Source organism: Rhizobium cauense (assembly GCF_019511525.1).
GTDB classification, from domain to species: domain Bacteria; phylum Pseudomonadota; class Alphaproteobacteria; order Rhizobiales; family Rhizobiaceae; genus Rhizobium; species Rhizobium cauense.
In genome coordinates this window covers 1-53,810 of sequence record NZ_JAEUAT010000002.1, presented here as the reverse complement: position 1 = coordinate 53,810, position 53,810 = coordinate 1, and the positions used below count along the sequence as shown (strand labels likewise).

Here is a 53,810-nt window from a genome sequence, read left to right as displayed (position 1 = left end):
GGCCGCCATGCCCGAGGTCGCAAACGGCTTCTTCAGCACCGAGCCTGAGACCTGGCGCACGGTCGCAAGCGAGCGGATCGGCGAAACCACGGAGAGGCGACGGCCGATCTCGGTATCCGTTTCGGGCGGTACTAGATAGCCGCCATCGCTCCCTGAGCCCGCCGACATCGCCTTCGCCTCAAGCTCGCGCAAGCCTGCCTCGTCGCCACGGCGGATATAGTGCTCGAACGCCGCCTTGTGTTCGTTCGCCTCGACGCCGCTTCCGCCGCCACGGCCGAGCGGCGGGCGCGCCTTCTTCAGCGCCAGCTGGTCGAGCACCTTCTTCTGCTCGTCCATCGCCCTCGTGATGCGGTCCATCTTGTCGCGGGTCACGACATCGGCCGTCAGCTTTTCCTCGATCTCGCCTAAGCGGCGGTCGTTGGTGTCCTTGAAGGCTTCGAACGCCTCCATGAACTCGTCGAAGGCAGCCGTCATCTCAGGCGCCGCCTTGATCTCCGGCGCGATCCTCGAACCTGTCTCATGCATGTCGGTCATGTCCCGTTTTCCTATCTGAAGGTTTCTGTCAGCATCATCCGGGCGGCCCGGCGCATGGCGCGGACCAGCTCGGTCTCCTTGTCGCGGAACCACCGCGCATTCTTGATGTTCTGAACGCGAGCCGAGGGCAGCATCGGGAAAGTCACAACAGAGATCTCCCAGAGGTCGGCTTCGAGGATGCGGCGCACGCCCGACTTCGCATCGGTCTTTGCCCGCACGGTGCGGAAGCCGATCGAAAGCCCGTCGAGCGCGCCGTTCTTCAGAAGCTGGTGGACCTCGCGCGCCCGGGAGACACCCTCGGCAAGCATGCCCTCGACATAGAGGCCACGGCTGTCCTCGCGGATCGTCTTCCAGGCGCCGATCGGTTCGGCCGGATCATGCTGGAAGAGCATGCGCACTCCGCCCGCACCGCGCTCGGCCAAGGACTTGCGGAAGGCGCCGCGCTCGATCGCATCCTTGCCGAGATCGACTTCGCCGAAGACGCTGGCATAGCCGGAAAAGCTGCCGTCGCGCTTCAGCCCCCTGAGCTCCAGATTGGCGAACTTGCGCGTATCCGCGCCCATGGGTGATCGCGCCAGCGCGCGGCTTGCGGTCATGATGCTCTCCTCGTTTTTTGGAATGGCCTTGCGGGCTAGCGCCCGCGCGCGCCGTATCGTCCGGCGATGCGCGAAAGGATGCCGAGAGCCCACCAGGCACAGAGGCTTGCCGCTGCCGATCCCGACAGCACGACCTCGGAGGCCGATAGGCGATCCGCCAGCGCCAGCCTCTCGGCAATCCACATACCGGTCGGGCCGCCGAAGATCGTGCCGCAGGCAAGGCCGGTGAAGAAGCGGCTTGCGGCCTCCCGCCGGCTTTTCGGCAGGAGATAGACGAGCGACACCGCCGCCCCCGCCGACGCACCGAGCGCCCTGGTCGCCCAGAGCCCGGCATCGTTGGAAAGGTCTGTCATCGCAGGGATCCTTGGTTGAAGACGGGCAAAACCCAGCCGCAATCGCGACTTGACGCTGTCGATTTCAGAGTGACGTCCCGGCACTTCAGCGAATCTTTTGAATCGCTTGGGAGCATTTGCTCGAACATCGAGTCCGGGCGTTCAGAGTTTGATTCACGCGTCGGCGCGGGCGTTCAATAGCCAACCGCCTGCCGCTTCTCCTCGTCTGTAAGGAAGGCCGCACTGCCCACCCGCGTCCACAGCTGATCGCGCTCCGCCGCAAGTCCGGCGACCTTGTCCAGATCGGGCTCCAGCCGCAGGCGGTCCTCGTAGTGTCCGGAGAGCCAAGCCGAGAGCGAGGCGGCGGTGCGCGTCAGCATCGGCAACACGGTCAGCCGGTAGAAGGCGCGGTTCGCTTCCTGATAGTTGGCATAGGTGTTGTCGCCGGGAATGCCGAGCAGCATCGGCGGCACGCCGAAGGCGAGCGCGATGTCGCGGGCAGCACCGTTGCGCGCCTCGACGAAATCCATGTCCTTCGGCGACAGCCCCATCGACTTCCAGTCGAGCCCGCCTTCGAGAAGCAGCGGACGACCGGCGCGCATCGGGCCGGAATAGCCCTCGTCGAGTTCCTGCTTCAGCCGCTCGTACTGGTCGGGCGAGAGGTTGCCGCCCTCCTTCGGCTGGTAGACCAGCGCGCCCGAAGGCCGTGCGGAATTGTCGAGGAGCGCCTTGTTCCAGGTCGCCGCCGCGTTGGAGAGATCGAGCGCCACCTGGGCTGCTGCCAGCGGCGGGAAGCCGAGATGATCGTCGAGCGGATGGAAGAGCTTCAGGTGCAGCAGACCCAGCCCTTCCGTCTCGGCCGGAAAGCGGCGCACGGAACCGCCGGCACGATAATCATAGGCCTCGGGCCACCCGTCCTTGCCCTCGACGATACCGATGCGATCAGGCCGCAGCAGATGCAGTTCGCGCAGGTTTCCACCGACCAGCAGCGGCTCGACATAGGCGTTGCCTGACAGGAGCAGATGTCCGTAAAGCGCCTCGAAGAAATCAGGCCCACCCATGCGCCCGTTCGGCTGCCCAAGCAGTGACAGCACCGCATGATCCGGCCGCTCGCGATCGCCCTCGTAGAGCAGCCACGGCACCGAGGCCGCCGTTTCGGCGACCAGCCGGACGCTGCGGTGCGCGACTGGGTTCTTCATGAAGCCCTCGCGTGCGTATGAGCGGCCAGTCCAACTCGCCCGCCCTTCTGCGGCGAGCGACATGAAGCCGCCGGCGGCCTTTTTCTCGGGCACGGCTTTGCGACCCGCCGCGGAGCCCCACGGCAGCAATGATCTCAATCTCATGGTTGGTATCCTGGAGTTAGGCGGACTCTCAAGCCTGCGGCGTGATGACAGCCAATCGCAGGTGGAGCCCGATCAGGGCTTGAAGGCGACTTCTATGGTTTGCCGGTCCTGCGCCACGATCCGGCATTTGGTCTCGAAACCCTCGCCCTTGATCATCAAGACGAATTCCGGAGGTATGCCAGCGGAACTGGAGACGGAGAGCCCCGCGCTGTCGGTACCGAGCGACCTTATGGTGCAATCGATCGTCGAGCGGCGGTCGTTGAACATGATGGATCCGGCTTTCAGGACGCGACGGCGAGAGCCGGTCGGACCATCAGCACCGATGGAGTTCCATGACACGCATCGGTTTCGACCGTTGTGCTTGGCGTGGTACATCGCGGCATCGGCCTGAACCAACAGCGTCTCAATATCCCTGGTGATGATGGAAAGCGCCGAAATGCCGAAACTTGCTGTCACGTTCAATTCGCCGAAGGTTCCCCGGATCGGCCGGGACGCGATCGCAAGCCTTACCTTTTCGGCGACGGCGGCTGCCGCTTCGCGATTGATGTGCGGAAGGAGGATGGCAAATTCCTCTCCCCCGAGGCGGCCGAACAGGTCTCCCACACGCAGGTTCGCCTTGCAGGTTTCTGTGACCGCATGGAGCACCTCATCGCCCACCGCGTGGCCATGGGTGTCGTTGACGCTCTTGAAATGGTCGATGTCCAGAACGATGCAGGACAGGTCATGCTGATGCCTCAGGGCAAGCGACAGAAGTTGATCGGCCTCTTGCCGGAAGGCGCGCCGGGTGAGCGTGCCTGTCAAGCTATCGGTTGCTGCCGACTGCAGCAGCTCGATCCGGTCCATCGCCACGCCCGCCAATTCCTGGAGAACAGAAAGATCCTTGGACCCGAACGATCTGGGGCGTCGATCGATCGCACATACCGTTCCGATAACGTGGCCACCCTTGGTTTTCAGAGGCACGCCGGCGTAAAACCGCACGTGACTTTCTCCCGTCACGGCCGGATTGTGCGCGAACCGCGGATCGCGCGTTGCATCCTGCACGACAATCGGCTCCTCGCGGTCGACCACGTAGCGGCAGAAGGTATCTTCAAGCGGAACCTCGTCCGCCGCCAGCCCGGAACACGCCTTGTACCATTGCCGATGCGCGTCGATGAGAGACACCAGGCCGATGTCGACCGCGTAGATCTCCTTTATCAGGCGCACGATGCGCTCGAAGCCTTCGTCCTTCGGGGTATCGAGGAGGTCAAGCTGCTCAAGCGCCGCAAGACGCTCGATTTCCCGCTTTTTCGCGTCCAAAGACGATGTCCCGAAAGCCCTCACAACCACCATGCAGCATCGCTCCTAGCCCAGCTGAGATAGCATGCGTCTCATACATTCGTGAAGAAATTCAATACCGCTTTCCCCATCAGATTATCGATGGCTTGTCAGAGTGGGACGAGAGAGACAGGCCTCCCTGCTTGTCGTCCGGGCGCCATAGCCTAGCCAGATTTACGCGAGACGCCCGAGTCCTTTCACGCTATGAAGGTGACCCTAGATCCCGCCTGTCAGATACCGAGGTTTCCAGATGGCTTTGAAAGTCCTTTTCATTGGCGGCACCGGCCAAATCTCTTACCCGTGCGTCGAGCGCGCCGTTGCCGAAGGTCATGATGTCAGCGTTTTCAACCGCGGCCTGAGACAAGACCCCTTGCCTGCAGGGGTGACCTCGATCGTCGGTGAACTCGGATCGCCTGATTACGCGGATCTCGCCAAGGCCAACTTTGATGTCGTGTGCCAGTTCATCGCCTTCACGCCCGACCAGATTGCGCGCGACATCGAGGTGTTCGCGGGTCATTGCGGCCAGTACATTTTCATCTCCTCGGCCTCTGTCTATGAGAAGCCGCCGCGTCACTATGTGATTACCGAGGAGACACCAGCAATCAATCCATACTGGCCCTACAGCCAGGCCAAGATTGCCTGCGAGGACCTGCTCAGGAAGTCCCAGAACCTGGCCTGGACGATCGTCCGCCCCAGCCACACGGTACGCACCGGTCTGCCGATGATGTTGGGCGACAGCGACATCATGGCAAGGCGCATGCTGGACGGCGAGCCCACCATCGTGGCGGGCGACGGCCACACGCCCTGGACACTGACCCGCTCGGTCGATTTCGCGGTGCCTTTCGTCGGGCTTTTCGGCAAGCAGGCGGCGCTTCGCGATGTTTTCCACATTACATCCGACCGCGCTCATATCTGGAACGATATCCAAAGGGCGATCGGCAGATTGCTTGGCGTGGAAGCCAAGATCGTTCACGTACCGACCGACACCCTGATCAAGTATAATCCGGCCTGGGAAGGTCCCCTGATCGGCGACAAGGCCTGGACTGCGATCTTCGATAACTCGAAGGTCAAGAAAGTGGCGGGTGACTTCACCTGTGCCGAAAGCCTCGATGAGATCCTCGCGGAGCCCATCATGCACCTGAAGCAGCGCCTCGCCAAAAATCGCCCGCCGAAGGGTGAACTCGATGCCCTGGTCGACAGGATCTGCACCGCGCAGAGCGCTCTCGGCTAGGCCTGCTCTTTAAGCTGCGTCCCGAGGGGCAGGCTACAGCATCAACCCCGTGGCTGCTTCACCGCCGCGTCGCTCTCGTAATCCGCCGCCATCCGCATTTCGCGGATCGGGCGCACGAGGTCGATGGAGCGCTGGTAGTCTGGATGCGCCTTGTAGGCGGCAAGTGCTGCCTCATCGTCGAATTCGCCGTAGACCACGAGGTCGACGTCAGTGCCGAGCTGGTCGGTCTTGATGTTCGTTCCGATCTCCAGCAGCCGCGCATGCGGGATCGCCGTCAGGATCGACAGGCCGGCGCGCACCTTTTCCAGTTGCTCCGCGGGCGCTGTGAAGAAGACGATGTGGCGGATCACGCGCAACTCCTGTCAAGGTCTAGCCGAAGACCCGCGCGATAGCACGCGGGAGCCAGCCCTTCAACCGCGCAAGCCATCCCGCCGGCTGTTCGTGGCGGATGGCCGCAAGGAAGGTCTTGCCGTAGCCGGCGAGCTTCTCCGCCCGGTCGGTGCCATTGACGATGCGGCGGGCATTGACCCAATCATCCGTCGTCTCGTTCAGGTGGTCGGCAAGCTTGTGATTGGCAAAGGAGCCCCGCACCATGCCTTCGATCAGGATCGAAACGGCGGCATCCATCTCCATCGCCCGATCCGGCTCAGCGACCAGGTCGATGCCTGTCAGTTTGCTCATCGCTTCGTAATTCCGCTTGTGAGTGAGCTGCACCAGGCCGCGGCCGAGCCAGCTCTTGCCGTCCTCGTCAGGGCGCCAGTAGGGCGTCTTCACCCAGGAGAGCTTGCCTGATGCATAGGCGTTCTCCAGGATCTCGATCGCCCGAGCGTCGGTGGCCGCCAGCGTCTCGCGCACCGGCTGCATCGTAAAGGCCGTCTCGTGGTAGGCCGTCGCCAGGATGTAGGCGAGCCAACGCGGATCGGCATCCGGCATCCGCGATTCCCAGTAATCGAGAATCGCCGTCATCCCCTCCACCTGAGGCTGATTAAGCGTTCCCTTGAACAGCGCGTCGCGCACCGTGTCGAAGAAGAAGGGCCTATCGATGTGGATAACCATGGTAACCGCCTCAAAAAGTGGTACGGCGTTGTACGCCTCAATCGATTAAAATTAATTCAATCGTTTAAAGTGTTTAAGCGCCTGATTTACACGCAGTTTAAGCCGTGCCAGTGATTAACTCAGCGTTAAATCAAGCCCTTGGAGGAGAGCATGCAGCAGCCGGCCAACAGCAATCAGCCGACCATTCCCCAGCATGTCGTCGACCAGCTCGAAAACGAATGGCGTCAGGTTCGCCCGGAGCACCAAGCGCCGCGCCCGGCACAACAGCAACCGCAACGCTAGTCCTTCAGACGCCCCGCACCCGGGGCTCCCCATGTCCTTCCAGCATCAGCGCCGTCAACGCCCAGACCAGCGCGTCCAGCCGGTCTGGCGAACGGCCTGACGAAAGCCCGTCCGGGCCGAAGTCGCACATCTGGTCCTCCAGCGCGACAAACCTCCCTGCATGGGCAACCCGCCCCTGCTCGTAGAGCGCCGCGACCGGTTCAGCCCTCAAGTATTTACCGCGCGTCGCGCGCACGGTCGAGACCGGCAGGCTTTCGTCGATGCTCTTAAGCATCGATGCCACCATGTCACCGCCCTGGTTGATTTCGGCCACGACCCGGTCCGCCGAAAAGCGCCTGTAGGCGCGGACCACCGCGCTCGCCCAGCCAGCAGGGCTTGCACCTTGGACCGAACAATCGGCAAGCACCACCGCACGCCCCGACGCCTCCAGCCCCGCCACGACGATGCCGCAGCAGGACTGCGCACCGGCCGCCGCCGGCGGATCGACCGCGACGACGACACGCCTCAACTCGCCAGTGAAGCGGATCGTGGCAGCCTCGATCATCTCGCGCCGCCAGAGCGCGTCTTCGCGATCCTCGATCAGTTCCCCATCGAGCTCCTGACGCCCGAGCCGCGTGCTGCCGTAGCGATGCGCCAGCGCATCGATAAAACCCGGCGCTAGATTGGCCGCATTCGCAAGCGTGCTGATCCGTGTCAGGCGCGTGCCCGTGTCAGCGATCAATTCCTTCAGCAGCGGCACAGGCCGCGGCGTCGTCGTCACGAGCAGGCGCGGATGACTGCCGAGGCGCAGGCCGAACTGCAGCATGTCCCATGTCTCCTGCCCGTGCTTCCATTTCGCCAGCTCGTCGCACCAGGCAAAATGAAACTGCGGGCCGCGCAGACTTTCCGGATCCTCGGACGAGAAGATCTGTGCCACCGCACCGTTCGGCCAGACGAGCCTGCGCCGCGAAATCTCGAACTCCGGACATCCACGACGGGCGATGCGGCAGATGCCGGAGACACCGTCGATCATCACCTCGCGCGCGTCGCCGAGCGTTTCGGCAATCAAGGCGATGCGCAGATCGGAACGCCGTTCCGCGCTCGCCAGCGCATGAATCCATTCGGCCCCCGCCCGCGTCTTGCCGGAGCCGCGCCCGCCGAGGATCAGCCAGGTGCGCCAGTCGCCCGCCGGCGGCTGCTGTTCGAGACGGCCGGAAAACGTCCAGAGACCGCCAAGCGGGTTCCACAGCCCGCGTTGGTCGGCAAAGCGCACCAGCGCATCCATGGGCATCCGCTCCGCCGGTTCCTCGGCATCGTCAGGCCAGTCAACCTCGGCCCGACACGACGGCCCGGAGGTTGCGAGCGGCACGGCCGCTGGGTTCATCTCCGTCATCAGGGCCACGCCCTGCTGCAGACAAGCCGCCACGACCGTCCGAACCGATATCCGTTCCGCTGCGATGACAGTCATCTCCTCGCCATGGCGCGCCATCGTTTTCTCAGTCCGGCGCCTGAGCGACCGCGACGCCCGCCCCTCAGCCGGTATCGGCCTGGCGAGCGCCGCCGGCAGCGGCGTCACCTTGACCGGGAGGACCGGTAACCTGCCACTCGGCAAGCAGTTGCCGCGCCCGCTGTTCCGCCAGCTCGTCGATGCGCTCAAGAAACCGCTTCTTCGCATCTTCAAGCCCCATCGCAGCGTCGTTCTCTTCCGCGGCCAGCTCGCGATCGCGCGCGATCTGCCGCTGCAGCTGATCGACCTTCTCGAGCGTGCGAACGATCAGCGACATCGCATCGGTCGCCGCCTTCAGGTCGGCCCGCGCAAGCTTAGCCGCCGCCTCGTCGCCACCTGAGCAAGTCGCTTCCGCCGCCCGCCGCAATTCGCGGAAAGCGCTGAACTGGTCGCGCATCTCCGCCGTCATCTCGTTGAGCAGAACCCGCAACTCCTCGGCGGGCGCGGCCGAACCGGACTTTATCTCGAGGAAATAGGCCTCAGCCGCCGCCCTCGCCTCGGCCTCATCCGCTTCGAGCTGCCGCGGATCGCCATAGGCGCGCCTTTGCGGCCAATAGCCGTACAGCTCCGGTTCGAAACTCTCGATATCAATCATCGGGACCCTCTCGGCCAGCCAGCTTGACCTGGCGGCCAGAAACACAAAAGCCGGGTCAAACCCCGGCTTGTGAATCCGGAAAGCTCTGGTCAAGCACTTCGACGCGCCCGCAACTTTCCGACCATGCCATAACCCTATCAAACGACCGTCACGCCGTCAAGGATTATTTTCCTATCAATGAAAATTTTCCGCGCGCCTGCTGCTGCTTGAGTTTTTCTGATTGGCCCGCATCCATAAGCATGTGCTAATTTTATCGTCATGAACCAGGAAGAGCTCATTTCCTTTGCGCTCAGCCTGCCGGAGGCGGTCGAGAGCGCGCATCACGGCACGCGCGACTTTCGCGTGCGCAGCAAGATATTCCTGACGATGCCGGAGCAGGACTATTGCGTCGTCCGCCTCACGCCCGACCAGCAGCACATGACATTGGCGGTGGCGCCCGATGATACGGCGGCGGTGCCGGGCGGCTGGGGGCAGCGCGGCTCGACCCGGCTCTTTTACGGCAAGGCGAGCGACGAACTGGTGCAGGGTCTGGTCCGCAAGTCATGGCAGAACGCCGCGCCGAAAACGCTGCAAAGACAGTTCGTTGTGATCCCTTCCGGCTAAACGGATTCAACGGTAGCCGGTGGCATCGGCAGGTTTGCCTGCCTCCATCACCTCGTCCATGTAGCGCCAGCAATCCGGCCGCGAACCGTCGACGTCGTCAAAGCCGTAAACCTTGGCGAGCTCACCGCTTGAAAGCGACTGGCCGTTCCAGCGGGCGTGCTCGGGATCGGCGGCGAGTGCCGCCACCGCCCGGCCGGTGAAGCGCGGCGTCTCGGAGATGACGAAGTGCGGCTGCGCCGCGGTCGCGTCGCGCCAGTTCTCCTCGCTGACGCCGTAGATATCGAGCATCATCTCCGAGCGCATCCAGCCGGGCGTCAGCGCCACCGCCGTCGCGCCATACGGCGCGAGATCCTTGGCGTGCGCCCAGGCCATCCGGATCACGCCTGTCTTGACGAGGTCGTAATAAGGGCAAAGGCGGTAATGCGTGGCGTTGTATTCGGCGGTGCCGTCGGTCAGCTCAACCAGCAGCCCGCCTGGACGCTCGATCATCAGCGCCAGCGCGAAATGAGCGGTGATCAGATGGGTGTCGATGGCCAGCCGCAGCATGTGCAGCCCCTTGTCCAGCGAATGCTCCCACACCGGCTTGTTCCACTCCGTCAGATGCTCGCCGCCCCAGATATCGTTGACGAGAATGTCGAGCCGGCCCTGCTCGCGGCGGATGCGGCCGACCAGCGCCTCGACTTCCGCAGCCACGGTATGATCGACGCGAACCGCAATCCCCTCGCCGCCCGCAGCGGTCACCATCTCGGCCGTCTCCTCGATCGTCTCCGGACGGCCATATTCCGACTGCTTCGCCCGCGTCGTGCGGCCGGTAACGTAGACGGTGGCACCGGCGGCCCCGAGTTCCACGGCAATCCCGCGACCGGCGCCGCGCGTGCCGCCGGCCACGAGGGCGATCTTTCCCGAAAGCGTTGCTGTCACGTGCTTGTCCTCCACGCCAGAACCAGCCAATAGGTTCACCATTCCACTTGAATATAAACGAACGTTCGTTCATATTCGTCGTGAACGCAAGAGGAAATTTCATGCCGCGCCCCCGCACGCTTTCGGACGAACAGCTTCTCGACATGGTTCTCGGACTTGTGCATGCGGAAGGACCTGAGGCAGCAAGCTTCGGCGCGGTGGCGAAGATCAGCGGCCTTTCCGGCTCGACGCTGGTGCAGCGGTTCGGCACCAAGGCGGCAATGCTTAGGGCCTGCCTGCTGCGCGCCTGGGATCGGCTGGACACGGAAACGGCCCGGCTGATCCAGTCCGTTCCCGAGACATCAGAAGGTGCGATCGACCTGCTCGCCGGTCTTTCCAAGGACTATGGTGACGATGCCGCCTCCTACGCGGAAGGCCTTCTGGTACTCAGGGAGGATCTGCGCGACCCAGCCTTGCAGGCCCGCGGCGCCGCCTGGGGCAAGACCTTGGCCATAGCGCTCGACCGCTGCCTTCGCGCCGAAGGCAAAGCTCCGCTTGGGCGGCTTATGCTGTCGCAGTGGCAGGGCTGCCTGCTCTGGTGGGGCTTCGAGCCGCGGGGCTCGATCGAAGACTATGTACGCGGCGAACTGAGGCAGTTTCTCAAGGCCGTCGCCCAGGGTCCGGGCTGATTGCGAGGCCAGGCTGAGGGCAGCCTCCTGCTTCAAGCAGCGAATTGCTGCGAGAGGAGATAGCGAGTAAAATCTCAGACATCATTCGACCATGGGAGAGGGCAATGAGCAAACTGTTGATCCTGTCCGCTGGTGCCGTCCTGGTACTAGCGTCGGTGGCGTCCGCTGCGCCGGCTATGCAACCGCTCAAGATCTCCAAGGAATGTAGCCAATATACCGGCGAGGTCCCGAGCTTCTGCACCATTACGGAATCGAACCTCGCGGCGATCCCGGCGGGCACCAAGATTCTCTATTATGGACCGGTGACGAGCAGTCCGCTTTTCGGCAGCAGCACGGCAGTCATTGCCGTGGGGAACGGTGACTCGGCTGTCGGCTACTGTGTTACATACGACACGGCGAGCCCGCCGTCCGGTACCTGTGCGTTCCATGCCGGCAGCGGGACGCTCGCCGGCTTCCAGGCGGTCGTCAAGGTCACTGTCGACGACAAGCAGATCTGGCACTGGGACGGCGGCTACCTGCTTGGCACCGCCAAGTGAGAACGAAAGAACCGCTTCTCTCGTAACCAGTGGGTGACAGGGCGCGGAAGCGGACGGCCGCAAGGAAGTTCGCCGCCGACCAATCGTACCGGGTGGCCATGCGGCGGAAGTCCTTGGCTGTCAACGGAATCCCTTTATGGGTCCGAACCCTGGGCCGGTCCTACTTGGCCGTCTCCGGCTGTTGCGCCTGTGCTTCGTCACCCACGGTCAGCGGCCAATCAACGACGTAATCCTCGAAATCGTCGACCTTGACCTCGGTTTCGCTGATCGTCCGGCCGCGCGCCGAAATCCCCGCCGCATGCACTGTCTCGGGATCGCCCGACACCAGCGGATGCCACCAGTAAAGATCGCGGCCCTCGTTGATCAGCCGGTAACCGCAGGTCGGTGGCAGCCAGGCGATCTCGTCGACGTTCTCCTTGGTGAGCTGGACGCAATCCGGCACGAAATCCCAGCGGTTCTCGTAGGAGGAACAGCGACAGCTCTCATCGTCGAGCAGCTTGCAGCGGATCGAGGTGAAGTAGATGTCACCGCTATCCCACTCCTCGAGCTTGTTGAGACAACAGAGGCCGCAGCCGTCGCATACGCTCTCCCATTCCGTCGTCGTCATCTCGGCGAGCGTCTTCGTCTTCCAGAAGGGTATTTCTTCCATCATTCCGTTCTTGCAACAGCTCCCCGCAAAATCGCGTGAGAGCTTCCATTTCTCTTGTTCTTGTCAGGCAAATCAACCAATGATTCACCAAGCTCCGTTTACTCCGGGGCACTGTCGGCAGATTTGCCATAGTCCGGCGTCAGGTTCGTCCGGCGTCGAACTGATCGGGCGGGAATATAAGACGTGACGGATCCGGACAATCCAGAAAAACGGCCGCGTAAGCAACGCCACCTCCTTTTGAAGATCGACTCGTGGATCGATTCGACCATCTGGAACGCCGGTTTTCGCGCAGCCGAGATCTGGGAAGACATCACCATCTTCTTCCGTCGCTTCCGCGTTCGCGGCTGGAAGCGCATTGTCTTCGAACTCGGCGGCGAAGGCCTGACACTCGGCGCGGTCGGCGCCGCCCTGATGCTCGCCCTTGCCCAGCCTGCCTTCGAGGCTACCAAGGAAGATTGGCGCAATCGCGGCGACTATGCGGTCACCTTCCTCGACCGCTACGGCAACGTGATCGGCCATCGCGGCGTCATCCACCAGAACTCCGTGCCGATCGACGAACTGCCCGACGCGCTGATCAAATCGGTGCTCGCGACTGAAGACCGGCGCTTCTTCGACCACTTCGGCATCGACCTCATCGGCCTTTCCCGCGCGCTGGTCACCAATGCCCAGGCCGGCGAAGTCGTGCAGGGCGGCTCGACGCTGACGCAGCAGCTCGCCAAGAACCTGTTCCTCTCCAACGAGCGCTCGATCGACCGAAAGATCACCGAAGCCTTCCTGGCGCTTTGGCTTGAAGCCAACCTCTCCAAGAAGGAGATCCTCTCCACCTATCTCGACCGGGCCTACATGGGCGGCGGCACCTTCGGTGCGGCTGCGGCGGCGCAGTTCTATTTCGGCAAGAGCATCACCGACGTCAATCTGGCCGAGTCCGCGATGCTCGCCGGCCTGTTCAAGGCGCCCGCGAAATACGCGCCGCACGTCAACCTGCCGGCGGCCCGCGGTCGCGCCAACGAGGTGCTGACCAACCTCGTGCAGAGCGGCCTGATGACCGAAGGCCAGGTGATCGCCGCGCGGCGCAATCCAGCAACGGTCGTCGACCGCAACCAGGTGGAATCGCCCGATTTCTTCCTCGACTGGGCATTTGACGAGGTCATGCGGCTATCGCCGCGCTTCCACCAGCACTCTCTGGTGGTCAGGACCACCGTCGACATGGGCCTGCAGGCAGCGGCGGAAGATTCAGTCGAGACGTCGCTGCGCGAATATGGCGAACGCTATAACGCCAAGCAGGGCGCCATGGTCGTGATCGAGAACGGCGGGGCGGTGCGCGCCATGGTCGGCGGGCGGGACTATGGCGAAAGCCAGTTCAACCGCGCCACCAGGGCTCTGCGCCAGCCGGGTTCATCCTTCAAGGTCTATACCTATGCGGTGGCGATGGAAAACGGGATGACCCCCGATACGATCGTGGTGGATGCCCCGATCTACTGGGGCAACTGGAGCCCGCACAACTACGCCAATCGCTATTCGGGCCGCGTTACGATCGCCACTGCCGTCGCCCAGTCGATTAACACAATCCCGGTTCGCCTCGCCAAGGAGAAGCTGGGCATTCAGCCGATCCGTGCGATGGCGACGAATCTCGGCGTCCAGTCCCCGGTGCGCGACGATGTGACCATCCCGATCGGCACCTCGGAAGTGACCGTGCTCGACCAGGCGACAGCCTATGCCGTCTTTCCGGCCGGCGGCTACCAGTCGCGCCGCCACGGCATCAGCCAGATCCTCGACTACGGAGGCGACGTGCTCTACGACTTCGACCGCGACGAACCGCCCGCCAAGCGCGTGCTTTCCGAGCAGGCCGATATCTACATGAACCAGATGCTGTCGCGCGTCCCCTACGTCGGAACCGCGCGCAAGGCAGCGCTCGACAACGGCATCCTTACAGCCGGCAAGACCGGCACGACGCAAGCCTACCGCGATGCCTGGTTCATCGGCTACACCGGCAACTACACCGCCGCCGTGTGGTTCGGAAACGACGACTACACCTCGACCAACGAGATGACCGGCGGTTCGTTGCCCGCCATGACCTTCAAGCGCGCCATGGACTATGCCCACCAGGGCATCACACTCCGGCAGATCCCCGGCACGCAGCCGCTGCCGCCCGACAAGACGGTCAAGACCGTTGCCGCCAAGCCCGAGGAAGGCAGCCCGCCTCCCCTCGTCCGGCCACGGATGCTCTCGGTCGAGTCGACCCGTCTTCTGAAGGACCTTGGACAGGCGCTGAAGGCGGCGCCGCCGCTGGCGGCGCAAAAGGTTGCAAGCGCCAACTAGGCCGACAGGCTAGGCGAGCGCGCGAGGATAACATCCGCCCGTCTTGTGCCGGAGGTGGTGAGATCCTGGCGGGAACCACCTGATCATTTTGGAAACAGGAACGTCAGCCCTACGCGAAAGCCCCAGCCCTCAGGACCGTTCTCCGGCGCGTCGGCCCAGTAGCGCGCGCCTGCGAAAATGCTGACCGGCTGTTCCCCGAACTTGACGAGCTTGGAAACCTGCATGTTGATCGGAACCGACCATTGCTCGGCCTCCCAATCGTAGCTGCTCTCGGTATTCAGCGAGAATGTCCAGGCATCATGCGTGGTATAGGAAACGAACGGCTGCAGAAATGTCGAGCTGACATCGGCTCTATCGCTCTGGCCCGCGAAAGACCAGATGTGGTTGGCCAAGATGCCGTAAGTCCAGGGACCGTCCTGCTTCAGAGCCACACCGGTAGGTCCGGCGCCCCATTTGCCGGTGCCGAGAAGATCGTCGGTACCTGTCGGGATAAGGAATGCTGGACCAACGCCCCAGATGATCCCTCCGGGGCCTGGCTGCTTCGGTGAAAAGAAGAAACTCTGGGTGACGTCACCGAGGCCGAACTGGCTGCCGGAATCACCGGCGATGTCGTTTTGCGAGATGACTGGCAGAATGGTGCGCGAGATCACATTCCAATCATCGTTGATGGAAATCGGAATCACGGGTTGGAAGTTCAGCGTCTCCCGATTTCCGTCCTCCGGACCGAATCCACGATCGTAGTTGAACTGGAAGGGAACGCTGATCAGCGATGCAACCGGATTGCTGAGCTTCTTGGCGAGGTCCGAGCTGGAATCCTGCGCATTGGCAACCGTCGCAATCGATCCTGCGAGCAGCGAAAGAAAGATCGCCTGGCCCTTCAGAAAGCGCATGGTTCCCTCCCGCCGGTTTCGACAAAATAGCACTACAACTTTTGAGTCGACGCAAGCGTCACGGCAGTGGTCTCGCCCTCAGGCGACGGACCATCCACCGTCGACCAGCAGGTTCGTACCTGTGATCAGGCTCGCCGCCGGCGACGCAAGGAAGACAACAGCGCCCACCACATCATCGGTTTCGCCGATCCGGCCGAGTGGAATGTGACCGAGCGTCGCCTTGCGATTGTCGGAATCGGATAGGAATGGCGCTGTACCATCCGTGTGGATGAACGTCGGCGAGACTGTGTTTACGGTGATATTATAGCGTGCCCATTCAGCTGCCAGGCAGCGTGTGAGGTGATTGATGGCGGCTTTGCTCATGCAATAGATCGCCTCGCCGCGGAGCGCTACGGTACCGGCCTGCGAGCTGATGTTGATGATCCGACCCGCGTTGCGCTCGATCATGTGACGGCCGACAGCCTGCATCATCAGAAACGTGCCCTTGATGTTGACATCGAGTATCTCGTCCAGATCCTTCTCCTCAACGAGTTCCGCGAGATTGCCCGGGGCCACGCCGACGTTATTGATGAGGACGTCGATCCGACCAAAGGTGGCAAGTGCCGCGTCGACAGCTTGTGCGATATGGGCCTTGTTGGGCATGTCCAGTTCGACCGGGAGAACCTTTCGTCCCGTGCCCTCGAGTTCGGCAACCAGGCCCGCCGACGCTGCGACATCGCGGAGCCCCAAGACAATATCGGAGCCTGCGGCGGCACAGGCAAGCGCGCAGGCTCGTCCGATGCCACGGCTCGCTCCCGTCACCAAGGTCACCTTGCCCTCAAGGCTGAAGTCCGGCGCATTCTTCTGCATGGCGATGCCTCCCTCGACAAAGCTCATTTATGGCAGCGTCGGCGTACGCATGCCAGATGTTCCGGCGTCATGACGAGGCAATCGAATTGAGCCGTGTCACGCGCGTTGAAGTCCATCAAGCCTCACGTTGTCTGATCGCGCGACGGATGATGCCGTGGTCACTGCAGAACATCACTTTCCGCGAACGCGTGACGACCTATCTCAACTGAAGTCATCGGTTTCGGAGACTTCAGATGAATGAAGGTCCTGTTGATTGGATTTCCGCTCTCGTCGTCGGCGGTGCGGCGGGCTGGATGGCGAATAAATTCATGCACGCTCATGCACATCCACTCACCGACGTCGCAGCCGGAGTCGTCGGTGCCGTTGTCTTGAACGCGATCGCGGAGTGGGCGGGATTTCACTACGGCGGATGGATAGAGTTTCTGGTGTTCGGTTTTTTCGGCGCGTGCCTTTTGTTGCTGCCGATTCGACTGATCAGGGTGCGTTCGAGGCCGAAGCGTTCGACCGACGATTGGTGAAAGCAACGGTCGGGATATGGATTGTTCGATCGCGGCTATCGCGCCTTTCAGGCGCCTGTGGCCAGCAAATCCTTCACCGAAGCGACCACGACGAAAGACTGCGCGGCAGCGGCGAGCTCGGGATCCAGGGTAACCAATGCGTCTGCCTGAAGCTGCGTTACGGCGATGTACTCCGCGCGATAGGTATCCGCCCAATCGAGTTTGCTCGCGATGTTCCATGCGTATCGCTGCAATACCCGGTCACCGAGCAACCGGATTTGCAGTCCCCGAAGATAGTCCAGCCGATTTTCCGCCTCTCTTTTTTGCAGAGAGCCGTCGCGAACCGCAGAATAGAGGTGCGACAACAGCTGGGAGCGCAACAGCGTCGGGGCGACCAAGGCGTGGTTATCCGGCACCCATGCGCCACTTTTCGCCAACATCAGCGCAGCATCAGCCGCTATCGCAAACCGCTTCTTCACCGCGATCTCCTGTCTTGATGACGCTCGAGTTTGCTCCGTTACTTAGCGCCGGCCGCCGGAAATCCATGCCACTGCCATCTTGGTTTCGGAAGACAATCGCAAGCAAACGGAGGCGAGCCGGCTGTCGGATGCCAAGGCAGGGATCAAACCTGCGGGGTGGTCAGCTCAGGGTTGCCATCGTCCCAATCGGAAGCCAGTGGCGCGTCGATCTCACAGCGGAGCCCGGCGGCATCAAAGTGAATTTCGGCGTTCCCCTGCAATTGGCCACTGGTCATACGCTCAATCAAGCGCGACCCGAAGCCTCTTCTGGATGGGGAAGCGACGGTTGGGCCGCCTATCTCCCTCCAGGAAAGACGAAACCGCGCATCATGCGCCTCGTCAACCGACCACGAAACATTCACGCGCCCCGATTGAACAGACAGGGCGCCGTACTTTGCGGCGTTTGTCGCAAGCTCATGCAGGACGAGCGCGAGAGCGATGACCGCCTTCGGAGGGATGTTTACATCGGGCCCATGGATTTCGAAGTGATCATTCTGATATGGCGACAATGCTTCCTGAATGACCCTGGCGAGGCTCGCATTTTCCCAGCTTCCACGCGTCAGAAGGTCATGCGCCCTCGCGAGGTTCTGGAGGCGGGCATCGAAGGACGCCTTGGCCAATTCCAAATCTGCCGCTGGCCCGAACGTCTGACGCGCGATCGCGATCACGGTCGCCAGCACGTTCTTGACGCGGTGGTTCAGCTCGGCAATGAGGACGCCTTGCACGCGCTCGGCTTCCTTGCGTGCGGTGATATCCCGGGCGATCTTGGACGCCCCGACAATCCGACCTGAAGAATCGAATATCGGCGAAACCGTCAGAGATACATCGACGAGGCGTCCACTCTTGTGCCGCCTGACCGTCTCATGGGGTTCGACCCGATTGCCGTCCTTGATGCGTTCGACGATGAGTTTCTCTTCGTCAACACGATTGTCCGGAATGAGAACCGTGACGGACTTGCCCAAGATCTCCTCGGCCGAAAAGCCATAGAGCTTCTCGGCACCATCGTTCCAGTCCGTGACGGTCATATCGAGGTCGATGCCCAGGATCGCATCTTCGGACGACGAAACGATGGACGCGAGCCGCCGCAGGGTGGCTTCGTATCCCATGCGATCCGTTGTTTCGTTGACGATGCAGAACACAGCGACAACGTTTCCGGCCTCGTCTGAAATCGGCGAATAGGAGATGTCGAAATAGACCGTTTCCGGCTCCTCAAATCTTTCGATATAAAAGGGGCGGTCTTTCGCGACGACGGTTTCTCCCGCGTCCAGCACGCGCCGCAGAAGCGGTTCCAGGTCGTCCCAGAGTTCGCCCCAATATTCTCGTGCTGGCTTGCCAAGTGCCGCCGGGTGTTTGCTGCCAATGGTCGGCGCGTAGGCGTCGTTATAGATCGCGACGAGCTCGGGGCCACAAAACATCACGATCTGCGCCAGTGACGGGAGTGCAATATCAACGGCACACCGGAGCTGGACAGGCCAAGCGGACATCGGCCCCAGGCTGGTACTTGCCCAGTCATAGCTGCGGATCAGCGCCGCCATTTCTCCCGATTGCACAGGCACGGCAACAGAATTGAGCAAACCAACCCCCTATTATGTTTCATATACTTGGAGGCCTTGATTGGCAGAGTCAATCGATAAGCTGGAAGCAGCAAGATTGTCGTTCGCCTTCGAGGAACCGCGGCCTGAAAAAGGCCATCGCCGCAAGCCTGATCAGCCGATTGAAGAGTATCTCGGTGCAGTTGCACACAGACGACCGTCTAGGAAATGGCGATGACTTCGAGCTCCTGACCGCCAACGCTTGTGACGTCGCCGATGGCCTTGCCCATAAGCGTTCTTGCGACCGGTGATACGAACGAGATCGATCCCGTCTTGGGGTCGGCTTCGTCCTCTCCGACGATACGGTAGGTCTGCACGCGCCCATCGTCGCGGCTGAACGTTACCGTGCTTCCGAAGGCGACCGTATCTGATGACGTCGGGTCCGGAACCAGCTGGGCGGTGCGAACTCTTGCCGCGAAATAGCGCACGTCGCGCAACGGGTTTGCTGCCTGCCGCCGTCGTTCATTCGTGTCTTCGATCGTGCTGGCGGCATCATAGGCTTCGCGGGCTTCCTGGAGCTGTTGCTCCAAAGCCTTCAATCCCGCCTGTGTGACGAGGTTCGGATGAGGCGAAATCGGACGATCCGGAAGCAGGGTTTCCGAAGCCGTTTCGGCACTCTCTTCCTTCATGAAGGCAACGCTCAATCTTAAAACTCCGTTTGGGGCGCGGGACCGCCGCGGCGGCAAAGCAGACGAGCCGGCCTGATCTGTCGCCGGTCGACACCGATCTCGGTTATACGACCTTTTTCGGCGGGTGTCACAGGCGACTCCCGCGTGGCGAAAGTATACGGGGCCAAGCATCGACGGCCCCAGCCAAGCCAACCGATGCCTAGTTTGGATTTCTCGGGAATCCGCGACATATCAGCCGATTATGGACATGGGCCGACCCGACGATGGAAGCGGCTATATCCATGGCAAGTTCGTCGTCTCCGCGACATCGCACGAACCCTTCCAGCACCACGTAATCGCCCAGCATCGAAACCGCGATCTGCGTGCTGTCGAAGGCCGTGGTCGCTTCGAGGGCGCATCTGACCGAGGCCTTTGTTGCGGCCGAGCAATGCCCGGCTTCCAGACTGCTCAGCGACCAGCCTTGACCGTCCAACCGTAGGATCATGTTCTTCTCCTCCGTTAGACATTCAAGCCTACAGAACGCGATATTAGCGGTCTATTAACTAAGACATGCGTCGATACCGGGCGGGTGTATAGTGAGCCCGCAGCCAAGGATCCGGCCTTATCGTCTTGCCGTCAGGAGACGCCGACTATGCTCGATATGCTTATGTCACCGCTCTTCCAGATCGTCGCGCTGGGCGTTGCAGGCATCGTCGTCTGGCATTTGCAGGGGCGCGGCCGCCCGACCGCCCGCCTGTTGGTACAGATTGCGTTCTTCGCCGCCATGACGGCAATACTGATCGGAAGCGGTATCTCTCCTTTCAAGTTCGAGCCGTTGAGAGAAGGCGGCGGCATGCTCATCGCCGCCAAGACTTTGTGGTGGGTGCATCTGGCCTGGGCCGCAATCGGTTTTGTCCGCATCTATATCGTCCTCGACGGCAGACCGGTCGAAGCCCGGCTGCTGCAGGATCTGATCATCGCCGTCGTCTATCTCGGGGTAACGCTCTCGGTTCTCGCCTTCGTGTTCGACTTCGCGATCGGTACTCTCGTCGCGACCTCCGGCGTGATCGCGATCATCCTTGGCCTTGCCCTGCAAAGTACCCTGAACGACCTCTTTTCCGGTCTGGCGCTGACCTTGGGCCGCCCGTTTGGCATCGGCGACTGGATTATCCTGACCGACGGTACCGAAGGACGGATCGTGGAGAACACCTGGCGCTCGACACATATCCTGACGCCGGCCAACAACATCGTTGTCCTGCCGAACAGCTACCTTGCGAAAATCGGACTGACGAACATCAGTCGCCCTGACGAGACACATCAGGTGATCCTGCCGTTCCGTGTCAGGCCGACACACCCACCATCCTTCGTTGTCGAGACACTGCGGCAGGCCACGATCGGGGCCAACAATATCGTTCACGATCCGGCGCCGGTCGTCGCGCTAAAGGGCGTCGATGCCTTTGCCATCGACGTCGAACTGCAATTTCGTGTAAGGCGTCCAAGCGACAGAATTCCTGCCAGGAACGAGCTTATCGATCTCGTCTACCGACAATGCGCCACGACAGGTATATCCCTCGCGCTACCGGCGGCTTCTTCCATTTTTGTCGAACACCTTCATACCGGTCGCTCAGGACCGGCGACATTAAAGGAGTTGCTGCAGGCCAATCCGATCTTTGAAAGCCTCAACCAGGATGATCTGAAGACGCTGGAGGCCTGCGGGAAGCTGGAACACTACCAGCCGGGGGACATGCTGCTGAATGGGACGGACAGCATGCCCAAGCTGATGATTGTCCGCTCGGGCGCCGCCGCGGTGCATTCCGACCGGACCGAGGCCATTCGATTGGCGCCGGGCGCTGTATTCGGATGGATTGACGGCCTCGACGACACCGCCAGATACGAGGCGCTGACCAATCTCGAAGCCTATGAGGTTGACGGGCCGACATTCGTATCCATGCTGCAGGACCGTCCGGAGATGCAAAACGGCCTTATGCGGCATCTTACCAGCCTAACCGGGAATTCGTTGGCAACGAGCAGCCAACCCGGCGACGGAAAGCACGGACCCGGACTCTTCAGCACCGTTCACGACCTCTTGAAGCGATGATGGGACGCCGCCTTCGTCACGTGGCCCATTGCCTCTGCTCCGATTATTGGCGACTTCGTTCAGCCTGGGCTTACCCAAGATTGCAGCTGTTTTGACCGGGATATGCCGCCGCCAACGGCCTGCGCCATTCCTCGAAGCCAGAATCAGTGGTAACCCTTTCAACTGATTTGTTTCTCAAGGGCGCATAGTGTTTCGGTTTCCTCTCTTCATCGCGATGACGCTGATTATCGCCTTTGGCGGCGGGATCATGATTTCGCTCTATGCGCTGAACGCGACAGCCGGCTTCGGTGCGATCAAGCTCGGCGCGTGGGAAGCCTTCCCCGAGCTGCAGACCGAAGGTGCCGACCCCTATGCGAAATCGCACAGGGCGCGCGCCGGGCGCCTCCTCTATGGAAACGCCGAAGGGCTGATGTTCACCGCCAAAGTCGATGATGCCGGCGATCGGCTGAATGCCGGCTGCAGCTACCGCATTACGGGACAGACGCCGCCAGCCCGCATCTGGACGCTTTTTACCGCCGACAACAGCGGCAATCCGGCGGCGCTGCGGCCGGGGCTGCCCGGTGCCATGAACTCGTGGACAGTGCTGCGGCAGCCCGACAGCAGCTTCTCGATCGAGATTTCCGCCCATGCGCGGCCGGGCAACTGGCTGGCGCTGCCGGCGGCCGGTACGTTCCAACTGGTTCTGACCCTCTTCGATACCCCGACCGCGGGCAGCTCCGGTGTCATCGACCTTGCGATGCCGAAGCTGCAAAAAACGGGATGCGGCAATGCTTAGGGTTCTGTTCGCCATTCTCGCCGGACTTTTCGGGGCCGCACTGCTGCACCTCGTCATCATCCTGTCCCTGCCGCACTTTACCGGAAGGGACGCCGCGACCCGCGTCGCGGCCGAAGGCGATCTCGAGAAGTTCTACCTGCTTGATGCCACGGATGACGACGCGGGGTTGTCCAACGACGACCCCTTTGTCCGCACTGCGGTCTGCTCCTTCGATGTCGAGGAAAATCCTGTGCGTCTGACGGCGAAGGGCAATGTACCGTTCTGGTCGGTTGCGCTCTACGACGCTGCGTCGAACGAAGTCTTCAGCATGAACGACAGGACGTCGGTCGAGGGCGCGCTGGATATCCTGATCGGCACACCGATCCAGCTCACCGAGCTTCGCAAGGCTTTGCCGGCCGACCTGCAGAAGACCATTCTCGTGGAAAGCGCGCGTCCTGACGGCTATGCGGTCTTGAGAACCCTGGCGCCCCAGGCGAGCTTTGACGCGGCCGCGCGAAGCTTCCTCGCGGAGGCCGGCTGCGACCTATATGCCGGCTCCCAGGGTTGATGCAGTCTATCTATTTCTTGGCGCGCGAAACGCGGCGTCCGGCGGGACGCTTGGAGCTTTCCGCGAGGCGTTCGTAACGCACGCCGGTGAAAAGCAGGATCTGCGCCTCGACTGGTTTATTGCCTGTGCGGCGTTGCGTCTGAGACAGACGGTCGGCCAATGCGACGACTATTGCCATTCTCGTCTCCATGCACTGCCCGAGACGGATGAACTATGCAATCTCACCCTGCCCGCCCCCTGCGAGCCAGCGCGTCCTCCAGAACTCGAGAGTCCCCGAGGCATTCGCGCCTTTCTCACGGCACCTGTTTGAAATACCGTGATGTGAAACCGGACGACCGAAGCACTCGGCCGCCGTTCATTTCCGAATTGAGACATATGACGGTTAACAGATCATTAATCTCATGCGTGAACATTAGCTTCTTCTACGACACCATATAAACGCGCGGCGGCGGCTTTTGGTTTCAAACGTTCTCACAAGAAGATTCTGCGCACAATGTCGCAATGATATTAGCATTAATTCATATACTTAACGTAGGTTGTGTCGCAGAACATCAAAATCGTTAGTTCTTGTCACAAAAATATCAATTGCGGTTCCAACCAATACCGGTAAGGTTGTGCCTTCGGCGACAGCAGGCGGCCAATCGGCCTCCCGAGTTCAGCTCGCCAAGGGCACGGAGGGGTTGGAATGTCCTTGTTCATCGGTTCGACATTTTCCCCCGAAGACCTTGATGTTCTTCGCGACGCGCTGGATGCCTGGTGCGCGGAAAAGCGGATCGACATCAAAAGCGCCCAAGCGCAATTGGCAGCCTCCGCTGCGCTTGATCTCTATCAGTCCGGAAATAACAACGCTGACAGGCTTCTGGCGGCGCTGCGCGGACACAAGGGACTCTAGCTCAATTTCGGAACACGTCGGCAGGCAGAAACCCGCTGCCTCCAAGCTGCGTGATGCGTTCGCGCACAGATGACGCCTTTCGGCACAAATTGAATACAGTCTTTAGCAACCATTAACCCTGCCCATGTAGGATTTGTTCATAACCTATGTGGGGTAAGGGGCGTCCCTCCGCGTCCAGTCCTGCGGCATCCCTTTTTTGCGTTTCCAGGGTGTGTTCTTGTGCGTGACCGGTTCCGAGACCTAGAGGCCCCATCCGCCAGCCGGAAGAAGGACGTGGTTCTCATGGCGACCGTCAGCAGCTTCGAAGGATTGCAGCCGCCGACCCGTTCCGAACTGCGCCAATTCGCCGAACTCTTCACGCCGCTGTTCCAGGCATCCACACTTGAGGCGCGGCGACAGGCTGTGGCCGCCCTCTCCCAATGCGCGTGCATTCCCTCGGCCGTTGCGCTTTTCGTCGGCAGCCAGCCGATCGACATTGCCGCGCCCTTTCTCACCTCCTCGCCGGCAATCGATGACGAGACCTTGATTACAATCGCGCGCACACAGGGCAGCGCGCACATGAAGGCGATCGTCAGCAGGAACGCTCTCTCCCCTCGGGTGATTGACGCGCTCGTCGGCCTGCGTCAGGCCGAGCAGCGCCTGGCAGCGCCGGTCGTGGTGGAACCGCCGAGCGCCATGGTCGACGACGAGCCGGCCCCCTCCTCCCTCGAGGAAGCAGAAGCTGCCGTGAAGCGTGCCAACGAAGAAGAGATGCGCAACAGGATTCGGGAACTCGCGCATCATGTCGCCCGCCCCGACGGCGACCGGCTCGGGTTGCGAAACCTTTCGCCGATCCAGGCTGCTCTCCTCGTGCGCTTTGCCCGCAACCGCGAGGCGGCACTCTTCGCCAAGGCGCTTGCCGACGCTCTCACAGCGAGCCGCTGGCTTGCCGAGCGGATCATGCTCGACATCTCCGGGCAGCAGCTTGCTACGACGCTTGTAAGTCTCGGCATGGATTTCCTCGATGCCGTCTTCGTATTGGAGAAGCTCTACCCACACCTTGCGGAAGCTCAGCATAGCGTAACACGCGCCTGGATGGTGCTTGATGGACTCGATCCGGAAGAGTGCAACGAGCGCGTAGACGCCTGGCGCCGCGCCGACAGCTACACCTACCTTCCCGAGGAAGCAGCAGCGGCAGCAGACCGCCTGGACCAGGTGCCGCCCGCTCGCGAGAGACGTTCCATCAGCCGTGTACGCTGATCCCTACCAGAGCGGATTTTCGCGCTCATCGGCCAGCGGAACGATATCTCCGAGATCATCTGCCTCGAGATCAACAATCCAGAGGTCAGGATCGAACTTCCGCTCGCGGTCGAGCATCTCCCGCACCATATGCGGCTCTTCGCGTGTGAGCCGACGCTCGAACAGCCGCTCCCCGCTCGTCTCTTCATCGAAGAGGCTTTGCGGCGCGGGTCCATAGAGCGTCTCGAGGCCGTCGCGAAAATGCTGGCGGATGAAGACCGCACCCGCCTCATTGGCGCCTTTCGCCTCGACGGCGGCAAAGTCGCCCTTGGCGAACACCCGGCGCAGAAGCGCGGAAACGAAGATGTCGGTGCGTAGTCTCATGGGCCAGCTATAGACAGTGAAACAGCCAGCGGCAATGCTTGGCCGAAACTCAGAGCGCGCCGATTTCCTTGAGTTTCTTCAGCACGGCCTCGCTCGGCTCGCCGTTTTCGGGAAGATTGTAGTGCTTCTGGAAATGGCGGATCGCCGTGCGCGTCTGTTCGCCGGGCACACCGTCGACGCCGACATTGGTGTAGGCCATGTTGCTGAGACCCTTTTGGATCTTCAGGACGAGGTCGACACTCGACAGCTCTGCCGACAGCGCCTTCTTTGATGGCGTCGGCGCAGTCTTGACGCTCTTCTCGGCATTGCGGATCGCCGCAGCAACGGGATCCTCGGTGGATGCCTTGGAGGTGACGTCTTCGCGCGGCTTTTCCATTGGCACAGCCGACGGGCCGATCGCATCGGTTCGGAGAGCCGCCAGCACATCGGGAGTCGCTTCGCCCGTCTGCTGCATGCCGACCGTTTCTTCGAAGAAGAGGATCGCGGCACTTGTGCGCGGACCGATCACCCCGTCCGGCGTGCCGTTGTAAAGACCGCGCCGCACCAGTTCGGTCTGGATGTCCATGACGATCTGGCTCGGCTGCTGGCCAGCAGCCGCCGCCGGCGGCGTCGCATTCGTCTGTGTCGCGTCAGCCTCATCCTGCCGCTGGATCTTGAAGGTGGTGACGTTGCCGCTTTGCTCCTCGACGATCGGGCGGGCGCCGAGCACATTCGGGAAGAGCGGATCGCGCGTGCGCAGGAAGGGGTGCGGATGCGCGCCGGGCTGATACCAGAGCGCGTTTGCCGCAACGAAGCTGAAGATGACCAGGAAAGCCGCGGTGCCGCCGGCGACAGACGGGTTGCGACCGATGACGCCGCCGAGCGCACTCGCGCCCTGCAGCCCCAATCCGCCAACGACAGTTGCCCCGGTGAGAAGGAGGCTCGGCCTCTGCCGGCCTCTCCTTCCCTTAGGCGATTTTCGCTTGCTCGCGGCCATCGAAAAGCCCCTCTTCCAAAACGCCGACGAGTGCCGGCGCAGCCTTCAGTCGCGGCGGGAACTCGACAAGATCCTCGCGGGCGGTGCCCGCAGCCGGAATGCCGGAGCCATCCGCTGCAATGGAAATCGTGATGATCGTACCGGCACCAGGCGTGCTGGCGATCGCAAAGTCGCCGCCATGCAGCGCCACCAGACCCTTCACCAACGACAAACCGAGACCCGTGCCTTCGAATCGGCGGCTATAGTCGTTCTGGATCTGGACAAAAGGTTGGCCAAGCATTTCCAGCTTGTCACCCGGAATGCCGATTCCGGTATCGCTCACGCAAAGGTTCAGCACGCCGTTCCGCATCGAGGCATCGATCGAGATCGCGCCGCCCGTATCGGTGAACTTCACGGCATTGCCGACCAGATTGATCAGGATCTGCTGGATCGCGCGCTGGTCGGCTACGACCTCGTCGAGACCCCGCTGAATGCGGCTCGTCAGCGTTACGCCCTTGGTTTTCGCCTGAAGCGTCAGCATCGCCTCGCAGGAACGGACGACCGCGGCGATATCGAAGGGTTCGAGGCAAAGCTCATAGCGGCCGGCCTCGATCTTGCTCATGTCGAGCATGGTGTTGACGACGGAAAGCAGGTGCGCGCCGGAATCCCTGACAAGACCGACATATTCCCGCTGACGTTCATTCTCGAACTTGCCGAAGTATTCGCCGAGCAGGATATCGGAGAAGCCGAGGATGGCATTCAGCGGTGTGCGCAGCTCGTGGCTGACGGCGGCAAGGAACCGCGACTTCGCATCGTTGGCCGAGCGTGCGTCGGCGGCACGGCTTTGCGCTTCCTGGCGCAACTGCTGCTCCACCGAAACATCACGCAGCTGGGCAATCACGCTGAAGAGAGTGCCGTCGCTGCCCTGCCGCGCCGTGAGATCCATGCGCACGTAAGAAAATTGCCGGTTGTCGCGGGAAACCGAAGGGCGTTCGATGCGCAGATCGACAGTCGCGCTCTCGTCGCCCTGGCGAAGCTGATCCAGCGCCTGCAGGAAATGAATCCGGTCGGAGATGTGGATCTGGTCGACAAAGCCCTTGTCGATGGGATCGCGCATCCAGGCGAGATAGTCGCGCTTGTCACGACCACCGACGGCAGTGACGTTGCCCTGTACGTCCAGGAAAAGGGCAAGACCAGCCGCCATCTCCATGAAGAAATCTTCCGCGACAGGCGCGGCGGCGGCGGCTGTCGCTGTATTCTGGCGCGAGAGCGCGATGCTGCCCACCGCTGAAAAAAGGAACGCGGCGCTAACGATCGTGAACCCGACAGGCAGTGCGACGGCTGGACTGGTGACCAGAGACAGCCCGGCCGGCACCGCAACGAGCGCGGCCGACGACAGCAGCGCCAGCCGGCGCAGGATCGTCAGCTCGTGCTGGCGCACGGCTGCAACGCCCCCGGTCCGGGAGAGCCAGCTTCCAGCTACCCGGTCCACGAGGGCTGCCGCCCGCTCTGCGATCTTACTCATTACACGCACGCAATACCCGCCTGAAAAAGGCTCTTTACTAGGTCGGACAATAGGCCTTGGGCGCTTAAGGAAAGGATAAGGGAAAAGCCGCCTTCACGCCGCGAAAGACCGAAATGTCCCGTTTTTGGGCATATGGAAGCGGCTTTGATTTTTACGGTTAACAGGCGGTAAGCGACGGATTTCGCTAACATTTCGGTCTTTTGTTAACCTTTGTGGCAGGCTCGCCGCGAGGTTTGCCTGCAATTACAGGACGAGGTCTGCCACATGCTTAACGCCGGTCGTTACAATTTGACTGAAATGTGGTGCAAATCCCGTTCATTAAAATTCGAGCTAAATTTGCCGCAAATGCCGACGAGTTTCGAAAACTGGCATTTGCAACTCTGTTCTAAGGTGAGAGCACACCGGAAGACCGGACCGATTCGGCAGCAAGACCGAACGGGAAAACAGGATGGGCAACGACGATGTGGTTTCTGATCAAAGGATCATTCTGGTTCGGGCTGGTGCTCGTGCTCTTGTCGTTCTTCAGCGGCGAAAGCCCGACCGACTCGCAACCGAAATTGCAGTTTTCCGACGCCTTTGTCGCCGCGACGGGCGCCTATGACTATGTGACCGGCATGTGCGGCGAGAAGCCGGAGGTCTGTGTCAAGGGTGCCGAAACCATGGCAGCCCTCGGCCACCGGGCCCGAGAAGGCGCTCGCGTTGCCTATGAGCTTCTGGACAGCCGCTTTGGCGACGACGCGGCCAAGCCCGCCGTCGCAGCCAACGCTCACAATGCGCCGATTGCTCCCGTTGCCGCACTTGCGCCCGCAAACTCCGAGACGCAGTCGGTAGCGCAGGAGCGGACCGCGGCGCTGAACCAGCCAATGCCCTACCGCCCCCCGGTTGATGATGGCGACGATGCTGTCTCCGACGCTGTGACGACGGGCACCATTCCGCTGCCGACGCCGCGTCCGGCTACCTGAGAATTCCGCGGGACTTCCCGCAACCAAGCTTGCACCGGCGATCCGCCAAGCCGCGGATAGTCCCGTGCCTGACGTGCCTGCCCTGTTTATTTTTCAGCTTTTGCTGCGCCGCGAGGATGCCCATCCTTCGCGGCGTTTCTTTTTAATGGTTCAAATCTGGCCGTGTTTCACCTATATGAAACCCTGATAACGAAAGGCCAGAATGCATGACGTCCCTCGAGCAGATCCTCGAAGATTTCTCCTTCCTAGACGACTGGGAAGATCGCTATCGCTATGTGATCGAGCTCGGAAAGGCGCTTCCTGACCTTCCCGACGACAAGAAGACGTCGGCCAACAAGGTAATGGGCTGCGCAAGCCAGGTCTGGCTCGTGACGCACACCGAGGGCGATCCGGACAATCCGGTCATGACCTTCGAAGGCGACTCCGACGCACATATCGTGCGCGGGCTCGTTGCCATCGTGCTTGCGACCTACTCCGGCAAGAACGCCTCCGAGATCGCCGCGCTCGATGCCTTCGACGTGTTCTCGACGATCGGCCTGGTCGAGCATCTTTCCTCGCAACGTGCCAACGGCCTGCGTTCGATGGTCAATCGCATTCGCGAGGAAGCACGCGTGCGCGCGGTGGCTTAGCGCCACCGCCGTTTTTCAGGAATACAGTTCGGGCCTGTACCCCTCGACACCCCAATGCTCCAGTCGCGGACGGCGCGCAGGCGCTGGCGGATTGTAGTGCCGTGACAGGACCATCAACGCTGTGCGCAACATCAGCTTGGCAGAGCGCACCGGCCACTGGCGCTCGCGCTCCACGGTCTCCAGTCCCTTCATGAAGCAGCAGACGTCGAGCGCCACCCCGGCAAGCTCCGGGCCCATTGCCTCAAGCGCACGATTGACCGCGATCCGGGCGGCGATTGCACTATCGGTCAATTCCGCCATGCCACCTCGCTCGCCCTTCATCCGGCTGGCATGGCGCGGTTCCCAGTTCGCCGTCATTCGCGGCTGAAGTTGACCGCGCATGAAATCGGCAAGCAGCCTTTCCCCGGCGGCAAGCGCTTCCTCCGGCAGGAATTGGCCACCCGTCTTCTCCTTCAGTCGCGCAAGGGTTGAAAGCGGCGATTCTTCCCGGTTGATCCGCACCGACTGTTTCCGGCCGTCGCCCACGTCGGCCAGAGCATGGCCAATCGCGCCGTGCTGTTCGATGAAGGCTTCGTCCCTTGGCGAGGCCGCGCGCCTGAGATAGGAGCGCGCTGTGGGGCACAGGCAAATCCGCTCGCTCCTGCGGCTGATCAACCCCGCGGCTACCGCTTTCGCCACGAGGCCTTCAGAAGCAATGTGGAGCGAACCATCGCCGAGGTGCAGTGACAGGGCAGAGCCTTCGCATGTCCGCTCCCGCGCCTCCCCGCGCGCCAGGAACCTGAGAAGCTTCACCATGGCCTTGTTCGCGTCACTCATCTCCAAGCACTCCATTCGATCGGAAAACGGAATTGACGGTCCGTTCCACGGCCGCGACGAACTCATCGAACGCCGGGTCATCACGGCGATCTTCGACGACGTGGCAGGCATGGCCAACCGTCGTGCGGTCGCGGCCAAAGGCCTTGGCGATCTCGCAAAGTGGAATCTGCAGCGCAACATGGCAGACATACATGGCGATCTGCCTGATATGGCAAAGCGTCCGGCGCCGATCCCGACGCATCTGGATGCGATGGCTGGCAAGCATGACCATCTCGGTGGTGATCTGCGCGCAGATGCGGCATACGAGGCGAACCGGCATCGTCGCGGCAGGCGGAACATAACCGGAGGCACTCGAAGCTCCGGGCGGCTGCGGAAAGGAAGACGCTCGTGCGGCGTCTGGAAAAGTGGAACTTGCAATGGGCATACGAACACTCCTACAAAATAGGAATTAATTCATACACTCTACACGGCAGCGAGGACGAACAAAAGGCGTACATTGCAACTTTTTGTTGGATTAGCTCGCAAAATTGAGAAAGGGCCGAAAATATTTAGGATTATTTTCCACATTCATCCCCTTTTGCCAAAACACAAAAGCCGGGCTTCCGCCCGGCTCTTCACTGCACCCCTTGGGAAATGATCGGCTCAGCCGCGCCCGCGCTTGCGGCGCTGGCCGAGGCCCATTTCCTTGGCGAGGCGCGAACGCGCTTCGGCATAAGCCGGCGCGACCATAGGATAGTCGACGGGAAGTTCCCATTTCTCGCGGTATTCTTCCGGCGAGAGACTGTGGTGCGTCATCAGATGGCGCTTGAGCGACTTGAAGTTACCGCCACATTCCAGGCAGGTAATCTGCTCATCCTGAACGGACTTGCGCACCGATACAGCCGGCTTCTGCTTCTCGACGACAGCTGTTGCGAGCTGTGGCGTCGACGTATTGCTGAGTGCCGAATGCACGTCCGAAATCAGGTTGGCGAGGTCGCCAACCGGCACCACATGATTGCTGACATAGGCGGCAACAATATCTGCTGTAAGCTCCACCAGCAATTCCGGCCCGCTACCGGCTGCAGTATCCGTCATAATACGTTTCTCCTGTTTCAATGCTCCAAAGGTCCAAGCCCCTTCGGCCAAGACCATGTTCGTAGAGCGAACAGCAAAAAACTCAGGCTACGGCTACCTGTTTCGAAAAACTGAAATCCACCCCTAGATTCCTGAGGCCGAAACCCGTTTTTATACTGCCTGATTTCGAAGTTAGTACGCCATCACGCAGTCGACTTCCTCAATTAAACAGTGAAATGCAATGCCAACGAGGAAATAATCAACGTGATTCTAATTCAATATCAGAACTCTACTTGGACAATCAAATATCACCGTTTTGCGAAAACGCCAATTATTATTTCATATATATCTACCAAAAAATGGCCATTTCGCAAGAATTGTCTGCTTAACTGCTAAACATTAACCATCGATACATTTGCAAAAGGGTGCAAAAATCAACTTAAAATACTGAATCGGAAGCCGTCTCATCTTTTGACCATATCATCGCGCACCGATTCCGGGCCAAGACGGTGTCCCGTTTGGTGCGCAGCCTTGGCAAGCAAGTGCGCCGCGACCGGCGCCGTCAGCAGGAAAAACACGAAACCGGCGAGTGCCCGGGCGAACACCGAGACCTCGCCCGACGCGACACCGGCGGCAAAGAGGAGCAGGCCCGAGCCCACCGTTCCCGCCTTGGACGCCGCATGCATGCGCGTGTAAAGATCCGGCAGTCGCACGACGCCAAGGGCGGCAACGAGCGCAAACAACGAACCGGCAAGCAACAGGAAGGCGACGACGAGCGCTGCCGCATAGTCCATCATTTCTTGCCCTTCCTGTCATTCTTGCCGCTGCGTTTGGCTGTCACTTTGGGCTTTTTCGAGGCACCCGCCGTTTTTTCGCTGTAGCGTTCCGCAACAGTAGCGCGCGACATCACGAAGCGTGCGAAGGCAACCGTGGCCAGGAAGCCAACGAGACCCAGCGAAATTGCAATGTCGATGTAAAGGCTGAAGCCCGTCTTGATCGCCAGTACCGCAATGAAGCCGATCGCCGTGCCGGAGAGCGTATCGAGGGCCAGTATCCTGTCCGGCAAGGTGGGGCCGGCAACAACCCGCCAGCCTGCCAGGAGAAAGGCCAGACCGAGGATTACCAGAGCGACAGCGGCTGCCCCGGAAACGATGGCAGATGGATCGATCATCGGAAGGCCTCCATGATCCTGCGCTCGAACCCGTTGGCTATGTCGCGCTTGGTCGCCTCTGGATCGGCGCAGTCCAGCGCATGGACGTAGAGTGTCTTGCGATCGTCGGAAACATCGACCGACAGAGTGCCCGGGGTCAGCGTGATCATGTTGGCGAGAAGCGTGATCTCGAAATCGCGGTCTACAGTCAGCGGAAAGGCAAAGATGCCAGGCTGCAACTGCATGTTGGGCGTCAGCACCGTCACGGCAACGCGCCAGGCGGAAATAGCCAACTCCTTCAGAAACAGCAGAGAAAGACGCACGATAGCCCAGGATCGACGAAGATAGCCGGCACTGCCATAGGGCTCGCGAACGACCGACAGGCACAGAGCGGCCAATGCAAAGCCGAATACCAGGTTATGCGGGGAGGTGCTGCCGGTGATGGCGGCCCAGGCGATTGCCAGAATGACGTTGAGCAGCAGGGCGATCATGGCACCATTCCATCCGGAAAGACCGACTGCAGATAAGATGTCGGATCAATGAGGCCGGTCGCGGCAGCTTGCGCCATCTTCAGCAGCTCTTCTGGAAGAATACCGAAAGCGACGACAAGAGCGGTCAGGATGACGAGCGGCAATCCCGCTTGCCAGCCGACGGAAGCCGCCGCCAGTGGTGCCGTCGCCGGTCGCCAGTAGGCGAGCAGGAAGACACGCCCGAAGACGACCGTGAGCAGGAAGCCGCCGATCAGGATCGCGGCGGCGAGCCACCAGGCGCCGACGTCGATCGATGCCCTGACCAAGATGACCTTCGGCCAGAAGCCGGAAAAGGGCGGCAATCCGCAGGCGGCGATGAAAAGGATGAAGGAGACGGCGGCAAAACCGCTGCTCTTGCGATAGAGGCCGCCGAGCGCGGTCAGCGAGAAACCGCCGGCAAGTGCGGCAGCCTGCCCGGCGAGGAGATAGAGCGCCGTCATCAGCACCATCGAATGCAGCGCGTAGAAGATTGCGCCGGACAAGCCGCCCGGCGTGCCGAGCGCAATGCCGATCAGCATGTTGCCGATGCCTGAGATCACCACGTAGCCGAGGAGCTTACGAATATCGTCCTGCGCCAGCGCCCCAAGCGCGCCGACGATGATGGTCGCGGCTCCCGTTGCTGCAATCAAAAGGCTCAATTGCTCGCGCTCGATCGGCAGCAGCATGACCATGATGCGAATGAGGGCATACACGCCGACCTTGGTCAGCAGACCGGCAAACAGCGCCGACACGACGATGCGCGGGGTATGATAGGAGGCGGGCAGCCAGAAATTGACGGGAAAGGCCGCCGCCTTCATGGCGAAGGCCAGCAGCAAGAGGGCCGACAGGGTCATCAGCGGCGCGGTGTCGCGTACACTCTCCACCTTGCTTGAGATATCGGCCATGTTGAGCGTGCCGAAGACGGCGTAGACGATGCCGACAGAGATCAGGAACAGCGTCGTGCCGATCAGGTTCAGCACCGCATACTTCATGGCCCCATCGATCTGCCCGCGCTCCGATCCGAGGATCAGCATGCCGAACGAGGAAATCAGCAGGACCTCGAACCAGACGTAGAGGTTAAAGATGTCGCCCGTCAGAAACGCCCCGGTGACGCCTGCCATCAGCAGCAGAAGGAAGGGAAAGAAACCGTATCGACGGCCGCTTTCGGTCACCTCCTTCAGCGCATATATGCCGCTCGCGAGTGCCACAATGGCTGAGGTCAGGGCCATGAGCGCTCCGAGAATATCGACCGTGAAGGCAATACCGAAGGGCGGCAGCCAGCGTCCCATCACCATCGTGACTGGACCGTGAGCAGCCACTTTCACCAACAGGGCAGCATCCATCAGGACCAGGACGAAAAGGCCAGGGATGGCAACGAACGCCTGCAGCCGCGTCGAACTGCGCACCATAAGAAGTACCGCGCCGAGCGTGATGCAAAGCGCAACGGGCGCGATGGCAAGCCAGTTTGCCAGCGGCACAGGTGCGGTCACCATCGCGCTCGAAAGATCGACGATCGTCTTCGCCGGCGTTGCCATCCCTAGTACCCCATCGGCGGTTGCACCGGGTCGACGGGCTCGGCCACCCGCATCTCGTCGGTGTTGTCCGTGCCGATATCCTGATAGGCGCGGTAGGTCAGGACCAGCAGGAAGGCAAGGAAGGAAAAGGAAATGACGATCGCCGTGAGGATGAGAGCCTGCGGCAACGGATTAGCGGTACCGGCCGGAAGCGCATCGAGATCGGCAGGAATGATCGGTGGAATCTCGCGGGTCAGGCGCCCGGCGGTAAACAGCAGCAAATTCACGGCATTACCGAGTATCGCAATGCCGAGCATGATGCGGATCGAAAATTTCGACAGCATCAGATAGATCGCGGCGGCGAAATACAGGCCGACGAGGAACGCAAAGAGCGGCTCCATCACTCGACCTCCCTTTCTTCCAGCGCCAGAGCGATCGACGTAATGGCGCCGACGACCACCATATACACTCCGATATCAAACAGCATGACGGTCGAGAGCGGCACCTCGACGCCCGCTATCTCAGGATAGATCCAAAGGCCAGTCATGAATGGCACGGAAAAGAAGAGCGACAGCAGCCCGGCGCAGCAGGAGAGCAGCAGTCCGGTACCTGATATCGCCAGGGGATGGAAAACGATCGCCCTGCGGACCGCGCCCACGCCGCGGGCAATGCCGAAGATCGCCAGCGCCGACGCTGCTATCAGACCACCGGTGAAGCCGCCGCCCGGCTCATTGTGGCCGCGCAGCAGAACGAAGACCGAAAAGAGCAGCATCAGCGCCGTCAGCAAGGGGGCGATCGTACGGAAGATCAGCGTGTTCATGGGCGCTCTACCCCCAGATCCTCAGGCGCATCGGGATCGTTTTCAGCAAGCTTGCGCTCGGTGCGCGCGCGGACGCGAATGAGGGCGAGGATTGCAAGGCCGGTGATGGCGACGACCGCGATCTCGCCCAGCGTATCGGTGCCGCGGAAATCGACGATGATGACATTTACGACGTTCGCGCCATGCGCGATCGTCTTCGAGTAGGCATTGAAAAATTCCGTCAGAGCATTGTTGAAGGGTGCCTGCGTTGCCTTCAACAGAAGCAATGCGAAACCACAGCCGCAGGCGATCGCAATGCCGCCGTCGAATATTTTCTGGCTGAGTGGTCGCCGGTCGGTCGGCGAAAGCCGGAGACGGGTCATGACCATTGCCAGGATGACCACCGACAGGGTCTCCACCATGAACTGCGTGAAGGACAGGTCCGGTGCACCGAACAAAAGGAAAATGATGGCAACTGAAAAGCCCTGGATGCCGAGCGAGACGATCGCCGTCAGCCGATCGCGCGCTACGACAACCGTCAACAGGCCAAGAACGGCGAGCAAGAAGATCCCCCACTCGTGCAGTTGCACCTGCCCGGGCCATGGGGGCAGCACCGGCATTTCACCATAGAGCCAGAGCGGAACGAGCAGGATCGCGGCGAGGCAGAGGAAGGTGCAGGTGATGTAGACTTCGAGCCGCCCCGTCTGGACGAAACGCGTCACACGAACGGACAACCTGATCAGACCGGCAACAAAGTAATCGAACCCGCGATCAGGTCCCGGTCCGAGCCTGCGCAGGACAACTGCCATAGCCAGACGCGCCTGATCCAGCTGCCGGTAGACAAGGATGCCGAGCGCGATCGTAAGGGCTGAAAGGAGCAGCGGCACGCCAAAGTGCGGGATCAATGATATCTCGACCACGCTCGACGATCCACGGATGGCGGACGCCAGCGGAGACGAAATGTAATGGTGCGCAACTGCGGAGAACGCAGCGCCGATCAGGCCTGACAGCGCCAGTACCACGGGTCCGACCCACAGCGACGGTGGTGCCTCGTGCGGGTGTTTCGGTGTTTCCGCTACCGGCCCGAGAAACGGTTTCAGTGCCACCGCAAAACCGACCGCGAACATCAGCGCGTTGCCAAACAGTGCGACCAGCGTGAAGATGATCGATCGCGGATCGCCGTGCGCCAGCGCTGCGTAGATCTCCTCCTTGGCGAGGAAACCGAAAAACGGCGGCAGACCGCCCATGGAGGTCGCCGCAGCTACGGCTGTCACGAAGGTCAGCGGCATTGCCCGCCGCAGCCCGCGTAGTCTGGTGACGTCGCGCGTGCCGGTCTCATGGTCGATGATGCCGGCAACCATGAACAGCGCGCCCTTGAAGAGTGAATGTGCCACGAGATAGAGCGCCGCGGCCTCGACGGCATAGGGAGAGCCGAAGCCCGTCAGCAGCACGAGAAGGCCGAGCGACGAAACAGTGGTATAGGCGAGTTTCAGCTTGAGGTCGGTCTGGCGGATCGCAAGCAGCGTACCCACGACCAAGGTCACACCACCGAAGAGCGGCAGCAAGGTCTCCCACGCCCACGTCCCGCCCATGGCCGGGTTCAACCGCATCAAGAGATAGACACCCGCCTTCACCATCGTCGCCGAATGCAGGTAGGCGGAGACCGGCGTCGGCGCTTCCATCGCATTCGGCAGCCAGAAATGAAAGGGAAACTGCGCCGACTTGGTGAAGGTGCCACCAAGAAGGAGGATCAGGATCGGCAGATAGTATGGATTGGCGCGCAAGAGATCGCCGGACTGCAGCAACGTCGACAGGTCGGTGGCGTTTGTCGTGCTCCAGATCAGGAGCAGGCCCGCCAGCAGCAAAAGGCCGCCACCGCCGGTGACGACGAGCGCCTGCAGCGCGGCGCGGCGGGCAGCCTCGCGTCCATGGTCGAACCCGATCAAGAGGAAAGACGTGATCGAGGTCAGTTCCCAGAAGATGAAGAGCATCAGCAGGCTGTCGGAGACGACGAGGCCGAGCATGGCGCCCATGAACAGGAAGATAAACGAGAAGAAACGCCCCTGATCCGGGTGCCCCTTGAGGTATCCGCCGGCGTAAAGGACGATCAGCGTACCGATCCCGGTAATCAGCAGCGCGAAGGTCAGCGAAAGACCGTCAACGAGCCAGGAAAAGCGGAGGTCGAAGCTTGGCACCCAGGCATAGCCACCTGTTATCACCTCGCCTCCTGCTATGATGGGCAGCAGGCTGGCGAAGTGCGCAAAGGCGAGCAACGGCGCAAGCGCCAATAGCCATGCGGCGTTGGCGCCAAGGACGCGAACAAGAAAGGGAGCAAGGACGGCACCGAGAAGTGGCAGACACAAGGCCGCAAATGTCAAAGCCGTGACACCGGCCATGTGCCCTCCCCTGCTGGCAACGCTTCGTGGAGCCGGCGAACGCCGGAAGTCCCGTATGGTTTACGAGAACGCAAGCGCGGTCACAAGTCTTGTTCGTGGCTGAGCAACCGGTCGCGGCCGGATACCCACAGAGAACGGGTGCATTCGGTCCGCCGGCCTAGGCGGCAAAACGACGTCGGGTATCTCAGCCTCGGCGGGAGCGAGATGCCGCCGTTCCGGGCGCCGCGTCTCTTGATCCAAGTGTTTTCCCGCACCACATTGCTGTCGAAATCAATGCCGTCCCCCCGGCACGAAAGGAAGAAGCCATGGCCGATACGACAATCGCCAAAGTTCACAAGACCGACGCGGAATGGAAGGAACAGCTGACGCCCGAGCAATACCGGATCACCCGCCAGCATGGCACCGAGCGCGCCTTCACCGGACCCTACTGGGATTCGTTCGAAACCGGGCTCTATCGCTGCGTCGGCTGCGATGCACCGCTGTTCCGCTCGGATACGAAGTTTGATGCGGGCTGCGGATGGCCGAGCTATTTCGAGGCCGTCTCACCGGAAGCCGTGACCGAACACCGCGATACGACCTACGGCATGGTCCGCACCGAAATTCGCTGCGGCACTTGCGATGCCCACCTGGGCCACGTCTTTCCCGACGGCCCGCCGCCAACCGGCCTGCGTTACTGCATCAATGGCCACGCGATGGTGTTTGAACCGGGGAAATAGGGCTCTGGCCCGAAGGCCGGTCAGAAGCGTTCGACGACCGCGCGGACGCTTTCCTCCAGCGACAGGCGGGACGTATCCAATGTCGCGCATTTCTTCGCCGCAGCCTCGCGGCGGAGAAAGGATGCCCAGATCATCATTTCGGCATTGGCGAGCTCCGGCTGCCGACGTTCCACCGTCAGGCGATGCGTTCGTATTTCGTCATCGCAATCGATAAGCAGCGGCAAATAGGCGATGCCTGTTGCCGCCGCCGCCTCTTCGAGAAACGCAAGCCGCATCTGGCCTTCGAGCAGTTGATTGCGGCCGGAGTGCTGTGCCTCCGCTAGGTTCTCAAGCCACTTGAAGGTCATGGCCCGCTGCCAACCGGCCGGCGAGCCGTAGTCCGCCGCCATCCGGGAGAGCGGGGGAACCCCGATGTCATCGAAATGGAAGACGTCGATCTCACCCGCGAACCGGGCGGCAACCGCCTTGGCGATCGCCGTCTTGCCTGATCCGGAAGCGCCGGTGAGAACGATGAGGCTCACTTCGTGACCCTAAGCTCCATGCAGGTCAGGTCCAGCCAACGGCCGAACTTCGTGCCTACTTCCGAAAAGGTCCCGGCAACGCGGAAGCCCAGCTTTTCGTGGAGCTTGATCGAGGCGGCATTCTCCGCCTCGATACCGGCGATCATCACGTGGATGTTGGCCTCGGCGGCGCGCTCGATCAGCGCCCGCATCAGCAACTCGCCGATGCCCGCACCGCGGCAATCCTTGTCGACATAGACCGAGTGCTCAACCGTGTGCCGGTAGCCGTCGAAGGCCCGCCAGTCGCCATAGGAGGCATAGCCTGCAACCTTGCCATCCTTCTCCGCTACGATCACCGGAAAGCCTTTTGCCTTGCGCGCCTTGAACCACTCGACGCGGTTGTCGAGATCAACCAGCGTTTCGTTCCAGATCGCCGTCGTGTGCTCGACGGCGTGATTGTAGATATCGCGGATTGCAGGGAGATCGGCTTCGGTGGCGTCGCGCACGAGAACGGCGTCGGTCATGTCGTGTCCAGTTTTCAGTTCGGTTCCGCAAGCGGAATACGCCCCGCATTCAGCGTTGTAAACCGGCCAAATCGAGCGAGTGAGGGAGCATTCGCGCCCGGCGGGACGATCAGAGACCGGCGCTTGCCATGCTGAAGCAAGTCAGGACGGCCGAATAGTGCACGGCGGCGGCAGCGACCACGAAACCGTGCCAGATGGCGTTCTGGAAGCGCAGCTTTTCCCAGACGTGAAAAATGACGCCCAGGGAATAGATCACGCCGCCGACGAGGATCAGAAGCATCGACACATAGGGAATGCGTTCGGCCACCGGACCCGCGACGAAGATGCCGCTCCACCCCATGCCGAGATAAAGGAGGATGGTGAGCTTGTCATAGCGCCCCGGAAAGGCGCATTTCAGGACGATGCCAAATGCCGCAATCGCCCAGATCAAGACCAACATCCCGAGCAGAACGGGATTGTCGGCGCCGCGCTCAAGGAACGGGGTGTACGTGGCGGCGATCAGGATGAAGATCGAGGAATGATCCAGACGGCGCAGGAACCATTTGGTGCGAGACACCGGCCAGGCATTGTAAGAGAAAGAAATGCCGATCGTCAGCACCAGACCGACGCTGTAGATCCAGGCGGCGGCAAGCTCGCCATGGGAACTCCAGAGAGTGGCGTAAAAGATGAGGACGGTCGCACCGACGAGCGCGAACGCAAGCCCGACGCCGTGGACGATGCCATCGGCAATCAGTTCATACTTGTCGTAAGCCCAGCGGATGCCGTTGAACTCGGTCATGCGGGGAACCCTTCACCTTTCCACCCGATCGTCGCACCGAAACGGTGTGCAGGCAACACAACAGAGATGGCGAACCTTTAAATCTTCGTGAGCTTCTGACGCTGATCTTTGCACCTGGAGCCCTGCGGCAAAGCAAAAAGGCAGCCCGCAAAACGAGCTGCCCAGACGGCACGACAGACAGGTCAGCTCATGCAATCCTCGCAGAGCGGAGCATAGGGCACGGCACCGAGGCGCTCCTTCGAAATCGGCTGGCCGCAGCGCACGCAGGTGCCATAGGTGCCTTTTGCGATCCGGTCGAGGGCGGCATTGATGGCCCGCAGCTCCTCCTGGCCGGCCTGACCCAGCCCCTCCAGCACTTCGTCGTTCTCGCTCTCGATCGCACGGTCGTCGCTATCCTGCTCCTTCGTACGCCCGAGATCGACGTCGATGCGGGTCAACCGCGATTGAAGCTCGCGCTGCCGGTCGCGTAGGATCTTCTCGAATGTCTGCGTGTCGGTCATGGATATTCCTCCATCGGTCCTTTGCCGTTGTTCTTCTTAGCGCTGCCTATCGACCAGCACCGAGCATTTTGCATGCCTGACGACACGGTCGGCGGTGGCGCCGATGAAGTAGTTGCTGAAGTCGGGAACGTGCGAAGCAACGATGATGAGATCTGCTCCATGTGTTTCGGCGGCAGCCAGAATACTGTGGGCCGGGCGGCCATGACCAATTTCGATCCTTGCCGGTATGCCGCTGGTGCGGATCAGCATTCCGAGCTTCTGCTCGGCATCGTCGATGGCGTTCTGGATCAGTTCGGTCGGCAGATCGATGGCGACGTAGGTGGGCACGTCCTCGACGACGTTGAGCAGGATAATCTCACCTCCCGTATCGAGGAGCGTCGAAGCTTTGCGGAACGCCTTTTCGCCGCGATCCAACGCGCCTATTTCGATCGGAACGATGATTTTCTTATACATTCTGGCCCTCCAGTGGCGCCGTTATCAACAGCCACATCCTCTCAGGAGATAAATAAGGCGCTTTGATCAAGATCAAGATCGGCGCAGATTGCCGTCAACGATCATCGAACGCTGAATCGCCAAAAACTGGTCTTCTGTGAACAATTGAAATGCGCCATATAGGTATCAAGTACAGCAACCAAGGGGACCTCTGAGGCAACATGGACCGGCGCAAATTCCTTGGTATTGCTACGGGCGGCGCATTCGCCGCCACCGCCGGTACGCCTCTCCCATCCAAGGCAGGAGATAAGCCCGTGACCACCGAAACGTCCTACGCGCTGACGCGCCCTGCCTATGTCGATCAGTCGCATCTGGTCGTCACTGACCTGCCGCTGGTTTCCAGTTTCTATCAGTCCATGCTTGGTCTTGATGTCATCGAGAAAAGCGCCAGCGGTGAGGTTCTCGGCGTAGACGGCACGCCGCTTCTGAGCCTGACGACGGGCAAGGACGTCCGCGTCGCGCCGCGCAATGCCGCCGGCCTCTTCCATACGGCCTTCCTGATGCCCAGCCGTACTGAATTGGCCCGTTGGCTGCGCCATGCCGCGCATAACAATGTCGTCCTGGACGGCGCATCAGATCACCTCGTCAGCGAGGCCATCTATCTCTCGGATCCCGAAGGCAACGGCATCGAGATCTATGCCGACCGGCCGCATGAACAGTGGAAGTTCCATCAGGACGGCCAGGTGGAAATGGCGACGCTTCGGCTCGATCTGCAATCGCTCTACGACAGCGCACCACAGGATAGCTGGAGCGGCATGGCTGATGGCACCGCCATCGGCCACATCCACCTGCAGGTCGGCAACATTCCCGAGGCAGATACCTTCTACCGCGATGTTCTCGGCCTGAAGCTGATGGCGCGCTATCCGGGCGCCAGCTTCTTTGCCACCGGCGACTATCATCACCATGTCGCCGCCAACATCTGGAACAGCCGCGGCGCGGGCATACGGGCCGGCGGCATGACGGGCCTTTCCGACTATACGCTCCGCTTCAATGACAAGACTTCGCTCGACAAGGCCGTCTCCAAGCTCGACGAACTCGAAATCAAGAGCGAGAAGCGCAATGGCGGCGTCTTCCTGCACGACCCATGGGGCATTGGGCTGACTCTGTCGGCCTGATCGATCCGAGACGATTTGAGGCGACCAAACAGGGCCGCAACGGCGCTTCGTGTCGAAGCAGCCAAGGAAGCGGCCCTGCCTCCCCGCCGAACTTTCTCCACGATGCATTCGGCATGCGGCAATATCGGGGCGCTGCCGTGGCTTGCGAAGGGAACTTCGACCGACAGTCGTGCGTTGTCTGCGCGAAGCATCTGGGCTTCCGGGGGATCGTCTTTCCATGGGAATTGCCAACGGCATCCGCAAGCAGGCAAACAAGCTGGCAACGGGCGCGCGCCCTGTAAGCGCGTGGGCCGAAAAACTCACCGAAGCGACCGAGCAGTTGCCGCAGCAAGCGCCGGTGCGCCGCCTCGAAAAAGATGGGCTCGACATCAGCATGGCCTGGGCAATCATCGGCATCTTTGTCGTGCTTGCCCTTTCGGCAATCTACATGATGTCGCTGATCCTTATCCCGGTAACGCTCGCCGTGGTCGTCGGCATGATTCTCGGGCTGCTGGCGGAGAAGCTGAGCAAGCTTGGTGTCCCGCGAATTACCAATGCAGTCATTCTCTCGACATCGGTTGCACTCATCATTTTCCTTGTCGCCAACTCGCTTGCGGGGCCGGTCACCACTCTGATCAACGAGGGGCCAGCCTTCGTCGAGACGACATTCAACCGTCTGATGCCCTATCTCGAGCGCATCAAGTGGCTGCACATCACGCCTGAAACGTTCCAGAGCGGGCCGATGTCGAGCGAGAAGCTCCTGGAGAATACGGGCAATATCCTCCATCTCATCTCCGCCAATCTGACCCCTGCCCTCGTTCAGGCGCTGATATTCTTCGCCGCGCTGCTGCTCTTCCTGGCCGGGCGTGTGACGCTCCGCAAGTCTATCATCATGGTGTTCCGGTCGCGCTCACAACGGCTTACCGCCATCCGGGTGATCAACGGCGTGGAACAGGTTCTGGGTTTCTACTTTGCAACTGCGTCCCTGATTTATGTCTGCCTCGGCATCGCAATGATGGTGATCGCTTATGTGGGTGGCCTCTCCGCACCTGTGCTCTGGGGCTTCTTCGCGTTCCTGTCGAGTTTCATCCCCTATCTCGGCATCACGATGATGACGCTGGCGGTCGCGATTGCCGGCATCCTCACGCATGATGGGCTCCTTGTCGGCCTCATGCCGGCAGCCGCCTTCTTCATTGTCCACCTCGTCATGGAAAACCTGATCTTCCCGGCGGTCATGGGAAAACGCTTGGAAATCAATCCCTTCGTCGTGTTTCTGGCGATTCTGTTCTGGACATGGATGTGGGGCGCAGTCGGTGCTATGCTGGCACTACCACTATCGCTGATTGTCATGACCATCATCGATGAACTTTTCATCGAGGAGAGACTGCAACCGCAATTGCCGAAATAATTGAGGTAAGACGCGTCAGATGGCAGAAATCGATCTCGCAGAGTCCAGCCAGAGCCGGCTGAAGAGTGGCCTCCCCCCTTGGAGTCGCGCCGGAACGAAACCCGCCTACCAGCCACTTCAGGATAATCTCAAGGTCGATGCAATGATCATCGGCGGCGGGATTACCGGTGCGCTGATGGGCCAACTTCTCGCAGAACGCGGGCTTTCCGTGGTCATCGTCGACCGAGAGACGCCCGGACTTGGCAGCACTGTCGCAAGCACGGCCATGCTGCAATGGGAGACAGACCGAACGCTGAACGAACTGGAGCATCTCTATGGCTTCGAGCGCGCCGTCGGCATCTACCGCCGCAGTGCCGCCTCGGTCGCAGGCCTCTCGAAGCTGATTGTCGCGAACGGCATTGCCTGCAATCTGCTTCCCCGGCAATCGCTGTTCCTGACCAGCAACCAGGAGGGCGCAGGCGACCTTCTCAGGGAGGTAGAGCTTCGCCGCCGGGCCGGTCTGCCCAGCCGATTATCTGGAACATTGCGATCTCTTCACCGAGTTCGAACTTGACCGCGACGCCGGGATTCTCTCGCGTGGCTCCGCGGAGGCCGATCCGCTGCTCCTTACCTGGGGATTGCTGGATATTGCGGTGAAGCAGGGTGCCCGTCTGATCGGCGCGTCGGTTCAAAGGCTTCATTGTGAAGGCGGGCTGGTAACGGCGGAGACCGATGGCCCGTTCGTCATCGAAGCGAGGACAGCTGTGCTCGCCACCGGCTACGCCATGCCTGAAATCGATATGCCGAAACTGCATCGGACGACATCGAGCTGGGCGCTGGCGACGATCCCGCAGGATCCGGCGGCACTGTGGCGCGACCAGGCGCTGATCTGGGAGGATAGCCACCCCTATCTCTACATGCGGACGACGCCGGACGGGCGCATCATCGCCGGCGGAGAGGACGACGACACGGTCGATCCCGCCGCCCGCGACGCGAAGCTTGCAGAGAAGATCATGGCGATCCGGGAAAAAGTGAAGCGGCTCTGGTCGAGAGCCGATACGCGTGTGGCGACGGCATGGTGCGGTACATTCGGAGAGACGTCGGACGGGCTGCCGCTGATCGGTCCGGTACCGTCGATGCCGCAGGTCTATGCCGCCTATGGCTATGGCGGCAACGGCATCACCTTCTCCTATCTTGCGACGCAGGTCATCGGCGCCATGATCGGCGGAGGCTACCGCGACTGGTTCGACGATTTCGCGCTTGATCGCGACGCGCCGGCCTTCGTCGAGCGTTCGAGCACCAGCGAGGAGCGCCGGCAGGTCGCCTTCAACTAGCTTACTGCGTCGTCTGGTCGTCGCCGGTGTCTTCGACGTCCTGCAGCCGGACAAATTCGACGCCCTTGGCCTTCAGGTCGAGGATGGCCTTGGCAACGCCCTCCCCGGCCGCATGGGTCGGCTGGTTGATGTGGGAGATCACCACGTCGCCATCCCTGGCAGCCGCAATCCGCTTTTCCGTAACCGCAGCACCGAGCAGCGAGCCGCCGTCGCCGTTCACGGAGTAACCGGCGATGCGGTACCCCATGTCGCGGATCTGCACGATGGCGGAGCGGTCATATTTGGCCGTGGAACCACGGAACCAATGCGGAGCGGCAATGCCGGCAGCAATCATGGCATCGGCGCCGCCCTGCACTTCCTGGCGAACCGCCTCCGGGGAGCCGGCGGACGGAATGCCGTAGATAGAAACCGGGATATCGACCGCCGGAATATGGTTCTGGCCGTGGTTCTCGAGTTCGAACAGATCCGGATTCTCAAGGAAGACCTGCAGCGCCTGCGGGTTGTGTTTCAGCCATCGGGCGGTGACGAAGATCGTCGCCGGCACCCGCTCGCTGACCAGCACCGAGAGGATGCGGTCGTCGGCCTTGCCCATGCAAGCATCGAAGGTAAGCGCCACGCGGGCATGACCCTTCACACCGGAACGGGCAATGTGCAGATGCGGCTCGACAAGCTTCGGGCCAGCAGCCTTGGGCGCTGGCGCGGGCTTTGCGGGCACAGCAGCGACCGCCGCGTCCTGTGGTGGAAGTGCCGCAGCGATTGCCCCTGAAACGGAGGCAATCAGCAAGGCCGAAACAAGGAAAATACGATTCATACCAAAGAGAAGCCGTTTATCGTTCACGCGCTGCATAACCTGCGCGGCGTTCGCGCGCCATGTGGTTAGATGCCGCTTGCGCTCGCCTGCAATTGGCTGCAGGCATCAGGAACGGCACCGATGCCTGAGGACTAAGGCCTCACAAAGGCAGCGCTGCAAACGCTCCCCTCGCGTGCCATGATCAATCATAGAGATAGTACTTTTCCCACTTCTCGCGCGGGACCTTCTCGCCGATCTTGTATTGCAGATCGCGAACGTTGATGTGCTGCGGACCGGTGATGCAGGTGTAGGACAGGTGATACCAGTCACCCTTGCTGCGGAACACGGCGCCGGGCGCCTCCAGCCTGTCGTCGCCGGGAACGGGATCCTTGAAGGTATAGGCGATCACTTTATCGGGTTTGAAGCCGGTCGCGTCCTTGTTGATTCGGCTCATTGCCTCTGTGTCGCAGCTCTGCTCGAGACGGGTCGCGGGATCGAGCTTTTCGAGTTGTTTCTTGATTGCGGGATCGACTGCGAAAGCGGGGACAGCAAGGCTAAATGCGGACAGAAGCAACACGAGACGTTTTGGCATTACGGTGGGATTCCTTTGCATTCTCATTCCGGGAATCGCCTGTGTAAAACCGAGGTTTCCACGGTCAAACAGGGCGCAAATTCCGGGCGACATAGCGGACTTTCTTAAACAATATGGTGACATCAAGGCAACGTGAGCATTCCTTCGGTTTTGCCACAGAGCTGTCTTCAGCGCTTGATCCGAGGCATGCGCGCCTCTATCTCTTGCCGACCTGACATCACGTTTCCGGAGCCTTCCTTGACCGTCTTCAAGAACCTGCCGAACCCGCCCGTTGCCGCCAAGAAGCCGATCTCCGATACGCGCCACGGCATCACCCGCACCGACGACTATGCCTGGCTTCGCGCCGACAACTGGCAGGCGATGTTCAAGGATCCGTCGATCCTCGATCCCGCGATCCGCCAGCATCTCGAAGCCGAAAACGTCTACATGAACGCGGCGATGGAAGACACCAAGGCGCTGCAGAAGACACTGTTTGCCGAAATGCGTGGCCGCATCAAGGAAGACGACAGCTCCGTGCCGATGAAGGACGGCGACTACGCCTACGGCACTTTCTTCGTCACCGGCGGCGAACAGCCTCGCTATTTCCGCATTCCCCGCAATGGCGACGTCAAGGACGAGACGATCCGCACAGTTCTCCTCGATGGCGACAAGGAGGCCGCCGGCAAGGCCTATTTCCGGCTCGCCGGCCTCGACCACTCGACAGACCACAGCCGCGGCATCTGGGGCTATGACGACAAGGGCTCCGAGTTCTATACGCTGCGCGTGCGCGATCTGGCGACCGGCGAGGATATGGCCGACGTGATCGAGAACACCGGCGGCGGCGGCGTCTGGGCGCCCGACGGCAACAGCTTCTTCTACTCGGCGCTCGATGAGAATCATCGCCCCTCGAAAGTGTTCCACCACATTCTCGGCACGCCGCAGGCGCAAGACCGGTTGGTCTATGAGGAGAAGGATGCGGGCTTCTTCATGGGTGTCGGCGGCTCGCTGCTCGACGACTTCGTCTACATCGACATCCACGACCACGAGACCTCGGAATACCGCCTGCTTTCCACGAAGGACCTGACGGCGGAGCCGAAGCTGGTGGCCGAGCGCGAGGAAGGCATCGAATACTCGATGACGGAAGGCGGCGACGTCTTCTACGTCCTGACGAACGACGGCGACGCCAAGGATTTCAAGATCATGGAAGCGCCGGTTGAAAACCCGGGCAAGGCGAACTGGCGCGAGGTCGTGCCGCACAAGCCGGGAACATTGATCATCAGCCACATGGCCTATGCCCGCCACCTGCTATGGCTGGAGCGCAAGGATGGCCTGCCGCAGATCATGATCCGCGACCGACGCACTGGCGAGGAACATGCCATCGCCTTTGCCGAAGAGGCCTATTCGCTCGGGCTGCAGGGTGCCGCGGAATACGACAGCGACGTCATCCGCTTCTCCTACTCCTCGATGACGACACCGTCGCAACTCTACGACTACAACATGGTGACGCGCGATCGCACGCTGTTGAAGACCCAGGAAGTGCCCTCAGGCCACAATCCGGATGATTACGTCACCCGTCGCGTCTTCGCGCCAGCCTGGGATGGCGTTGAGGTGCCGGTGTCGCTGCTCTATCGCAAGGATACGCCGCTCGACGGCTCCGCGCCCTGCTTGCTCTACGGCTATGGCGCCTACGGTATCACCATTCCGGCCGGCTTCAACACCAACTGCCTGTCGCTCGCCGATCGTGGTTTCGTCTATGCCATCGCCCATATCCGCGGCGGCAAGGACAAGGGCTTTGCCTGGTACGAAGACGGCAAGATGGAAAAGAAGACCAACACGTTCAAGGACTTCATATCAGCCGCTGACTATCTGAATCAGGAAAAGTTCACCTCCTACGCCAACATCATCGCCGAGGGCGGCTCGGCCGGCGGCATGCTGATGGGCGCCGTTGCCAACATGGCGCCGGAAAAGTTCGCCGGACTGATCGCCGCCGTTCCTTTCGTCGATGTGCTGAACACCATGCTCGATGACACGCTGCCGCTCACCCCGCCGGAATGGCCAGAATGGGGCAACCCGATCGAGAGCAAGGAAGACTACGACCACATCGCCGCCTATTCGCCCTACGACAATGTCGACGCCAAGGCCTATCCGCCGATCCTGGCGCTCGGTGGCCTCACCGATCCGCGCGTCACCTATTGGGAGCCGGCAAAGTGGGTGGCACGGCTGCGCGAAAAGACGACGGGTTCCGCGCCGATCCTGTTGAAGACCAACATGGATGCCGGCCACGGCGGCGCCTCGGGCCGCTTCCAGCGCCTCGAGGAAATCGCCTTCGAATATGCCTTCGCGATCAAGGTCGCGGGCAAGATGTAACGGCTGGGAGGAGCCCGTGACGGTCTATGTGGCGCTCCTGAGGGCGATCAATGTCGGCGGCACGGGCAAGCTGCCCATGGCGGAGCTGAAGGCGGTCTGCGAAGGGCTCGGCTTCAGCGACGTGAAGACTTACATCCAGAGCGGCAACGTGCTGTTTCGCGCCGACGAAGCGGAAGCCGACGTCGAGCAAAAGCTGGACGACGCACTCGGAAAGCTGCTCGGCAAGAAACCCGGCGTGATGCTGCGCAGCCGCAAGGAGCTGGAAGCGATTGTCGCCAACGCGCCGTTTCCTGACGCAAAGCCCAACTATCTCCTCGTGAGCTTCCTGCCGGAAGCAGCGCCCGATGACGCTCTGGACAGGATGGTCGCGCCCGATGGCGAAGAGGCGGTTCTCGCCGGGCGCGAAATCTATGTCCACTTCCCTATCGGTTCCGGCAAATCTAAGCTCAAGCTGCCGGCTTTGAAGCCGGGAACGACGCGCAACCTCAACACCGTGCGCAAGCTCGCCGAAATGGCAGGTGCGATGGAGGACGGCGGCTAGAGCAGCAGGAGTGCATTCAAGTCCCTGCGACCATCGATGATACGCACGACCTCAACGACTTCTACCGGCCCTTCATCGGCATTCGGGACCGTTCGATACAAAAGAACGAAAGGCGCGGCGACCAACATTCGGGCATCATCGGAGATATCTGAACGGCGCGGGCCAAGCCTTGGCTGTTCAGCGAGGCGTCCTGCCTTTTCCTCGATCAGGCTGAAGTATCGCTCCGCCGCGTTTGGCTGATGCAGGCCGATTGCAACATAGATGTCGAGTAGATCCTGACGCGCCTGCGGCGTCCACCTGATTTCAGCAACCACGCGTCTGGGCCTTGAGCCGGTTCCTGGCCTCGATCCGTAGTGAATCGAGGTCCACGGAGTTGGCTTGGCCACTCGCGATCCCTTCGTCCCAAAGACGTTTCAGTACAGCCGTGTCGTCGCCCTCATGACGGGCCAACCACTCGGTCACGGCCTCGGAGAGGATTTCGTCGACATTGCGATACTCTCCGGCTTGCACCAATTGGCGCATCCGGTCAGCCTGCGATTTTGTCAGCTCGACGTTGGTTTTCTCGTTCATTTAGCGCTCCACGACAGGTCGACCCTAGCATTGCAGAGGCTGGCGGACAATTGCTCCGCTCACTGGCGGACGATCGGTGGTTGGAACAGGAGCTTCACGAAGCTGCGCAGCACCAGCACCTGATCGGCAAGCCCTTGCGGTTCCTTCAGCGCCTTCGATAGCACGATGCCGCCCTCCAGCACCGTCGAGACCATGTCGGCCAGCTGGTCGATCTCGATCGGTTCGCGCGGCGTGTAGACCACCATGATCTCCTCGAACATGCCGCGGAAGCGCCGGCGCCAGGCGAGCACCGCCTGCTTGTTGGTTTCCTGGATGTCGCGGTCGAACAGGCGCTCATAGTAGCAGACGGTGGCGACGAGGCAGCCGGGGTGGCCGTTCGGAAGGTCTGACAGCAGTTCTGCGAGCAGCTTCAAGCCGAGCAGGAAGGATTGCAGCGGATCGTCGGCGAGTTCGCGGGCGCGGCTGAAGATCTCGTCGTAGATGCGTTCGTCGTTTTCGATGTAGCGCTCGAGCAGCGCCTTGGCGAGCGCGTTCTTGTCCCGGAAATGGTAGAAGAAGCCGCTCTTGGTGATGCCGGTCTCGGCGATCAGCTCTTCGATCGAGGTGCCACCGAAGCCCTTCTGCAGGACCGCGGCTTCGGCCACATCCAGGATGCGGGTTCTTGTCTCCTCTCCCTTGCGCATTAGATCCCCTGTACCGCCGGTACGGTTTTCGTCCGCCCGCTCTGATCTCGATGGATGCCGTCTCGTCAACCGCTCCACGGAAGCGGTTGAAATCAAAGACAAACGTCATGCGATGCCAAACTATACCGCAAGTCGGCTAGTTTCGCAGCCCGGAAGCGGAGAACTTGTTCATGAGAATTGCTCGCAAATAGAGGGCCCCGAAACAGGGGGATCGTCATGGCCAAGTACAGACATAGCCTGCCGCAGCTCAAGGGCGGCACATTCGTCACCGACGGCGGCATGGAAACGACCTTCATCTTTCACGACGGACTGCAGCTTCCGCATTTCGCGTCTTTCGTGATGATGGCGTCAGAAGAGGGCCGCGACCGGCTGCGCGCCTACTATCGCCGCTACCTCGACATTGCCCGCAAGCATGGCGCCGGCTTCATCCTCGACAGCCCGACATGGCGGGCGAGCCCGGATTGGGCGGAGAAGCTCGGCTACACGCCGGAGGCGCTGCATGACGCAAACGTTCAAAGCATGGCCCTGCTTGCGGGCTTGCGCGAGCGGCACGAGGAGCCGGGGCGGCCGATCGTGCTCAGCGGCGCGATGGGGCCACGCGGCGATGGCTACAAGGCCGGCCGGATGAACGCGACTGAGGCCAAGGACTATCACAGCGTCCAGATCGGCAGCTTTGCCGAGAGCGATGCGGACATGATCTCCGCCGTCACGCTGAACACCGTCGACGAGGCGATCGGTGTCGCGCGGGCGGCCCAGGCCCATGGCATGCCGTGCTCGATCGCTTTTACGGTCGAGACCGACGGCAAGCTGGTGAGCGGGCACAGCCTGCAGGAGGCAATCGAGACGACAGACGCGGCGACCGGCGGATCTCCGGTCTACTACATGATCAATTGTGCCCATCCGACGCATTTCGCCGAGGCGCTCGATCACCGCGCCGAGTGGACGAAGCGTATCTACGGCCTTCGGGCAAATGCCTCGAGCATGAGCCATGCGGAGCTCGATGAGAGCGAGACGCTGGATGCCGGCGATCCCGTCGATCTCGGACAACGCTACCGGCAGCTGATGCAGAAAATGCCGCAGATCCGGATCGTCGGCGGCTGCTGCGGCACGGATCATCGGCATGTAGCCGCCATCTGCGCGGCGTGCCTACCCGCGGTGGCCGCCTGACGGTCAGTGCTCTGCGGCGTGCGCAGGCTTGCCGGCATCATGGCCGCTGATGTCGGCGCCGGCGCTCCTGGAAAAGCGCAGGTTCCAGAACGTCGCGGTGATCGAGATCGCCGTGACGAAGAGGAAGGCGGCGGAGAAATCGTGCAGTTGCGGCGTCTCGCTGCCGTTGACCGTCATCGACGTGTGCAGCGCCAGCGCGCCAATGCAGATGCCGAGCGACAGCATCAGCTGCTGGAACGTCGTGTAGAAGCTGGTCGCCGAGCTCATGCGGTCACGGTCGATCTCGTCGTAGGCGACCGTGTTGTAGGCCGTGAACTGAAACGACATGAAGAAGCCGCACATGACGAGGATTGCGAAGATCAACGCCAACGGCCAGTCGGGTCGGAAGGCTGCGCAAAGCGCGTAGCCGAACGTGGCGATGACGCCGTTGGCGACCAGTGCGTTGCGGAAACCGAAACGGCGCAGCACGCGAGGTGCTACCGCCTTCATCGCCATCGAGCCAAGAGCTGCGGCGGTGACGAGCTGACCGGCCTTGGCCGCAGACAGGCCGAAGCCAAGCTGGAAATAGAGCGGCAGCAGGAAGGGCTGCGCGCCCTGCGTGATGCGGGTCAGCGAACCGGCGATCACTGACGTGCCGAAGCTCGGCACCTTCATCAGCGAGAAATCCATGATCGGCGACGGATGGCGGCGGGCGTGCCTGAGATAGGCGACGCCGAAGAGCAGGCCGACGGCGATCAGGAACAGCGAGAAGGCGCCCTCGCCCGGTCGGCTGGAGCTTTCGAAACCGAACAGCAGGGAACCGAGCGCGATGCCGGAGAGGATGAAACCGATCGTATCGAACGGGCGCTTCGCCTCGCCCTTGGAGTCTTCGATAAAGATCGAGACCAGGGTGAAGCCGATGATGCCGATCGGTACGTTGATGTAGAAGATCCAGCGCCAGTCGAGATAGGTGACGATCAGGCCCCCGACCGGTGGGCCGAGGATCGGGCCAATCAGCGCCGGCACCAGCAGCCACGACATGGCGTTGACCATGTCCTTGCGGGAGACGCTGCGCAGCAGCACGAGGCGCCCGACCGGCAGCATCATCGCCCCGCCAAGCCCCTGCAGCAGTCGCGCCAGCACGAGACAGAGGAGGTTGGGTGACAGTGCGCAGAAGATGGAACCCGTGACGAACACCGCAATCGCCGAGCGGAAGACGGTGCGCGAGCCGAAGCGATCGGCAATCAGGCCGCTAGCCGGAATGAAGATCGCGAGACTGAGGAGGTAGGAGGTCAGCGCGATGCTCATCGACGGGGCGCTGACGCCGAAGTCGCGCGCCATGGTCGGCAGCGCTGTTGCCAACACGGTGGCGTCGAGCTGCTCCATGAACATGGCGCTCGCAACGATCATCGCTATGACGCGGAAGTTCGGCTTGGGGCGCCCGATGGCAGCCGCCTGGTAGATCTGATCCGACATCGTCAGGGATCACTCGCAATGGCGTGGCCGGCGCGGAAGCGATGGCCGCGATATGGTATGGCGTGATGCCAATGGGGATTGAATATCCTTGTATACGCCCGCAAATGTGGCGCCGTTATGCTTATATGGAAACGCAGTCGTGCCCTGAGGGTATGGCTGCGGGGCGAGCCCTGACTGGCCAGGGGGCGACCAGCTTACCTCCTATTTCCGAATTGTATTTCGTTTCAAAGCGGTCAAGCTCTGATTGCAGCCTTGAGCGCCGGACGTGCGAGACCAGCCACCGGTGGCAACCAGAACCTGGGGGCACTTATGCGCCTGTTCGTCGTAGTGTCGGTAACCGCTATCGCCCTGACTTCGGGGGCCGCAGAGGCATACCAGAAGTGCGGCGGCAGCCCTGCGGTCGACGTCTACTGGGAGAGGTCCGTGATCAGCGTCAACGGCACTTTCTTTCAGATGAAGAGCGAGAAGCTGGGCAAGAGGAGCACCAGGTTGGTCGGCCACGGTATGGTTTTCGTGCGCAGCAAGGGCGGCAACACCTTGATCCGCAACGGCGGCAGCACCCGCTACACCTGTCAAAAGGCCGAGGGCGATCTGCCGAACGCAAGCGTTATTCCCTACAGCGCCAACAAGGTCATCAAATCCACTGCGCCGGCCGATTTTGCCGACGACAATGGCAGCGGGGCTCAATCCTCCTCGGGAG

The 53,810-nt window shown here is 61.4% G+C and carries 63 protein-coding genes and 1 pseudogene (1 of these 64 running past the window's edge); 22 read left to right on the top strand and 42 right to left on the bottom strand.

Annotation, left to right across the window (positions count from 1 at the left end; genetic code table 11):
* From JNB88_RS03395 to JNB88_RS03375, 5 genes are all read right to left on the bottom strand, one after another.
* Window positions 1-534 carry the start of a phage major capsid protein gene (locus JNB88_RS03395; protein ID WP_220354306.1) on the bottom strand. The gene continues 726 nt to the left of window position 1, outside the view, so only the first 534 of its 1,260 coding nucleotides appear in the window; it begins with the start codon at window positions 532-534; its stop codon lies beyond the left edge, outside the window.
* A gap of 11 nt (window positions 535-545) precedes the next feature.
* Window positions 546-1,130, bottom strand: coding sequence for an HK97 family phage prohead protease (locus JNB88_RS03390; RefSeq protein WP_183859592.1), 585 nt, complete (start codon window positions 1,128-1,130; stop codon window positions 546-548).
* A gap of 35 nt (window positions 1,131-1,165) precedes the next feature.
* Entirely contained in the window at window positions 1,166-1,483 is a 318-nt protein-coding gene (locus JNB88_RS03385; RefSeq protein WP_220354305.1) for a DUF6107 family protein, read from the bottom strand.
* A 173-nt stretch (window positions 1,484-1,656) separates the two neighbouring features.
* On the bottom strand, window positions 1,657-2,805 hold the full coding sequence (locus JNB88_RS03380) for a phage portal protein (protein ID WP_220354304.1): 1,149 nt from the start codon (window positions 2,803-2,805) through the stop codon (window positions 1,657-1,659).
* 72 nt (window positions 2,806-2,877) lie between these two features.
* Entirely contained in the window at window positions 2,878-4,134 is a 1,257-nt protein-coding gene (locus JNB88_RS03375) for a sensor domain-containing diguanylate cyclase (protein ID WP_220354303.1), read from the bottom strand.
* Between the two features lie 235 nt (window positions 4,135-4,369).
* On the opposite strand from JNB88_RS03375, the gene JNB88_RS03370 reads away from it, so the two are divergent.
* Window positions 4,370-5,350: an SDR family oxidoreductase gene (locus JNB88_RS03370; RefSeq protein WP_220354302.1), complete on the top strand. Its 981-nt coding sequence runs from the start codon at window positions 4,370-4,372 to the stop codon at window positions 5,348-5,350.
* Between the two features lie 41 nt (window positions 5,351-5,391).
* Here JNB88_RS03370 and JNB88_RS03365 read toward each other — a convergent pair whose 3' ends face one another.
* Complete coding sequence (locus tag JNB88_RS03365; RefSeq protein ID WP_220354301.1) at window positions 5,392-5,700, bottom strand: Dabb family protein; 309 nt, start codon at window positions 5,698-5,700, stop codon at window positions 5,392-5,394.
* A 19-nt stretch (window positions 5,701-5,719) separates the two neighbouring features.
* Window positions 5,720-6,406, bottom strand: a complete 687-nt coding sequence (locus tag JNB88_RS03360; RefSeq protein ID WP_220354300.1) for a glycoside hydrolase family 19 protein — start codon at window positions 6,404-6,406, stop codon at window positions 5,720-5,722.
* 150 nt (window positions 6,407-6,556) lie between these two features.
* Between JNB88_RS03360 and JNB88_RS34100 the strand changes: the two genes are divergently transcribed.
* Window positions 6,557-6,688, top strand: coding sequence for a hypothetical protein (locus JNB88_RS34100; RefSeq protein ID WP_262928060.1), 132 nt, complete (start codon window positions 6,557-6,559; stop codon window positions 6,686-6,688).
* A 4-nt stretch (window positions 6,689-6,692) separates the two neighbouring features.
* On the opposite strand, the gene JNB88_RS03355 is transcribed toward JNB88_RS34100, so the two are convergent.
* Together JNB88_RS03355 and JNB88_RS03350 are read right to left on the bottom strand one after the other, a co-directional pair.
* Window positions 6,693-7,952: a DNA-packaging protein gene (locus tag JNB88_RS03355; RefSeq protein WP_420832165.1), complete on the bottom strand. Its 1,260-nt coding sequence runs from the start codon at window positions 7,950-7,952 to the stop codon at window positions 6,693-6,695.
* A 247-nt stretch (window positions 7,953-8,199) separates the two neighbouring features.
* Window positions 8,200-8,769: a hypothetical protein gene (locus JNB88_RS03350; protein WP_220354299.1), complete on the bottom strand. Its 570-nt coding sequence runs from the start codon at window positions 8,767-8,769 to the stop codon at window positions 8,200-8,202.
* A 258-nt stretch (window positions 8,770-9,027) separates the two neighbouring features.
* Between JNB88_RS03350 and JNB88_RS03345 the strand changes: the two genes are divergently transcribed.
* Window positions 9,028-9,372 carry an MmcQ/YjbR family DNA-binding protein gene (locus tag JNB88_RS03345; RefSeq protein WP_220354298.1) on the top strand — a complete coding sequence of 115 codons (345 nt, stop codon included), beginning with the start codon at window positions 9,028-9,030 and terminating at the stop codon, window positions 9,370-9,372.
* Between the two features lie 6 nt (window positions 9,373-9,378).
* Here JNB88_RS03345 and JNB88_RS03340 read toward each other — a convergent pair whose 3' ends face one another.
* Window positions 9,379-10,293 carry an SDR family oxidoreductase gene (locus tag JNB88_RS03340; protein WP_220354297.1) on the bottom strand — a complete coding sequence of 305 codons (915 nt, stop codon included), beginning with the start codon at window positions 10,291-10,293 and terminating at the stop codon, window positions 9,379-9,381.
* Between the two features lie 101 nt (window positions 10,294-10,394).
* Between JNB88_RS03340 and JNB88_RS03335 the strand changes: the two genes are divergently transcribed.
* Together JNB88_RS03335 and JNB88_RS03330 are read left to right on the top strand one after the other, a co-directional pair.
* Window positions 10,395-10,961, top strand: a complete 567-nt coding sequence (locus JNB88_RS03335; RefSeq protein WP_220354296.1) for a TetR/AcrR family transcriptional regulator — start codon at window positions 10,395-10,397, stop codon at window positions 10,959-10,961.
* Window positions 10,962-11,065: 104 nt separating this feature from the next.
* Window positions 11,066-11,497: a hypothetical protein gene (locus tag JNB88_RS03330; RefSeq protein ID WP_220354295.1), complete on the top strand. Its 432-nt coding sequence runs from the start codon at window positions 11,066-11,068 to the stop codon at window positions 11,495-11,497.
* 160 nt (window positions 11,498-11,657) lie between these two features.
* On the opposite strand, the gene JNB88_RS03325 is transcribed toward JNB88_RS03330, so the two are convergent.
* Window positions 11,658-12,146, bottom strand: a complete 489-nt coding sequence (locus JNB88_RS03325) for a YcgN family cysteine cluster protein (protein ID WP_037134426.1) — start codon at window positions 12,144-12,146, stop codon at window positions 11,658-11,660.
* Between the two features lie 183 nt (window positions 12,147-12,329).
* Here JNB88_RS03325 and JNB88_RS03320 point away from each other — a divergent pair, with 183 nt between their 5' ends.
* Window positions 12,330-14,465, top strand: a complete 2,136-nt coding sequence (locus JNB88_RS03320) for a transglycosylase domain-containing protein (RefSeq protein ID WP_220354294.1) — start codon at window positions 12,330-12,332, stop codon at window positions 14,463-14,465.
* 83 nt (window positions 14,466-14,548) lie between these two features.
* On the opposite strand, the gene JNB88_RS03315 is transcribed toward JNB88_RS03320, so the two are convergent.
* Window positions 14,549-15,355 carry a hypothetical protein gene (locus JNB88_RS03315; RefSeq protein WP_037134422.1) on the bottom strand — a complete coding sequence of 269 codons (807 nt, stop codon included), beginning with the start codon at window positions 15,353-15,355 and terminating at the stop codon, window positions 14,549-14,551.
* A 78-nt stretch (window positions 15,356-15,433) separates the two neighbouring features.
* Window positions 15,434-16,204: an SDR family NAD(P)-dependent oxidoreductase gene (locus tag JNB88_RS03310; protein ID WP_220354293.1), complete on the bottom strand. Its 771-nt coding sequence runs from the start codon at window positions 16,202-16,204 to the stop codon at window positions 15,434-15,436.
* Window positions 16,205-16,437: 233 nt separating this feature from the next.
* On the opposite strand from JNB88_RS03310, the gene JNB88_RS03305 reads away from it, so the two are divergent.
* On the top strand, window positions 16,438-16,722 hold the full coding sequence (locus JNB88_RS03305) for a hypothetical protein (RefSeq protein WP_037134418.1): 285 nt from the start codon (window positions 16,438-16,440) through the stop codon (window positions 16,720-16,722).
* Between the two features lie 47 nt (window positions 16,723-16,769).
* On the opposite strand, the gene JNB88_RS33405 is transcribed toward JNB88_RS03305, so the two are convergent.
* From JNB88_RS33405 to JNB88_RS03285, 4 genes are all read right to left on the bottom strand, one after another.
* Window positions 16,770-17,180: a hypothetical protein gene (locus tag JNB88_RS33405; protein WP_220354292.1), complete on the bottom strand. Its 411-nt coding sequence runs from the start codon at window positions 17,178-17,180 to the stop codon at window positions 16,770-16,772.
* 143 nt (window positions 17,181-17,323) lie between these two features.
* The gene (locus JNB88_RS03295; RefSeq protein WP_220354680.1) at window positions 17,324-18,754 is read right to left on the bottom strand and encodes a PAS domain S-box protein; all 1,431 of its coding nucleotides are present in this window, start codon (window positions 18,752-18,754) and stop codon (window positions 17,324-17,326) included.
* Window positions 18,755-18,972: 218 nt separating this feature from the next.
* Window positions 18,973-19,455 carry a transcription elongation factor GreA gene (gene greA / locus JNB88_RS03290; protein WP_037134412.1) on the bottom strand — a complete coding sequence of 161 codons (483 nt, stop codon included), beginning with the start codon at window positions 19,453-19,455 and terminating at the stop codon, window positions 18,973-18,975.
* A 184-nt stretch (window positions 19,456-19,639) separates the two neighbouring features.
* Complete coding sequence (locus tag JNB88_RS03285) at window positions 19,640-19,924, bottom strand: BON domain-containing protein (RefSeq protein WP_220354291.1); 285 nt, start codon at window positions 19,922-19,924, stop codon at window positions 19,640-19,642.
* A gap of 147 nt (window positions 19,925-20,071) precedes the next feature.
* On the opposite strand from JNB88_RS03285, the gene JNB88_RS03280 reads away from it, so the two are divergent.
* The 3 genes from JNB88_RS03280 to JNB88_RS03270 all read left to right on the top strand — a co-directional run bounded on the left by JNB88_RS03280 (window position 20,072) and on the right by JNB88_RS03270 (window position 22,839).
* Entirely contained in the window at window positions 20,072-21,517 is a 1,446-nt protein-coding gene (locus JNB88_RS03280; RefSeq protein ID WP_220354290.1) for a mechanosensitive ion channel family protein, read from the top strand.
* Window positions 21,518-21,704: 187 nt separating this feature from the next.
* A complete protein-coding gene (locus JNB88_RS03275) occupies window positions 21,705-22,292 on the top strand; it encodes a DUF1214 domain-containing protein (RefSeq protein ID WP_220354289.1) in 588 nt (195 codons plus the stop codon).
* Entirely contained in the window at window positions 22,285-22,839 is a 555-nt protein-coding gene (locus JNB88_RS03270; protein WP_037134408.1) for a DUF1254 domain-containing protein, read from the top strand. The genes JNB88_RS03275 and JNB88_RS03270 overlap by 8 nt, the downstream gene beginning before the upstream one ends.
* 10 nt (window positions 22,840-22,849) lie before the next feature.
* On the opposite strand, the gene JNB88_RS03265 is transcribed toward JNB88_RS03270, so the two are convergent.
* A complete protein-coding gene (locus JNB88_RS03265) occupies window positions 22,850-23,017 on the bottom strand; it encodes a hypothetical protein (RefSeq protein WP_220354288.1) in 168 nt (55 codons plus the stop codon).
* 507 nt (window positions 23,018-23,524) lie between these two features.
* Between JNB88_RS03265 and JNB88_RS03260 the strand changes: the two genes are divergently transcribed.
* Together JNB88_RS03260 and JNB88_RS03255 are read left to right on the top strand one after the other, a co-directional pair.
* The gene (locus JNB88_RS03260; protein WP_037134406.1) at window positions 23,525-23,731 is read left to right on the top strand and encodes a hypothetical protein; all 207 of its coding nucleotides are present in this window, start codon (window positions 23,525-23,527) and stop codon (window positions 23,729-23,731) included.
* Between the two features lie 219 nt (window positions 23,732-23,950).
* The gene (locus JNB88_RS03255; RefSeq protein WP_220354287.1) at window positions 23,951-24,970 is read left to right on the top strand and encodes a DUF2336 domain-containing protein; all 1,020 of its coding nucleotides are present in this window, start codon (window positions 23,951-23,953) and stop codon (window positions 24,968-24,970) included.
* A gap of 3 nt (window positions 24,971-24,973) precedes the next feature.
* Here JNB88_RS03255 and JNB88_RS03250 read toward each other — a convergent pair whose 3' ends face one another.
* The 3 genes from JNB88_RS03250 to JNB88_RS03240 are packed head-to-tail and all read right to left on the bottom strand — an operon-like array spanning window position 24,974 to window position 27,813.
* Window positions 24,974-25,333 (bottom strand): DUF1491 family protein, encoded by a 360-nt coding sequence (locus JNB88_RS03250; protein ID WP_220354286.1) that lies wholly within the window; start codon window positions 25,331-25,333, stop codon window positions 24,974-24,976.
* Between the two features lie 49 nt (window positions 25,334-25,382).
* Entirely contained in the window at window positions 25,383-26,309 is a 927-nt protein-coding gene (locus JNB88_RS03245) for a peptidoglycan-binding domain-containing protein (protein ID WP_220354285.1), read from the bottom strand.
* On the bottom strand, window positions 26,281-27,813 hold the full coding sequence (locus tag JNB88_RS03240; RefSeq protein WP_220354284.1) for a sensor histidine kinase: 1,533 nt from the start codon (window positions 27,811-27,813) through the stop codon (window positions 26,281-26,283). The genes JNB88_RS03245 and JNB88_RS03240 overlap by 29 nt, the downstream gene beginning before the upstream one ends.
* 461 nt (window positions 27,814-28,274) lie before the next feature.
* On the opposite strand from JNB88_RS03240, the gene JNB88_RS03235 reads away from it, so the two are divergent.
* Together JNB88_RS03235 and JNB88_RS03230 are read left to right on the top strand one after the other, a co-directional pair.
* Complete coding sequence (locus JNB88_RS03235; RefSeq protein WP_220354283.1) at window positions 28,275-28,775, top strand: DUF5330 domain-containing protein; 501 nt, start codon at window positions 28,275-28,277, stop codon at window positions 28,773-28,775.
* Window positions 28,776-28,981: 206 nt separating this feature from the next.
* Window positions 28,982-29,404, top strand: coding sequence for a SufE family protein (locus JNB88_RS03230; RefSeq protein ID WP_220354282.1), 423 nt, complete (start codon window positions 28,982-28,984; stop codon window positions 29,402-29,404).
* Between the two features lie 15 nt (window positions 29,405-29,419).
* Here the strand turns inward: JNB88_RS03230 and JNB88_RS03225 are convergent, their stop codons facing one another.
* From JNB88_RS03225 to JNB88_RS03180, 10 genes are all read right to left on the bottom strand, one after another.
* On the bottom strand, window positions 29,420-30,220 hold the full coding sequence (locus JNB88_RS03225) for a DUF6456 domain-containing protein (RefSeq protein WP_220354281.1): 801 nt from the start codon (window positions 30,218-30,220) through the stop codon (window positions 29,420-29,422).
* The gene (locus JNB88_RS03220; protein ID WP_220354280.1) at window positions 30,213-30,644 is read right to left on the bottom strand and encodes a helix-turn-helix domain-containing protein; all 432 of its coding nucleotides are present in this window, start codon (window positions 30,642-30,644) and stop codon (window positions 30,213-30,215) included. The genes JNB88_RS03225 and JNB88_RS03220 overlap by 8 nt, the downstream gene beginning before the upstream one ends.
* Window positions 30,645-30,862: 218 nt before the next feature.
* Entirely contained in the window at window positions 30,863-31,294 is a 432-nt protein-coding gene (locus JNB88_RS03215; RefSeq protein ID WP_037134381.1) for a Ros/MucR family transcriptional regulator, read from the bottom strand.
* A 443-nt stretch (window positions 31,295-31,737) separates the two neighbouring features.
* Window positions 31,738-32,070 (bottom strand): monovalent cation/H(+) antiporter subunit G, encoded by a 333-nt coding sequence (gene mnhG / locus JNB88_RS03210; protein ID WP_220354279.1) that lies wholly within the window; start codon window positions 32,068-32,070, stop codon window positions 31,738-31,740.
* Window positions 32,067-32,444 carry a cation:proton antiporter gene (locus tag JNB88_RS03205; RefSeq protein WP_220354278.1) on the bottom strand — a complete coding sequence of 126 codons (378 nt, stop codon included), beginning with the start codon at window positions 32,442-32,444 and terminating at the stop codon, window positions 32,067-32,069. The genes mnhG and JNB88_RS03205 overlap by 4 nt, the downstream gene beginning before the upstream one ends.
* The gene (locus tag JNB88_RS03200; protein WP_220354277.1) at window positions 32,441-32,914 is read right to left on the bottom strand and encodes a Na+/H+ antiporter subunit E; all 474 of its coding nucleotides are present in this window, start codon (window positions 32,912-32,914) and stop codon (window positions 32,441-32,443) included. The genes JNB88_RS03205 and JNB88_RS03200 overlap by 4 nt, the downstream gene beginning before the upstream one ends.
* Window positions 32,911-34,467, bottom strand: a complete 1,557-nt coding sequence (locus JNB88_RS03195; RefSeq protein ID WP_220354276.1) for a Na+/H+ antiporter subunit D — start codon at window positions 34,465-34,467, stop codon at window positions 32,911-32,913. The genes JNB88_RS03200 and JNB88_RS03195 overlap by 4 nt, the downstream gene beginning before the upstream one ends.
* A 2-nt stretch (window positions 34,468-34,469) precedes the next feature.
* The gene (locus JNB88_RS03190; protein WP_037134371.1) at window positions 34,470-34,847 is read right to left on the bottom strand and encodes a Na+/H+ antiporter subunit C; all 378 of its coding nucleotides are present in this window, start codon (window positions 34,845-34,847) and stop codon (window positions 34,470-34,472) included.
* Complete coding sequence (locus JNB88_RS03185) at window positions 34,847-35,266, bottom strand: Na(+)/H(+) antiporter subunit B (RefSeq protein ID WP_037134370.1); 420 nt, start codon at window positions 35,264-35,266, stop codon at window positions 34,847-34,849. The genes JNB88_RS03190 and JNB88_RS03185 overlap by 1 nt, the downstream gene beginning before the upstream one ends.
* Complete coding sequence (locus tag JNB88_RS03180; RefSeq protein WP_220354275.1) at window positions 35,263-37,641, bottom strand: putative monovalent cation/H+ antiporter subunit A; 2,379 nt, start codon at window positions 37,639-37,641, stop codon at window positions 35,263-35,265. Before JNB88_RS03180 ends, JNB88_RS03185 begins: the two co-directional genes overlap by 4 nt.
* A 305-nt stretch (window positions 37,642-37,946) precedes the next feature.
* On the opposite strand from JNB88_RS03180, the gene msrB reads away from it, so the two are divergent.
* A complete protein-coding gene (gene msrB, locus JNB88_RS03175; RefSeq protein WP_037134789.1) occupies window positions 37,947-38,357 on the top strand; it encodes a peptide-methionine (R)-S-oxide reductase MsrB in 411 nt (136 codons plus the stop codon).
* A 20-nt stretch (window positions 38,358-38,377) separates the two neighbouring features.
* Here the strand turns inward: msrB and JNB88_RS03170 are convergent, their stop codons facing one another.
* The 5 genes from JNB88_RS03170 to JNB88_RS03150 form a co-directional block, all read right to left on the bottom strand.
* Window positions 38,378-38,878 (bottom strand): AAA family ATPase, encoded by a 501-nt coding sequence (locus tag JNB88_RS03170; RefSeq protein ID WP_220354274.1) that lies wholly within the window; start codon window positions 38,876-38,878, stop codon window positions 38,378-38,380.
* A complete protein-coding gene (locus JNB88_RS03165) occupies window positions 38,875-39,381 on the bottom strand; it encodes a GNAT family N-acetyltransferase (protein WP_220354273.1) in 507 nt (168 codons plus the stop codon). The genes JNB88_RS03170 and JNB88_RS03165 overlap by 4 nt, the downstream gene beginning before the upstream one ends.
* Before the next feature lie 109 nt (window positions 39,382-39,490).
* Window positions 39,491-40,159 carry a PAQR family membrane homeostasis protein TrhA gene (trhA, locus tag JNB88_RS03160; RefSeq protein WP_220354272.1) on the bottom strand — a complete coding sequence of 223 codons (669 nt, stop codon included), beginning with the start codon at window positions 40,157-40,159 and terminating at the stop codon, window positions 39,491-39,493.
* A gap of 182 nt (window positions 40,160-40,341) precedes the next feature.
* Complete coding sequence (locus tag JNB88_RS03155) at window positions 40,342-40,659, bottom strand: TraR/DksA family transcriptional regulator (RefSeq protein WP_037134354.1); 318 nt, start codon at window positions 40,657-40,659, stop codon at window positions 40,342-40,344.
* 36 nt (window positions 40,660-40,695) lie between these two features.
* Window positions 40,696-41,112 carry a universal stress protein gene (locus JNB88_RS03150; protein ID WP_220354271.1) on the bottom strand — a complete coding sequence of 139 codons (417 nt, stop codon included), beginning with the start codon at window positions 41,110-41,112 and terminating at the stop codon, window positions 40,696-40,698.
* Between the two features lie 293 nt (window positions 41,113-41,405).
* Here JNB88_RS03150 and JNB88_RS03145 point away from each other — a divergent pair, with 293 nt between their 5' ends.
* The 3 genes and pseudogenes from JNB88_RS03145 to JNB88_RS03135 all read left to right on the top strand — a co-directional run bounded on the left by JNB88_RS03145 (window position 41,406) and on the right by JNB88_RS03135 (window position 44,966).
* On the top strand, window positions 41,406-42,266 hold the full coding sequence (locus tag JNB88_RS03145) for a VOC family protein (RefSeq protein ID WP_220354679.1): 861 nt from the start codon (window positions 41,406-41,408) through the stop codon (window positions 42,264-42,266).
* 217 nt (window positions 42,267-42,483) lie between these two features.
* The gene (locus JNB88_RS03140; protein ID WP_220354270.1) at window positions 42,484-43,653 is read left to right on the top strand and encodes an AI-2E family transporter; all 1,170 of its coding nucleotides are present in this window, start codon (window positions 42,484-42,486) and stop codon (window positions 43,651-43,653) included.
* A 19-nt stretch (window positions 43,654-43,672) separates the two neighbouring features.
* Window positions 43,673-44,966: pseudogene (locus JNB88_RS03135) on the top strand (NAD(P)/FAD-dependent oxidoreductase).
* 1 nt (window position 44,967) lies between these two features.
* On the opposite strand, the gene JNB88_RS03130 reads toward JNB88_RS03135, so the two are convergent.
* Both JNB88_RS03130 and JNB88_RS03125 read right to left on the bottom strand, forming a co-directional pair.
* Window positions 44,968-45,777: a polysaccharide deacetylase family protein gene (locus JNB88_RS03130; RefSeq protein ID WP_220354269.1), complete on the bottom strand. Its 810-nt coding sequence runs from the start codon at window positions 45,775-45,777 to the stop codon at window positions 44,968-44,970.
* A gap of 181 nt (window positions 45,778-45,958) precedes the next feature.
* On the bottom strand, window positions 45,959-46,348 hold the full coding sequence (locus tag JNB88_RS03125; RefSeq protein ID WP_037134344.1) for a DUF930 domain-containing protein: 390 nt from the start codon (window positions 46,346-46,348) through the stop codon (window positions 45,959-45,961).
* 237 nt (window positions 46,349-46,585) lie between these two features.
* Between JNB88_RS03125 and JNB88_RS03120 the strand changes: the two genes are divergently transcribed.
* Entirely contained in the window at window positions 46,586-48,694 is a 2,109-nt protein-coding gene (locus JNB88_RS03120; RefSeq protein ID WP_220354268.1) for a S9 family peptidase, read from the top strand.
* A 16-nt stretch (window positions 48,695-48,710) separates the two neighbouring features.
* Entirely contained in the window at window positions 48,711-49,235 is a 525-nt protein-coding gene (locus tag JNB88_RS03115) for a DUF1697 domain-containing protein (RefSeq protein ID WP_220354267.1), read from the top strand.
* Here the strand turns inward: JNB88_RS03115 and JNB88_RS03110 are convergent.
* The 3 genes from JNB88_RS03110 to JNB88_RS03100 are packed head-to-tail and all read right to left on the bottom strand — an operon-like array spanning window position 49,232 to window position 50,488.
* Window positions 49,232-49,549: a type II toxin-antitoxin system RelE/ParE family toxin gene (locus tag JNB88_RS03110; RefSeq protein WP_220354266.1), complete on the bottom strand. Its 318-nt coding sequence runs from the start codon at window positions 49,547-49,549 to the stop codon at window positions 49,232-49,234. The two genes, JNB88_RS03115 and JNB88_RS03110, sit on opposite strands and share 4 nt — an antisense overlap.
* Window positions 49,539-49,805: a ribbon-helix-helix domain-containing protein gene (locus JNB88_RS03105; protein WP_220354265.1), complete on the bottom strand. Its 267-nt coding sequence runs from the start codon at window positions 49,803-49,805 to the stop codon at window positions 49,539-49,541. Before JNB88_RS03105 ends, JNB88_RS03110 begins: the two co-directional genes overlap by 11 nt.
* A gap of 59 nt (window positions 49,806-49,864) precedes the next feature.
* Window positions 49,865-50,488, bottom strand: coding sequence for a TetR/AcrR family transcriptional regulator (locus tag JNB88_RS03100; protein ID WP_220354264.1), 624 nt, complete (start codon window positions 50,486-50,488; stop codon window positions 49,865-49,867).
* A gap of 216 nt (window positions 50,489-50,704) precedes the next feature.
* Between JNB88_RS03100 and JNB88_RS03095 the strand changes: the two genes are divergently transcribed.
* On the top strand, window positions 50,705-51,655 hold the full coding sequence (locus JNB88_RS03095; RefSeq protein WP_220354263.1) for a homocysteine S-methyltransferase family protein: 951 nt from the start codon (window positions 50,705-50,707) through the stop codon (window positions 51,653-51,655).
* Between the two features lie 3 nt (window positions 51,656-51,658).
* Here the strand turns inward: JNB88_RS03095 and JNB88_RS03090 are convergent, their stop codons facing one another.
* Window positions 51,659-53,110 (bottom strand): DHA2 family efflux MFS transporter permease subunit, encoded by a 1,452-nt coding sequence (locus JNB88_RS03090; RefSeq protein WP_220354262.1) that lies wholly within the window; start codon window positions 53,108-53,110, stop codon window positions 51,659-51,661.
* A 252-nt stretch (window positions 53,111-53,362) separates the two neighbouring features.
* Between JNB88_RS03090 and JNB88_RS03085 the strand changes: the two genes are divergently transcribed.
* Window positions 53,363-53,810 (top strand): hypothetical protein (locus JNB88_RS03085; protein ID WP_220354261.1); only part of this gene is annotated, 448 nt, incomplete at its 3' end.

Excerpts from the sequence above, each read along its gene's own strand:
- JNB88_RS03295 (WP_220354680.1), bottom strand. The coding sequence starts at position 18,754 with ATGGCGGCGCTGATCCGCAGCTATGACTGGGCAAGTACCAGCCTGGGG.
- JNB88_RS03095 (WP_220354263.1), top strand. The coding sequence starts at position 50,705 with ATGGCCAAGTACAGACATAGCCTGCCGCAGCTCAAGGGCGGCACATTC.
- JNB88_RS03150 (WP_220354271.1), bottom strand. The coding sequence starts at position 41,112 with ATGTATAAGAAAATCATCGTTCCGATCGAAATAGGCGCGTTGGATCGC.
- JNB88_RS03140 (WP_220354270.1), top strand. The coding sequence starts at position 42,484 with ATGGGAATTGCCAACGGCATCCGCAAGCAGGCAAACAAGCTGGCAACG.
- JNB88_RS03100 (WP_220354264.1), bottom strand. The coding sequence starts at position 50,488 with ATGCGCAAGGGAGAGGAGACAAGAACCCGCATCCTGGATGTGGCCGAA.
- msrB (WP_037134789.1), top strand. The coding sequence starts at position 37,947 with ATGGCCGATACGACAATCGCCAAAGTTCACAAGACCGACGCGGAATGG.
- JNB88_RS03105 (WP_220354265.1), bottom strand. The coding sequence starts at position 49,805 with ATGAACGAGAAAACCAACGTCGAGCTGACAAAATCGCAGGCTGACCGG.
- JNB88_RS03385 (WP_220354305.1), bottom strand. The coding sequence starts at position 1,483 with ATGACAGACCTTTCCAACGATGCCGGGCTCTGGGCGACCAGGGCGCTC.
- JNB88_RS03155 (WP_037134354.1), bottom strand. The coding sequence starts at position 40,659 with ATGACCGACACGCAGACATTCGAGAAGATCCTACGCGACCGGCAGCGC.
- JNB88_RS03370 (WP_220354302.1), top strand. The coding sequence starts at position 4,370 with ATGGCTTTGAAAGTCCTTTTCATTGGCGGCACCGGCCAAATCTCTTAC.
- JNB88_RS03285 (WP_220354291.1), bottom strand. The coding sequence starts at position 19,924 with ATGATCCTACGGTTGGACGGTCAAGGCTGGTCGCTGAGCAGTCTGGAA.
- JNB88_RS03265 (WP_220354288.1), bottom strand. The coding sequence starts at position 23,017 with ATGGCAATAGTCGTCGCATTGGCCGACCGTCTGTCTCAGACGCAACGC.
- JNB88_RS03310 (WP_220354293.1), bottom strand. The coding sequence starts at position 16,204 with ATGCAGAAGAATGCGCCGGACTTCAGCCTTGAGGGCAAGGTGACCTTG.
- JNB88_RS03180 (WP_220354275.1), bottom strand. The coding sequence starts at position 37,641 with ATGGCCGGTGTCACGGCTTTGACATTTGCGGCCTTGTGTCTGCCACTT.
- JNB88_RS03350 (WP_220354299.1), bottom strand. The coding sequence starts at position 8,769 with ATGATTGATATCGAGAGTTTCGAACCGGAGCTGTACGGCTATTGGCCG.
- JNB88_RS03235 (WP_220354283.1), top strand. The coding sequence starts at position 28,275 with ATGTGGTTTCTGATCAAAGGATCATTCTGGTTCGGGCTGGTGCTCGTG.
- JNB88_RS03165 (WP_220354273.1), bottom strand. The coding sequence starts at position 39,381 with ATGACCGACGCCGTTCTCGTGCGCGACGCCACCGAAGCCGATCTCCCT.
- JNB88_RS03360 (WP_220354300.1), bottom strand. The coding sequence starts at position 6,406 with ATGGTTATCCACATCGATAGGCCCTTCTTCTTCGACACGGTGCGCGAC.
- mnhG (WP_220354279.1), bottom strand. The coding sequence starts at position 32,070 with ATGATGGACTATGCGGCAGCGCTCGTCGTCGCCTTCCTGTTGCTTGCC.
- JNB88_RS03325 (WP_037134426.1), bottom strand. The coding sequence starts at position 12,146 with ATGGAAGAAATACCCTTCTGGAAGACGAAGACGCTCGCCGAGATGACG.
- JNB88_RS03280 (WP_220354290.1), top strand. The coding sequence starts at position 20,072 with ATGCTCGATATGCTTATGTCACCGCTCTTCCAGATCGTCGCGCTGGGC.
- trhA (WP_220354272.1), bottom strand. The coding sequence starts at position 40,159 with ATGACCGAGTTCAACGGCATCCGCTGGGCTTACGACAAGTATGAACTG.
- JNB88_RS03270 (WP_037134408.1), top strand. The coding sequence starts at position 22,285 with ATGCTTAGGGTTCTGTTCGCCATTCTCGCCGGACTTTTCGGGGCCGCA.
- JNB88_RS03195 (WP_220354276.1), bottom strand. The coding sequence starts at position 34,467 with ATGGCAACGCCGGCGAAGACGATCGTCGATCTTTCGAGCGCGATGGTG.
- JNB88_RS03345 (WP_220354298.1), top strand. The coding sequence starts at position 9,028 with ATGAACCAGGAAGAGCTCATTTCCTTTGCGCTCAGCCTGCCGGAGGCG.
- JNB88_RS03200 (WP_220354277.1), bottom strand. The coding sequence starts at position 32,914 with ATGATCGCCCTGCTGCTCAACGTCATTCTGGCAATCGCCTGGGCCGCC.
- JNB88_RS03330 (WP_220354295.1), top strand. The coding sequence starts at position 11,066 with ATGAGCAAACTGTTGATCCTGTCCGCTGGTGCCGTCCTGGTACTAGCG.
- JNB88_RS03205 (WP_220354278.1), bottom strand. The coding sequence starts at position 32,444 with ATGATCGATCCATCTGCCATCGTTTCCGGGGCAGCCGCTGTCGCTCTG.
- JNB88_RS03335 (WP_220354296.1), top strand. The coding sequence starts at position 10,395 with ATGCCGCGCCCCCGCACGCTTTCGGACGAACAGCTTCTCGACATGGTT.
- JNB88_RS03215 (WP_037134381.1), bottom strand. The coding sequence starts at position 31,294 with ATGACGGATACTGCAGCCGGTAGCGGGCCGGAATTGCTGGTGGAGCTT.
- JNB88_RS03225 (WP_220354281.1), bottom strand. The coding sequence starts at position 30,220 with ATGAGTGACGCGAACAAGGCCATGGTGAAGCTTCTCAGGTTCCTGGCG.
- JNB88_RS03250 (WP_220354286.1), bottom strand. The coding sequence starts at position 25,333 with ATGAGACTACGCACCGACATCTTCGTTTCCGCGCTTCTGCGCCGGGTG.
- JNB88_RS03130 (WP_220354269.1), bottom strand. The coding sequence starts at position 45,777 with ATGAATCGTATTTTCCTTGTTTCGGCCTTGCTGATTGCCTCCGTTTCA.
- JNB88_RS03315 (WP_037134422.1), bottom strand. The coding sequence starts at position 15,355 with ATGCGCTTTCTGAAGGGCCAGGCGATCTTTCTTTCGCTGCTCGCAGGA.
- JNB88_RS03230 (WP_220354282.1), top strand. The coding sequence starts at position 28,982 with ATGACGTCCCTCGAGCAGATCCTCGAAGATTTCTCCTTCCTAGACGAC.
- JNB88_RS34100 (WP_262928060.1), top strand. The coding sequence starts at position 6,557 with ATGCAGCAGCCGGCCAACAGCAATCAGCCGACCATTCCCCAGCATGTC.
- JNB88_RS03375 (WP_220354303.1), bottom strand. The coding sequence starts at position 4,134 with ATGGTGGTTGTGAGGGCTTTCGGGACATCGTCTTTGGACGCGAAAAAG.
- JNB88_RS03185 (WP_037134370.1), bottom strand. The coding sequence starts at position 35,266 with ATGAACACGCTGATCTTCCGTACGATCGCCCCCTTGCTGACGGCGCTG.
- JNB88_RS03390 (WP_183859592.1), bottom strand. The coding sequence starts at position 1,130 with ATGACCGCAAGCCGCGCGCTGGCGCGATCACCCATGGGCGCGGATACG.
- JNB88_RS03305 (WP_037134418.1), top strand. The coding sequence starts at position 16,438 with ATGAATGAAGGTCCTGTTGATTGGATTTCCGCTCTCGTCGTCGGCGGT.
- JNB88_RS03190 (WP_037134371.1), bottom strand. The coding sequence starts at position 34,847 with ATGGAGCCGCTCTTTGCGTTCCTCGTCGGCCTGTATTTCGCCGCCGCG.
- JNB88_RS03245 (WP_220354285.1), bottom strand. The coding sequence starts at position 26,309 with ATGGCCGCGAGCAAGCGAAAATCGCCTAAGGGAAGGAGAGGCCGGCAG.
- JNB88_RS03380 (WP_220354304.1), bottom strand. The coding sequence starts at position 2,805 with ATGAGATTGAGATCATTGCTGCCGTGGGGCTCCGCGGCGGGTCGCAAA.
- JNB88_RS03355 (WP_420832165.1), bottom strand. The coding sequence starts at position 7,952 with ATGGATGCGCTGGTGCGCTTTGCCGACCAACGCGGGCTGTGGAACCCG.
- JNB88_RS03125 (WP_037134344.1), bottom strand. The coding sequence starts at position 46,348 with ATGCCAAAACGTCTCGTGTTGCTTCTGTCCGCATTTAGCCTTGCTGTC.
- JNB88_RS03260 (WP_037134406.1), top strand. The coding sequence starts at position 23,525 with ATGTCCTTGTTCATCGGTTCGACATTTTCCCCCGAAGACCTTGATGTT.
- JNB88_RS03240 (WP_220354284.1), bottom strand. The coding sequence starts at position 27,813 with ATGAGTAAGATCGCAGAGCGGGCGGCAGCCCTCGTGGACCGGGTAGCT.
- JNB88_RS03220 (WP_220354280.1), bottom strand. The coding sequence starts at position 30,644 with ATGCCCATTGCAAGTTCCACTTTTCCAGACGCCGCACGAGCGTCTTCC.
- JNB88_RS03090 (WP_220354262.1), bottom strand. The coding sequence starts at position 53,110 with ATGTCGGATCAGATCTACCAGGCGGCTGCCATCGGGCGCCCCAAGCCG.